This is a genomic window from Yoonia sp. (assembly GCF_965660735.1).
In the GTDB taxonomy this organism is placed as follows: Bacteria; Pseudomonadota; Alphaproteobacteria; order Rhodobacterales; family Rhodobacteraceae; genus Yoonia.
Map to the genome: position 1 here is coordinate 1 of NZ_CBFIBD010000022.1, position 49,079 is coordinate 49,079.

The following is a 49,079-nucleotide window of genomic DNA, read 5'->3' on the forward strand; positions in this document are numbered from 1 at the left end:
TGTTCCTGACGGTCACCTTGATCCTGTTCGGCGCTGCGGTTGTTCTGGCCTGCGTCGAACGGTCTGTGCTGTCGCTGGTCATTGCCATCGCCGGGCCTTGGGCGATGGGCTGGCACCTGACATGGCAACTGACGCGTTTCGATGCTGATGACAATGACACGCTGCTGCGGCTATTCAGATCGAACAGAAACGCGGGGCTGATCCCTCTGCCATTTTTCGCCATCGCGCTTTTGGTATGATTGAACACAACGGCAGCGCGGCCTATGGGTAAGGCCCGCGTGACTTTAACAAACGGATGACCATGCGCCTGTCTGCCATTTTCTTGCGTCTCGGGGCCTTTGCATGCGCAGGCTACGCCGCCTTTGCCGCCGCCCAGACCACTGTCGCCGTCGTCGAGGGTCGATCCGTGCAAGCCGTGCAAGAAAGCCTTTTAGAACAAGGCTATAGCTGGGCAGCGGTGCAGGGTGACGGGCTACAGGTGATCCTCGAAGGACAGGCCCCGACAGAGGTGCTGCGCTTTCGCGCGATTTCGGCTGCAGGGGCGATGGTGGATGCCAGTCGTATTATCGACAACCTGAGCGTGGCCGATTCGGCAGAGATCACTCCGCCGCAATTTGCCATCGAAATTCTCCGCAATGACAGTGGCGTCTCCTTGATCGGGTTGATCCCTGCCAGCTCTGACCGGGATCGGCTCGCAGGTCAGATTACCGATATCGCTGACGGGCAACCGGTCACTGACCTGCTGGAGTCAGGCGATTATCCGACACCCGAAACATGGCGCGATGCAATGCGATATGCACTGCGCGCGTTGGAAATGCTGCCGCGCTCGAAAATCTCGGTCGGCGCGGATCATGTGACCGTCAATGCGATTGCCGACAGCCCGGCAGAAAAGCGGCAACTGGAAACCGCGCTGTCGCGCAACATGCCCGAAGGCGTGCGCATCGCGATCAGCATCAACGCGCCACGACCCGTGATTTCCCCCTTTACCACGCGATTCATTCTGGACGAAACAGGCGCAAAATTCGACGCTTGCGCGGCCGATACCGAAACGGCCCGCGATATGATCCTGGCAGCAGCCAGCGCGGCGGGGTTTTCCGACAAGGCCAACTGCACCCTTGCGCTTGGCGCGCCCAGCCGCACCTGGGGCGATGCCGTCGCAATGTCGATCGAGGCGATCAGCGCGCTAAAAGGCGGCACTGTGACCATTTCGGATACCGACATTACGCTGGTCGCGCCAATGGGAACCGATCAAAGCATCTTTGACGATGTCGTCGGCGCGCTTGACAACGCCCTGCCAGATACGTTCGCGCTGGCGGCCGAGTTGCCCCAGCCCCCCGAAACCACACCTGACGGCGTGCCGCAATTCACCGCGACACGCAGCCCCGAAGGCGAAGTGCAATTACGCGGGCGCATCCCGGACGAGGTCACCAATATGGTCACCGAAAATTATGCCATTGCGAAATTCGGCCAAAGCAGCATCACAATGCGCACAAGGATCGTTCCCGGTCTGCCTCAGGGATGGTCCGTGCGGGTGCTGGCTGCAATCGAAGCACTGTCGAAATTGTCAAACGGGGCCGTCATTGTCGAACCCACGCGCATGCTGGTGCGCGGCAATACCGGCAACACCGAAGCAAGCGCCGAAATTTCCCGATTGCTGATCGAAAAGCTGGGCCAATCTTCGGATTTTGAAATCGACGTGACCTACGTCGAACAGCTTGATCCGATCGCCGCCTTGCCCACACCCGAAGAATGCATCGACCAGATCAAGGCGATCACCGACGACCGCAAGATCACCTTTGATCCCAGTTCAGCGCAGCTGACGGCCGATACGCAACTGGTTGTCGATGACATCGCCGATATCCTGAAGGCCTGTGGCGACCTGCGAATCCGCGTGGCAGGCTATACCGACAGCCAGGGCCGCGAGGTGATGAACCAGCAATTGTCACAGGATCGGGCCGATGCGATCCTGACAGCGCTGCGCGCACGCCGCGTCCCCGTCAGCACGTTCGAGGCGGTCGGATTTGGTGAAGAGAACCCCATCGCCGACAACGACACCGAAGAAGGCCGCGAAGCGAACCGGCGGATCGAATTCAACTTGATAGTGCCGGAACCCGCGCCGGACGAAATTAACGCGCTTGACGAGATTGCGCAGGAAACGCCGCTTGAAATACCGCCAAGCGAATAGACAAGGTCAACACCGTGAACAGAACCGAATTCATCATCGCCACCGCGATCATCCTGTTTGTGGCCTTTGCGCTTGGCTGGTTTGCCAGTTGGCTGGTCAATCGCTTTACCCGCGTCACAAAGGCCGAGATCGGCGAGCTGGATAAGATGGCGCAAGACCTGCACGAGGCCGAGGAAACGCGCGATCAGGCGATCACATACCTGCAACAGCGCGAGGCGGAAATGACCAACCAGCTGTCCCAGACAGAGGCAGAGTTGCGCGCGGCGATGGATGGCCTGCGCGAGGCCCGTCGCGAGGCCGAAGAACTGCGCGGCTATATCGAACGCCACAAGACAGGTTGATGTGTCAAATAAGCACACCTTTTCAGACATTTAATTCCACAAAAGAACATCCAACGCATAATTTTTGAAGGAATCGCCCGCCGTGACGGGGAACATTCCGTCAGGGCAGAGCGCAGACTGGAAAATATTCAGCCGCGCATGTTCAGAGCGGAGCGCATCATCGACCGCCGCGCAACCCGCTGCTTCGCCCAGATAAGGAACCTCTCCGCTGCGATCGGGCAAGCAGCGCGAGGTGACGGTTCTGGTCACGGTGATGGCCCCTGCCCAAGCCTGAATCCAGACCGTCCGACACGATTCAGATGGATCGCTGATTGACCCGCGCCGACAGCTGGGCCGCGTTTTCCTTACGCTCGGAATACCGATCAACAAGATAATCCGCCCGGCCCCGCGTCAAAAGTGTGAACTTCACCAATTCCTCCATCACGTCCACGATGCGGTCGTAATAGGGCGATGGTTTCATGCGTCCTGACTCATCGAATTCCAGGTACGCTTTTGCCACGGAAGACTGGTTGGGGATTGTGATCATACGCATCCAGCGCCCGAGAATTCGCATCTGGTTGACCGCGTTAAAACTTTGCGACCCACCGGAAACCTGCATGACCGCCAGCGTTTTACCCTGCGTAGGCCGCACTGCCCCCTCGGACAGGGGTATCCAATCGATCTGTGTCTTCATGACCCCTGTCATCGCGCCATGGCGCTCCGGGCTGGACCAGACCATGCCTTCGGACCAGGCCGCCAGATCGCGCAACGCCCGCACCTTGGCGTGACTGGCGTCCACCCCATCGTCCACAAGAGGTAAACCAGAGGGATTGAACACCCTGACGTCAGCCCCGAGGCGCGTCAGGATACGCCCCGCTTCTTCGGCTGATAGCCGGCTGAAAGACCGTTCTCGCAACGATCCGTAGAGGATGAGGATGCGCGGCGGGTGGTTGGTCGCCGGTGTGGCTAACAAGCGATCGCGGTCTACGGCAGCAAAGCATATCTCGTCGATTTGTGGCGTGGTCGGGTCAGTCAGCGTTTCAGCCAAGGCGAACTCCTCAAAAATCTATTAAAAACGTATTTCCCAGTTGGCCGGCGACACTGCGGCAACTTTTCCGGCGGGTCCGGCACCACTGCAACCGACCGGCCCATCGCCTGATGTGCCAAGGTTTGGATCGTGATGAATGGCCACCGTCACGCCGGAAAGCGGTGCCGGGTGCGGTTGGCGAACCAGACCAGCGACAGCATGACAGGGACCTCGACCAATACGCCTACGACAGTGACCAACGCCGCGCCAGAATTCAAACCGAACAGGCCGATAGCGACGGCCACTGCCAGTTCAAAGAAATTCGACGTGCCGATCAGCGCGCAGGGTGCCGCAACCTTGTGCGGGACATGCCACCGCCATGCCCAGAAATAGGCGACTGCAAAAATCCCGTAGGATTGAATCAGGATCGGCGTGGCCAGCAAAACAATCAGAAAGGGATTATCAAGGATCACATTGCCCTGGAAACCGAATAAAAGCACAACCGTGAGCAGCAGGCCCAGAACAGATGCGGGCTTGATCCATGCTGTAAAGACCGCGACAGCCGCTGTACCCCCTCGCGCAAGCAGGCGCGCGCGCGTGAACAGCCCCGCCGCCAGCGGCAGCACGACATACAGAACCACTGACAAGACAAGTGTTTCCCAAGGCACCGCAATGTCGGTCACGCCGAGCAGAAAGGCGACGATAGGCGCAAAGGCAAAAACCATGATCACGTCGTTCAGCGACACCTGCACCAGCGTGTAGTTTGGATCGCCTTTCGTCAGCTGCGACCAGACGAAAACCATCGCCGTGCAGGGCGCGGCGCCCAGCAGGATCAAACCGGCGATGTATTGCCCCGCATTGACCGGGTCAATCATGCCCGCGAAGACGTAGTTGAAGAACAGCACCCCCAGGGCCGCCATGGTGAAGGGCTTGATCAGCCAGTTCACGACGACCGTGATCACCAGCCCCTTGGGGCGCTGACCGACATCTTTCAGCGCACCAAGGTCCACCGCAACCATCATCGGATAGACCATAGCCCAGATCAGCACTGCCACCACCAGATTGACCGACGCATATTCAAGGGCGGCCAGTAACCCGAACAGACCGGGAAACAGGTTCGCCAGCACAATCCCCGCGAAAATGCACGCGGCAACCCAGAGCGAAAGATAGCGTTCAAATAGTGACATGGTTCATCCCTTGACGGGGTCGGGGGAGACACAACAGCCCGTCTTTTGCCCAGCGGCATCAAGGTGGCCAACCAGCGCGGACAGGGGCAGCAATGCGCCGGGGTTCAGCGAATAGCAGACGCGCGGCGGATCAATCTGGCCTTTGATTACCCCTGCCTCTTTCAGGATGCGCAGATGTTCGGAAACCGTGGACTGCGCAAGGCCGACGGCATCAACAATCTCGCCACCGATGCAGCCCGGCGTGCCCGCCAAAAGGCGCAGGATCCGCAACCGGGCCGGGTGCCCAAGCGCTCTGGCCGTTGCCGCAATCCCGATATCAGCATGCTCTTGTTCGGTGTCACGCATTGGAATATCCCGTCTGTTTATCGTCAATCGTCGTTTTACGATATAAATTCACTTGCCGATGTGCAAGCCGAATAGATCGCGTTACCGACCGCCTGCGACAGGTGGCCGACGATCGGGCTTTTGGCACGAACACCACCGCAACGTCAGCTGTCTGCAAGCACGCCGAAGGCGCTCTGCGGTTGGCTATCGCGGCGCGGCGGCGCGGCGCAGCCGGTCATTTATGGCGCGGCCCAGCCCCCGATCAGGGATCGGCGACACGGCGATACGTGTCGCACCCATTAAATCAAGCCGATGCAGGTAATCAAACAGCTTGGCCGCCGCCTCGGTCAGATCACCCGTAGGCGACAGATTCAGATCGGCCGAAACAGGGCCAAAACCCAGCAGGACCTCGCCTGACTGGGCCTCTGTCGCATTTAACCGCACTGTGCCCAAAGGCGCATAATGCGACGCCAGTTGGCCTGGCGATTGCGGGGTTTCAGGATCGTCGGGCAAGGCAAGCGGTGCGCCCAGACAGGTCTCCAGTGCCTCGGTCGGGATGCCGCCAGCGCGCAACAGCGCAGGCCGGCCCACACAAGACACAATGGTAGATTCCAGCCCCACGCTACACGGCCCGCCATCGACCAGCGCATTGATCTTGTTGCCAAGTCCAGCACTCACATGGGCCGCTGTTGTCGGACTGATCCGGCCTGACGGATTGGCTGACGGCGCGGCCACCGGCCCGCCAAAGGCGCGCAGCAACCTCTGCGCCACCGGATGGTCCGGCACACGCACCGCCAGCGTATCCAGCCCCGCCGTCACCAGCCGCGAAATCCCCGCGTCAGGCCGCAATGGCAGCACTAGCGTCAGCGCGCCAGGCCAGAACGCATCGGCCAGCCTTGTCGCATCATCATTGAAGACACAGTATTTTTCTGCCGCCGCCATGTCAGGCAAATGCACGATCAGCGGGTTGAAACTCGGCCGCCCCTTGGCAGCAAAGATGCCAGCCACGGCGCGATCTTTGCGGGCGTCGGCGCCCAGCCCATAGACCGTTTCCGTCGGGAACGACACAAGCCCGCCGTCGCGCAAAACCGCAGCCGCTCGCGCAACCCCGTCAACATCGGGTGGCAAAATCAGCAAAGGCGCATGTGTCATGACGTGGCGTTTCGGTTGATGGGCAAAGGGTGTGCGGTAGATTAGGTCAGTATCCATAGATGCCTGCCCTGCCTTTGCCAAGGACGACATGAAACCGGAGATGAAACAATGCCTTATCGCGCACCCGTCAACGATTTTCGATTCCTGATGGATCACGTCACGGGCTTTTCGCAGGTCGCCGCAACCGACCGCTATTGCGAAGCGACACCGGACATGACAGATGCCATCCTGACCGAAGCTGCCAAAATGTGCGAAGATATCCTTGCCCCTCTGCAACGTGCGGGCGATCTGCATCCGGCGCATCTGGACAACGGTGTCGTCCGCACGCCCCCCGGGTTTGCCGATGGCTACAAGGCCATCGCGACCGGTGGCTGGATCGGCATGTCGGCCAACCCCGAAAACGGCGGTCTTGGGCTGCCGATGACGCTGACTACCGCCGTCAATGAAATGATGTCAGGGGCGTGCCTTGCGCTGCAACTGAACCCGCTGATGTCGCAGGGCCAGATCGAGGCGCTGGAACATCATGCATCCGACGCGATCAAGAAACTTTACCTGCCGAAACTGATTTCGGGGGAATGGTGCGGCACAATGAACCTGACCGAACCGCAGGCCGGGTCGGACGTGGGCGCGCTGCGGTCCAAGGCCGAACCGAATGGCGACGGCACCTACGCGATCAGCGGGCAAAAGATCTATATCAGCTGGGGCGACAATGATTTCACTGGAAATGTTTGCCACCTTGTTCTGGCCCGCCTGCCCGATGGCGTGCCAGGGACCAAGGGGATCAGCCTGTTCATGGTCCCCAAATTCATCCCCGACGCAGACGGCACCCCCGGCAAGAAGAACGATCTGCGGGTCGTCAGCCTTGAGCATAAAATGGGGCTGCATGGATCGCCCACTGCCGTGATGGAATATTCGGGTGCAACCGGATGGCTGGTTGGCCCGGAACACGGCGGTATGGCGGCGATGTTCACCATGATGAACAACGCGCGCGTTGGTGTTGGCGTGCAAGGGATCGGCGTCGCCGAAGGCGCATTGCAGCACGCGCTGGCATATGCACAGGACCGCAAACAGGGCAAGGCACCCGGCACGGGCGCAATCATCGAACACGCTGACGTGCGCAGGATGCTGACCACGATGAAGGCCGATACCTACGCCGCGCGCGCCATCGCACTGATGAATGCCGTGGCGATTGATATGACCAGCGCTACAGGCGATGCAGGCTGGAAGGCGCGCGCAGCGTTCCTGACCCCGATCACTAAGGCATTCGGCACGGATGTGGGCATCGACGTGGCCAACACCGGCGTGCAGGTGCATGGCGGCATGGGTTATATCGAGGAAACGGGGGCGGCCCAATATGCCCGCGATGTGCGGGTGACGGCCATCTACGAAGGCACCAACGGCATTCAGGCGATGGACCTTGTGGCGCGCAAACTGATGGACGGCGGCGAGGCGGCATTCCGCCTGCTGGAAGAAATCGAGCAAGGTGCCGAGGCGGCAAAAGCCGACCATCCCGAACTGTCAAACGCTGTTTGGCAGGCTGCCGAAACCCTGCGCGAGACGACGGAATGGCTGGTGGATCAAAATGACCTGAACGAACGGTTTGCAGGTGCAGTCCCCTACCTGCGGGCCTTTGCGCGGGTGCTGGGCGGTCATGCGCATCTGGCATCTGCCGTAGCAGGCGACCCGTCCCGACAACGGCTGGCCGCGTTTTATATCAAGCGGTTGCTGCCGGAACATGCGGGGCTTCTGGCGCATGTGCGCGAAGGCGCCGATGACCTGATGGCCATTACCAACGACGATCTGGCCGCTTGATGCCTGACGGGGTCACCGGCATCCGCTATCCCTTTGCGGACCCTCCAGCCGAAGGACAAGCGATTGAAGTGGCCGATGGCGTGCTTTGGATGCGGTTGCCGCTGCCGATGGCGCTGGATCATGTGAATGTCTATGCGCTGGACGATGGTGACAGCTGGACGGTGATCGACACCGGGTTTGCCAGCAAACGCAGCCGTGCGATCTGGACTGCGCTGCTGGATGGGCCGCTGGCGGGCAAGCCTGTCAGCCGTTTGATCGTGACGCACCACCACCCTGACCATGTCGGGCTTGCCGGATGGTTCATCGCCAATGGGGCGACATTGCACATGCCACGCACCGGCTGGCTGATGGCCCGGATGCTGACCCTGGACGAACAGGCAACGCCGCCGCACGAAACACTGGAATTCTATCGCCGCGCGGGCATGAACGCCGATGAACTGGCGCTGCGACGATCAGAACGGCCCTTCAACTTTGCCGATTGCGTCGTGCCGCTGCCGCAGGGCTATCAACGGCTGCTGGATAGCGGGACGATCAAGATGGGCGGGCGCACCTGGGATATCCGGATGGGTGACGGCCACGCCCCGGAACACGCCACCTTCTGGAGCAGGGATGACAATCTGATCATTGGCGGTGACCAGTTGCTGCCGTCAATCAGCGCCAATCTGGGCGTCTATGCGACCGAGCCAGAGGCCGATCCCGTCACGGACTGGCTGACGTCCTGCGAAAGGCTGGCCCCTTTTGCACGTGATGACCAACTGGTGTTGGGCGGGCACAAACTGCCGTTCACCGGATTGCCGCTGCGGCTGACCCAGATGATTGACAACCATCATGGCGCACTGTCCCGGCTGCTGGTTCATCTGACCGAACCACGGACCGCCGGTGACTGTTTTCCCGCGCTTTTCAAGCGCAACATTGGCCGGTCCGAATACGGGCTTGCCCTGGTAGAATCGGTGGCCCATCTGAACCATCTGCACCAGTCCGGCAAAGCCAGCCGCATTATGCGCGACGACGGCGCGTGGCTGTTTCAATCGCTTTGATTAAGCCGCGACTGGCAGACTGATACTTTCTGTCTGTAGCCCGTCAGCGGATATCCTGCACAAGACATTGCACGGCAAGGCGGTCCAGCGTTCCGTAACGCCGCACAATGGCTCTGATGCGACCGCGCGACCGCCATTGTCCAGCACACCCGACAAATAAAGCGTCGGGCTGTTGCCGCTGGATGCATGGCGGAATGCATAGAGCGTGTCACCGTCAGAAAAGACGCAAGTCAACTTGACCGGGCCGCTGGCGCCCTCTGGCCCGATGTCGTTCAACGTCGTGGCGATCGCGCCCGCCACGTCGCGGTCCAGCCCATGTGCCTGCATACTGAGAAAAATCAATTCGCTGTCTGCCGTCCCTCGACGGGCATCGAACAAATCATCCGGCAGGGCCGCCATCATCCGTCGCTTGATTTGGCCGAAATGCGGGATCTGGCCGTTATGGCAGAACGACCAGCGGTCATAGGCAAAGGGATGGCAATTTGCCCGGCTTGTCTCGCCCACGGTCGAGGCGCGGATATGGGCAATGAAGAGTTGCGACCGAACCATGCGACACAGGTGGGTCAGGTTGTCATCCGCCCAGGCCGGCAGCACATCACGGTAAAGTCCCGGTGCCTGACCTTCGCCATACCAGCTGATCCCGAAGCCATCACCGTTGACGGCCAGTTTGGCCTCGTTCGCATGCTGGCTTTGGGTCAGCAAGGAATGCCGGGGGCGCACGATGATGTTTTCCAGCGGAATCGCCGGCCCGGCATACGCGGCAATGCGGCACATCAGTGGCGTGCCATGATCCGGCCATGCAGCCGCATGAGAATCCGGCTTGCCGTCGTTTCGCAAAGCGCGGGCACGATGGCATGCACCAGTGCCGCCACAGCCGCGACCGCCAGCCAGAAACTGAACCCGAACGCAAACCGCATATGGCCAAGGTAGGTTTCATTCACGGTCGCGGGATGGTCAAGGAACAGGGCCGCAATCGGGCGTCGCAGGGTGTTTGTAGTATCTGACATTGGAAACCTCTGATCTGATTGCGATCAAGATAGCCCCTGGCGCATGATATTTGATCCCAATTATGACTACTAAAACAGATTATTTTAGGATATTATCCCCACTATGAACCATAGAATCGACGAAATAGACCGCGCCATCCTGCGCATCCTTCAAAAGGATGCAACGCTCGCTGTCGATGATATCGGTGTGCAGGTGCATTTGTCCCGCAATGCTTGCTGGCGGCGGATCAAGGCGATGGAACTGGCAGGCATCATCACAGGGCGCGTCGCACTTGTCGATCCGGCCAGGGTCGGCGCCCCGCTGACCGTCATGGTCCTGATCCGCACAAACGCCCATGAAGCGGCCTGGATGACGCAGTTTCAGACCATTCTACGCACCATGCCAGAGGTCGTGGGCGCCTACCGGATGACCGGTGATCTGGATTACGTCCTGCGTGTCAGGGTCGCCGATGTGCCTGCCTATGATGCCTTTTATAAACGGCTGACGGCGCAAATCTCGGTCTCGGACATTTCGGCCAGTTTTGTGATGCAAGAGATCAAGGAAACTACTGCGGTGCCGTTATGACCGCCCCATTCTGCCGCCAGCATGTCAAAAAACGGCAGCCACGCATGAATGTCTGATGTGACCACCTGACCGGGTGACAGCCCCGCATGAATCGTCTATGCGATGGGCGAATGTTTTTGTGAAGGACGACAAAGATGGCTGACTACAAACCTGGCGAAATGGATATCTCGGTTCAGGAAAAGACCTTTGACACATTTGTCAGCTGGGTCACAAAGGCGGCGATTGCGATCATCGTGCTGTTGATTTTTCTAGCTCTGGTCAACGGCTGAACCGCCTCTTGGACCGTCGGAAATTCCTGATCGGCCTCCCGCTGGCGCTGTCTGCTTGCGCGGTCGAGGAAATCTGGGCACCTGACGATGTCGTGGCGCGTGCGATCTATCGCGGCGACGGGCCAAAGCATCTGACGCTTTATACAATGCTGAATGTGGGCTCTGATAACGGGGCCCACACGTCACTTCTGATAGATGCCAGCCACCGTGTGATCTTTGATCCGGCCGGATCGTTCAAACAGTCACGCATCCCCGAACGCAATGACGTGCTGTTCGGGATCAGCCCGCAGTTGGAACAATATTACGTCAGCTACCACGCAAGATCGACCTATTACGTTGTGGGCCAACGGATTGAAGTTGCGCCAGAGGTGGCCGAACGCGCACTGATCCTTGCCTTGGCAAATGGCGCCGTGCCCAAGGCGGGCTGCACCCGATCAACATCGCGGCTGCTGCGGCAGCTGCCCGGCTTTGGCGGGCTGCGGCAAACCATGTTTCCCGACAAATTGATGAAAGACTTTGCCACCCTTCCCGACATCGCGACGCGCGAATACCGCGAAAACGATGCCGACGACAAATCTGTGGCCGCAGCGCGCATCAACGCGGCGCTTACAGAAACGCCGTGATCCCCAGCCCGGTATAAAGTGCGACCGCGCCGGCCCCCATGGCCCACAGCACATTGCGCACCCATAGCCCGACGGCAATCGTCACCATCGCCGCGATCATGCGCACCGGATCAGGTTGGCCATCTGTCGCCGCCGGCCACAGCACCAACGGGGCCACCATCCCCGGCAGCACTGCCACAGGCGTGAACCGCAACAGGCGCAAGACGACGGGCGGCATGGCCCGGTCGCCAATCAAGCCCAGAAATGAAAACCGGATCAGAAACGTGCCCGCCCCCAACACCGCGATGATCAACCAGATTTCTGCTGTGCTGTAATTCATTTCCGCCGCTCCATCATGGTTTCGACGACAGCACCTGTCACCATCGCGGCCGCCGCCGCAATCAATAGCCCCGTGCCCGATGGCAAGTCGATCAGCAGCAACGCCACAACAATTGACACCGCAGCCGCCGCCACATGCGCGCGTTATTTCAGCATCGGCGCGACCATCGCCAGAAACATGATCGGAATGGCAAAATCCAGCGCCCATGCTTCGGGGATTGCGGCACCTGCCACGATGCCCACCAAGGTCATGATCATCCAGACCGGGGTGATCGGGGTTGCCAGCCCCAGAAAATACTTCACGCGGGCACTGACTGTCATATCCGGCTGCATTTCATACCGGGCCACCGACCCGATATAGGTCTGGTCAAACATCAGATAGGCCACAAAGGCCCGCCGCCACAGCGGGGCGGACCCCAAGTAAGGCACCAGCGATGCCGAATACATCGCCATCCGCAAATTCACCGCCAATGCCGCCAGCAGAACGAAAGCGATGCCTGCGTTTTCAACCATCAATTGCACGGCTGCAAATTGCGACGCACCTGCAATGACCAGCACCGAAAACCCCATCGCCTGCGCCATGGTCAGCCCCGCATCCGTCGCTACCACGCCAAAGACCGTGGCAAAGGGCGCGGCCATCAAAATGAACGGCAAACCGTCCCGCACACCCGTCAGATAGGGTGAGGGCGCAATCGTTTTGGTGGTGGAAGTCGTCATGCATATGCCCTAGCTTTGGCGCGTTACAAGGGCAGGCTTAGACCCGCTGGACAGGAAAGACAATTGGCACGCATCGACGACATATCCGACTATCTGATCGCCCCCGATCCGCAGTCCGCCCGACTGACACGCGCCGTCACCGGGACAGACCAGAACGGCCAGCCTATGGACCTGCGCGTCGTCGAAGAGCGCCCGCTGACAATCTATCTGAACGCACAGGAAATCGTGACTGCGATGACCATTGGCGATTATCCCGAATATCTCGCGCTTGGCTTCCTGCGCAATCAAGGAATGCTGCGCAAGGGCGAGGTGATCAAGGGCGTTGACTATGACGAAGAGCTTGAGGTCGTGGTCGTCCGCACCGACGGGCAAACCACCTATGAAGACAAGCTGAAAAAGAAAACCCGCACCAGCGGTTGCGCGGTCGGCACCGTGTTCGGTGACATGATGGAGGGTCTGGAAAATGTGACCCTGCCCGCCACACAGGTCAGGACATCAGACCTCTATACACTGGCCGCCAAGATCAACCGCACCCCGTCGCTGTATCTGGAGGCGGGCGCGATTCACGGCACGATTCTGTGTCAGGGCAACCGCCCGCTGGTCTACATGGAGGACGTCGGGCGGCATAACGCCGTCGATAAAATCGCTGGCTGGATGCTGTCGGAAAACGTCCACCCGCATGACAAGATCCTGTATACAACCGGGCGGCTGACCTCTGAAATGGTGATCAAGACGGCGCTGATGGGCATCCCCGTGCTGGCGTCGCGTTCAGGCTTTACCGCTTGGGGCGTGGAAATCGCGGGCCAGATCGGCTTGACCCTTATTGGCCGGATGAAAGGGCAGCGTTTTGTGTGCCTTGCAGGCGAAACCCGCCTGATACGCGATGCCGACCCGACCCAAGTCGCAGATGAGCCGCGCAAGATGGGCCGAAAGGGCAGCAGCACATGACCTTCCCATCATCTTGCCAAAAATACTCCAGCCGGAGGCTCCTGCGCGCGAAACCCGCACAGGTGTCATCATGAAAGCGCCCTTTGGCGTGATCCTTGCAGGTGGGCTGGCGACCCGCATGGGCGGCGGTGACAAGGGGCTGCTGCCGCTTGGCGAAACCACCATCCTTGCACATGTGATTGACCGGCTGGAACCGCAGGTGGCGACGCTCGCATTGAACGCCAACGGCGATCCAGAACGCTTTGCCGCACTCGGCTTGCCGGTGATCCCCGACAGTATCAGCGGTTTTGCCGGACCTCTTTCAGGTGTGCTGGCAGGGCTGGACTGGGCCGCGACACAAGGGGCGACGCATATCGTGACCGCCGCCGCGGATACGCCGTTTTTCCCCTGCGATCTGGTGCCACGGTTGCAGCTGGCCGCAGACACAGCAGGCACACAAATCGCACTTGCCGCGACACCGGGGGGGCGGCATCCCACCTTCGGGCTTTGGCCCGTGGCCCTGCGCGACGATCTGCGAACAGCGTTGCACGACGGGCTGCGCAAGGTCGTGATCTGGACGGACAAACACGGCTGCGCAATGGCGGAATTTCCCGATGATGCGGCATTTTTCAACGTGAACACACCAGACGACCTGGAACAGGCAAAGGCGATGATATGAATATCTATGGCGTCGTCGGCTACAAGAACGCCGGCAAGACCGGCCTGATGGAACGGCTGGTGACAGACATCACCGGGCGCGGGTTCACCGTATCGACCCTGAAACACGCCCATCATACGTTTGACGTCGACCAACCCGGCAAGGACAGCCACCGCCACCGCGTCGCGGGCGCGCAGCAGGTGCTGCTGGCATCTGGCACCCGTTGGGCGCTGATGACCGAGTTGCGCGATGCACCTGAACCGCCACTGACCGATCTGCTGGCGCAACTCGACCCCGTCGAACTGGTGTTGGTCGAAGGATACAAACGCGACAGCCATGCCAAGATCGAAGCGTTTCGCGGCGAAACCGGCAACCCGCTGATCGCCCGCGATGACGACACCGTGCGTGCCGTCGCCAGCGATTGCCCGCTGGACCTCGATCGGCCAGTCTTTGATCTGAACGACACCAAGGCCATCGCCGATTTCATCCTGTCAGAGGTGGGCCTTTGATTTTCGACCGCGTCATCATGGTGGATTGGTCCGGCGGCAACGACCGTGGCCCAAAACCCACAAAAGACGCGATCTGGGCCTGTGTCGCAGCAAATGGCTATGCCGAAGACCCGGTCTATCTGCGTAACCGGCAAGTGGCCGAAGACTGGATAATCGCCACGCTGACCGAAATGCGCGATGCCGGTCACCGTGTGCTGGTCGGGTTCGACCTGTGCTTTGCCTACCCCGAGGGTTTCGCCACCCAAATCGTCGGGTCAGAGGACACGCTGGCGCTATGGGACTGGTTCGCGGTGCGCGTCACTGACAGCCCTGCGGGCAATAACCGCTTCGATCTGGCTGGCGAGATCAACGCGCTTTTACCCGGCACCGGCCCGTTCTGGTTCAACGGCCTGCAGCGCGATATTGCGCATCTGCCCCGCAAGGGGACCATGCGTCAGGATCACGGCCTGCCAGAAAAACGCGCTGCTGATCTGGCTGTCAAAGGCAGCTTTTCCCCTTGGCAACTGGCGGGCGCGGGTGCGGTTGGCGGGCAGGTGATCATGGGCCTGCCCACACTGTCACGCCTGCGCCACAGATTTGGCGCCGACCTGTCTGTCTGGCCCTTCCAGCCCGCCGATGCGCAAATCGTGCTGGCTGAAACGTATTTTTCCATGCTTCCCGATCTTGTCGCCACCGACCCGCACCCGATCAGGGACGCATCACAAGTTGCGGTTTATGCACGTGCCTTTTCTGCGCTGCCCCCCGATGAACTGGCCCGCCTGATGGCGGTGGACCCTACCCCGCAAGGCTGGGTACTTGGCGCGGGCGAAGCGGAAACCTTGAAGGCCTCGCGGCCCCCCGCATTGCAACCACCGCCCTTGCGCAACGATTGTTTCGCAATGCCACAAGGCGCGCATTGGACCCCCGTGGATGCCGCGCTGACACATTTGCGCACGCAACTCACGCCAATTGCACGCACAGAGGAACTGACCACCGCGCAAGCCGCCGGGCGCATTCTGGCAGGCAATGTGACGGCGCACAGATCACACCCGCCTGCCCCCAATGCGGCGGTTGATGGCTATGGCTTTGCCGGGCCGGCCCCGGAAGGGGTCAACACGATGCCGCTGGTCACCGGGCGCGCAGCGGCAGGGCAACCCTATGCCGGGGCTGTGCCCGCCGGCCACGCGATTCGCATCCTGACCGGTGCGAACCTGCCCGACGGCGTCGATACCGTCGTGCTGCAAGAGGACGTGCGCGCCACTGATACCAAAGTCGCCTTTCACGGTCCTTTGAAAAAGGGCGCAAATGCACGCCGCGCGGGCGAGGATATGACCGCAGGCAGCGTGATCATGCCCGCACGCCACAAGCTGACCCCCGCCGATATCGCAACGATTTCCGCAACCGGCGTGGGCAGTGTGCAGGTGCATCGGCGCTTGCGGGTTGGCGTGTTGTCCACCGGGGATGAACTCCGCCCGGCTGGTGACGCGGCAAACGAGGGGCAGATCTATGACGCCAATCGCCCGATGCTTTGCGCGGTCGCCGCACGCTGGGGGTATGACGTGGTTGATCTTGGGATCGCACCCGACGACCGGCCTGCCTTGCGGCAAATACTGGATGACGCGGCACCGCGCTGTGATGTCATCCTGACATCCGGCGGCGCATCTGCGGGGGACGAGGACCATATGTCGGCCCTATTGGAGGGGACCGGATCACTCGCGCTCTGGCGGATCGCAATGAAACCGGGGCGGCCGCTGGCGCTGGGAATGTGGCAGGGCGCGCCGGTTTTTGGACTGCCTGGCAATCCCGTTGCCGCTATGGTCTGCGCACTGATCTTTGCCCGGCCTGCACTGCGCGTTATGGCCGGAGGCACATGGGCCACGCCAGAAGGGTATCTGGTGCCTGCGGGCTTTGCCAAATCCAAGAAGGCGGGCCGGCGCGAATATCTGCGCGCCCGGATCGAGGACGGGCACGCAGCGGTCTTTCCTTCCGAAGGGTCAGGGCGCGTGTCGGGGCTCGGCTGGGCTACGGGACTTGTCGAACTTGGCGATGACGCGCTAGATATCGCCACCGGCGATCCGGTGCGTTTCATCCCTTTCGGCAGTTTCGATCTATGAAAATCACGACGGGCATTCCCGCAGTAAACCGCGCCGAAGCCGCCGATCTATACTGGGAGGCCTTTGGCGAGAAACTGGGGTTCGTGCTGGGGCCAAAATACCGTGCGCTGGTTTTTATCACCAGTGTCATGCGGTCAGATCACGGAATTTGCGCCCATGACGATGATGGCCGGCTTTTGGGTGTCGCTGGCTTCAAGACAATGCATGGGGCGCTTGTCGGTGCGGAGTTTCATGAACTGCGTCAGGTGTTTGGCTGGGTCGGTGCATCAATCCGCATCTTGCTGCTGGCTACTTTGGAAAAGGATACCGACAACGAACGCTTTGTCATGGATGGTATATTCGTGGCGCAAGAGGCGCGCGGCAAGGGGGTCGGCACCGCGCTGCTGAATGCCGTCGCACAAGAGGCAAAGACACGCGGTTACCGGCAGGTCCGTCTTGATGTGGTGGACAGCAACCCGCGCGCAAGGGCGCTTTACCTGCATGAAGGGTTCAGAGAGGTCGGCACGAAATCTATCGGAATCATGCGCAACATCTTCGGCTTTAGCCGCGTGACCACGATGGTGCGGGACGTCTAGCCAGATCCGATGATCGCACCCGCCGCAAAGACCAACGCCCCACCAAGAACCACCTGAAACGTCGCCCGCAAGAACGGCGTCTGCATATAGCGGTTCTGAATCCATGCGATCGCCCAAAGTTCGACGAAAACAACCACCAATGCAATGATCGTCGCTGTCCAGAATTCCGGGATCAGATAGGGCAACGCATGGCCCAGCCCGCCGACGGTCGTCATCACGCCTGCCGCAATGCCCCGTTTTAACGGCGAGCCCCGGCCGGAAATCTGGCCGTCATCCGATGCCGCCTCGGTGAACCCCATGGAAATACCCGCACCCACAGATGCGGCAAGGCCCACCAGAAAGGTCGTCCATGTATCTTGCGTGGCAAAGGCGACCGCGAAAATCGGCGCAAGGGTCGAAACCGACCCATCCATCAGCCCCGCAAGGCCAGGTTGCACCCATGTCAGGATGAACTGGCGGTGCGCGGCGGATTCTTCTTGCGATTTTTCATCCCCCCCCAAATGCACATCTGTCAGCTCTTCTGCCATTTGCGAGTGGCCCGCTTCGGCCGCAGCCAAATCACCCAATAATTTGCGCGTGGCTGCATCAGACGTATTTGCAGCAGCCGTTTCGTAAAAACGCTGTGCGTCGCGTTCCATCTGGGCTGCTTCTTCGCGGATGCGTTCAAGGCCAAGGTTTTCAACCAGCCAGACCGGTCGGCGGGCGTAGAATCCCGACACATGTTCGCGCCGGATCAATGGGATCACATCGCCAAATCGCGTGCTGTGCAGGTCGATCAGGCGTCGCCTGTGTTCATCTTCCTCTTGGGCCATCCCATCAAACACAGCCGCAGACGCTGGGTAATCTTCGCGCAGCATTTCCGCATAGGATCTGTAAATACGCGCATCATCCTCTTCCGATGAAATCGCAAGAGCCAGGATTTCCTGCTCTGACAAATCCTTGAACCGGCGGCGGTTGGCAAATCCGGGAATCATGATGGCCTCATAACTTTAGAACAATTCTAAAATAACCGCTTTACCATCAAGGGCAAGACCAAACAGCCCGGCTTCACCGACTGTATTGCCTCTTGCGGTCCGCACCTTGCAGCGAGAGGTGCCGAAAGATGCGCGCTATCCGCTTGCCCGAACTGAACGGACCAGTTTATGATGCCGTATCACAGGGGGAACTTATGCCTGACGGCAGCATCGAGCCAAAAAAAGGACGCAAATTTGATCAGGTGCTGGAAGGCGCCAGACAAGTCTTTATGTCGGATGGGTTCGAAGGGGCGTCCGTCGATGACATCGCCCGCGCCGCAGGTGTATCCAAGGCCACACTTTACAGTTATTTTCCTGACAAGCGTTTCCTGTTCATGCAGGTCGCCAAGACGGAATGTTGCAGACAGGCAGATACTGCGCTTGATTCCATCGACATGAATGCCCCCGTCCAAAAAGTGTTGTGCGACATCGCCTGCCAGATGGTCGCGTTCATCACATCGGGATTTGGCAAACGGATTTTCCGCATCTGCGTCGGCGAAAGCGACCGCTTTCCCGAACTGGGACGGGAATTTTATGAAAGCGGCCCGCTGCTGGTGCGTGACCGGTTGGTCGCATATTTCGATCAGGCCATTGCGCGGGGCGAATTACAGATCGACGACCGTAAACTGGCCGCCGATCAGTTTCATGAATTGTGCAAGGCCGACCTGTTCCCGCGCATGGTCTTCAACATGGCCGACGAATTCACCGACGCCGAAAAGATGCGCGTTGTGAACGGTGCCGTGGATATGTTCATGGCCCGCTACGGGGTGCGCGATTAATCCAGACGGCGCGCCTCGTGGTGGTTGCCCTGACCTTTTCTGATTTCGAAACGTCCCGTCTTTTCCAGCAGGTCGCTTAACTTTGCGCTGCCGTAGGTGCGCGAATCAAAGTCGGGATTTGCGCGGGTGATATACTGCCCCAACTGTCCCAGTGAAAACCATTCGCCTTCACGGTCGATGCTTTCCATCGCCTTGATCACAAGCGGGATCGCCTTGGATGGTGGTTGCCGCGCAGTTGCCCCAGCGGCCGGAGCAGTTTTCGTACCCTTGTCCACCTTTGCTGGCGCGGTCTCTTTATCCTGTCCCACGATGTTTTCGATCAGGATGAACCGGTTGCAAACGTTGCGCAGGCTGACTGGCGCTTTGCTTTCGCCAATGCCGATCACATCAACCCCGTCTTCGCGCAGGCGATTGGCCAGCGCGGTGAAATCGCTGTCTGAACTGACCAGCACAAATCCATCGAACCGTCCGGTGTGCAGAATGTCCATCGCGTCGATCACAAGTCCGATGTCGCTGGCGTTCTTGCCCTTGGTGTTGGCGGTTTCCTGACTGGCGACCATGCCCAATTCCATCACTTCCTTTTTCCAGTTGCCCAATGCAGAGCTGGACCAGTCGCCATAAACGCGGCGGAGTGCTGGCTCGCCGTATGTCGTGATCTCGCGCAGGATGGGGGCTGCGTATTTCGCAGGGATGTTGTCCGCGTCGATCAAGACCGCCAACAGTTTTTGTTCGCGCGCCATTTGGTTTCCTTTCAAAGTAAAAAAAGCCCGGGATCAACCCGGGCCCTTGGTGTCTGCCGCGCGTTTAAAATTCCACAACAGCGCGGATCGACTTGCCTTCATGCATCAGATCAAAACCTTTGTTGATGTCGTCCAGCGTCAGCTTGTGCGTGATCATCGGGTCAATCTCGATTTTGCCCTGCATGTACCAATCGACGATCTTTGGCACATCCGTCCGGCCCCGCGCACCGCCAAAGGCCGTGCCGCGCCAGCTCCGGCCGGTGACCAATTGGAAGGGCCGCGTCGAGATTTCGGCACCCGCAGGGGCCACACCGATGATGATGCTTTCGCCCCACCCCTTGTGCGCGGATTCCAGCGCGGTGCGCATTACGCCCACATTGCCGGTCGCGTCGAATGTGTAATCGGCCCCGCCACCGGTCAGAGCAACCAGATGCGCGACCAGATCGCCCGTTACCTCGGACGGGTTGACGAAATCCGTCATGCCGAACCGCGTCGCCATTTCGATTTTGCCGGGGTTCAGATCAACACCGACGATCTGATCGGCCCCCGCAAGGCGCAACCCCTGAATGACATTCAGGCCGATGCCACCCAAACCAAAAACGATGGCGCGGCTGCCGATTTCCACCTTGGCGGTATTGATAACCGCACCAATCCCCGTGGTTACACCGCAGCCGATATAGCAAATCTTGTCGAACGGCGCGTCTTCTCGCACCTTGGCCAGCGCGATTTCCGGAAGCACGGTGTGGTTGGCGAAGGTCGAACAGCCCATATAGTGCAGGATCGGCGTGCCATCGAGCATGGAAAACCGGCTGGTCCCATCCGGCATCACACCAGCACCTTGCGTTGTGCGGATCGACTGGCACAGGTTGGTTTTCGGGTTCAGGCAATATTCGCACTCGCGACATTCCGGCGTGTAAAGCGGGATCACGTGATCACCCGGTTTCAGGCTGGTGACACCGGGGCCAACCTCGACCACGACACCGGCACCTTCGTGACCCAGAATCGCAGGGAACATCCCTTCGGGATCATCCCCGGACCGGGTGAATTCATCGGTATGACAAATGCCCGTCGCCTTGATTTCAACCAGAACCTCGCCTGCTTTTGGGCCGTCAAGGTTCACTTCCATCACTTCAAGCGGCTGGCCTGCTGCCATTGCCACTGCTGCACGTGTCCGCATGTGTCCATCTCCCTTTATTCGCCGCGAAGATCAGGCATAGCAGGTGGAAATTCAACCGCTCAGTTGTGGTTGGCTTGCAAAAACCGCCGCGATCAAGGCAATCTGCGTGTTATGAAACAGTTGATCCCATTTGCGCTTTGCGCCGCTTGCGCCGCGACACAGCCGGTGCCGCCTGCCCTGGAAGACACCTGCGGCGCGGTGGACAACGCGGCATTGATTGGCCAGGATGCAACCGCGCTGGAAAAGGTTCTGATCATTGGGATGGTGCGCGTGATCCGGCCCGGCGACATGGTGACACAGGATTACAGGCCCACCCGCATCAATTTCATGATCGGTGCTGACGAAAAGATCACGTCAATCACATGCGGTTAAGAGGAGAAGCCAACGAAATGTTTCCGGTGTCACGAACTGAGTGGGGGCTGTTTGCCGCGACACCGGAAAGCACTTCGTTATGGTATCATGGTGTTGCGAACTTGTGTTCCGAGTTAGCAATGGTTGCGGCGCAAGAAGGGTCTTTTCAAGGCAAAAAGATGGCGCCGCCTGATGACCGCTTGATTTCCGGCCGCTTTGACGCGACGCTGACGTATGACCGTTTTGCCGCCTTCCCCTTTCTCGAATGACCCGCAGGTTGCGTTCCACCGCAGTGAACTTGGCCTGATCCTTGGGCTTTATGGCCGAATGGTCGCTGCGGGTGAATGGCGCGACTATGGTATTTCCTGCCTGCGCGAAGTGGCTGTATTTTCCGTGTTCCGACGGACGGCAGAACACCCGCTATACCGGATTGAAAAACGCCCCAAGCTGCGTCTGAGGCAAGGGCAATACGCCGTGATCGGCATGGATGGTCAGGTTCTCAAACGCGGCAACGATCTGCGGCAGGTTCTGCGCGTACTGGAACGCAAGCTGATCCGGGCGGTTGATTAGGCGACCCGTCTGTGCGCGATGACCGGTCCGTCGCCCTGGGCCTCAATTCGCAGAATCGCCTGCGCCAGCGGTTCATAGGCAACGGCCATGTGATGCGCATTGGCATGGATCAGCGTTTCTGCCTCCACCATCATGGCAACATGGCCTTTCCAGAACAGCAGATCACCGCGGCGTGGCTGATCTGTGAAATCATCGCCTAGCGCCTGCTGGAGATCGCTATCGCCGGGACACGCCGTGTTGCACAACGTCAGGCTGGCGCTGACCAACCCCGAACAATCGATCCCGCGTGTAGAATTCCCACCCCAAAGATACGGCACACCAAAATGCATCTGTGCCACGGTGGCTGGATCCTGGAACGGGCGGTCAAGCGGGCGCAAATGTCGCTTGGGCACGAAACCCGCGTCGGTTTCGAAAAACTTACGCCTCTCGTCCAGCACCCTGACGCGCGCGCCGAGCGGCAGTGCCATGACTGCGGGTGATTTGAAGTCTTCGGCGGCGTAAGCATGCGTTGCCGGGCTGGCCACGAAATGGCTATGGGCAACCGGCGGCCCAAGACAGCCTGTCGGCAGATAGCCCACATATCCGTCAGCCGCCTGCACGAACGACCAGCCCGCGTGATCTTCGAAAACGGTCACCGTGGCACCGCGCAAAAGCTGACGGTCACGCGGGCCACCCGGCGCGGCACAAAGGTCAGTCACAGATTCCAGCAGGGCCATCGGCCAACCGGAGACAAATCGCGCGGCACTGACCTGCCCGGCCAGATGCATGGCGGCGACGCGGTTATTCGCCGGGGTCAACCGCCGGTCGGTCACAGTTTCAGCAGCTTTGGCAAGGCCTCCAGCACGGCCCGCGCGCCCATACCAACGCCACCTTTGGGGCGGGCCGGGGCCGGTTTCGGCTGCCATCCGTAGATGTCGAAATGCATATAGGGGCTTTTCACAAAACGCCGCAGAAAAAGCGCGGCGGTGATGCTGCCCGCCATGCCGCCCGCCGGGGCATTGTCCAGATCGGCCACGCCCGGTTCGATCATCGGCTCGTAAGGGTCGTGAAACGGCATCCGCCAAACCGGATCGGCCACCGCTCGCGCCGCCTTGGCAATTGCATCGGCATGCGCATCGTCGTCCGTATAGAATGGCGACAAGTCCGGGCCGACAGCCACCCGCGCAGCTCCTGTCAGTGTCGCCATGGAGATCACAAGATCCGGATCGTCTTCGTCCGACAGGGTCAATGCGTCAGCCAGCACCAACCGCCCTTCGGCGTCCGTGTTGTTGATCTCCACGGTCAGCCCCTTGCGCGATGTCAGAATATCCTGTGGGCGGAACGCGTTTCCGGCAATGCTGTTTTCCACCGCCGGTATCAGCAGCCGCAACCGCAGTCTGAGCCCCAGCGCCATGATCATATGCGCCAGCCCAAGCACGGTTGCAGCACCGCCCATATCCTTTTTCATCAGCCCCATCGACGAACCGGGTTTGATATTCAGCCCGCCGGTGTCGAAACACACACCCTTGCCGACCAGCGTCAGCTGCGGCCCGGCATCGCCCCAACGCAGGTCCAGCAGGCGCGGCGCGCGGGTCGAGGCGCGACCGACCGTGTGGATCAACGGAAAATTCGCCGGAATCAGATCATCGCCAGTGATGACATTGATCGCGGCACCATGTTCCGACGCAAGAACGCGGGTCGCATTTTCCAGCTCGTCAGGGCCCATATCGGATGCGGGGGTGTTGATCAGATCGCGGGTCAGCGCCTCGCCGTTGGCGATGATGGTCAGGCGGTCCGCATCAATACCGTCAGGCGCAACAAGCTGCGCGTTGGCTGACGCAGGTTTGCGATAGCGGTCAAAGGAGTATCCTGCCAGTAACCAGCCCAGTGCTGCCTCTTCCAGAGCTGCGCCAGACAGACCCTCGGTGATCCGGTATGTGTCCTTGGGCAGCTTTTGCGCCACCTCTGCCATGTGAAACCGCCCGCGCGCGCGCTTTTCGGGGGTTCCGTAGCCGACAAGCACCTGTGCGATGGCCCCGGCATCATCGGGGATCGTAATATACTCACCCAAGTCTGCGGAAAACCCCTGCACCTTGACCCAGGCCCGTGCCGATTCGGAAAGCCCGTTGAGCACCTGATCAATTTTGTCAGCGGCGACAACACGCAGCGGAATCGCAGTTTCAGTATCGGCGGCAAAGGCAAGGGGCATGATCTGTCCGTTCAGTTGTTTGCGCGGTCAGACTACAACCCCACCCATGGGCCGCAAGCCCCGTCAACCGCTATCGCGAAAATTCCAAACCTCGGACACGCCGACATCAAAACCGCGTTCTAGCCGGGCCAGCGTCGCCTCCAGCGCGACACCATCCGCCTGAGACAGGCAGGTGACTACGTGATAGGCTGCAACGGATACTTCGGTCAGACCGATCTGATCGGCGACCAGCCCAATGCGACGGGCCGGTTTCAGCATGGTCTGAAAGCTGCAGTCTTCCAGACCTTGCTGCAATGCGTCCAGCCCGTGCGCGATGTCTTCCAAAATGCGGCAAATCAGATCCTCTGCGACGGCTGGGTCTTTTTCCACAAACAGCCGTTGCATTGGCGCAGGGTCAAAATGCAGCAAGTCAGGGCAACGCAAGACAATTACCGCAGGATCAGCCGGCCAGAGCAACCCGATATGAGATATGTTATTTTCCATAACCACATATCTAGCCAATGAAAGTTCCCAGAAGGTTGAAGCCGAACTGAATTATCTCTCGAAATTCAAGAAAATGCGACGTATCTACGGTCAAAGCCAAAACAGGTCCGGCCCATGAAACATGCACGTCCCCTTCCCAGTTATCTGGTCACCCGTTACCACGGCTGGAAGGCAACAACCTATGCCGAGAACAAAAGCTGGTATCGCCATCTGGCCGAAGAAGGCCAGCACCCGCGCGCCATGGTGATTTCATGCTGTGACAGCCGTGTCCATGTCACGGCAATCTTCGGGGCCGATCAGGGCGAGTTCTTTATCCACCGGAATATCGCGAACCTTGTGCCGCCGTATAATCCCGACGGGGAATATCACGGCACCTCCGCTGCGGTCGAATATGCGGTAACGACGCTTAAGGTCGCACATCTGATCGTGTTGGGCCATTCGGGGTGTGGCGGGGTCGAGGGCTGTTATGAGATGTGCGCGGGCAACGCCCCGCAACTGGAAAAAACCAGCAGTTTCGTGGGCCGCTGGATGGATATTCTGCGCCCCGGCTATGACCAGTTGCCCGATGGCGATGACGCGACCCGCAAGCGGGCACTGGAAAAGGCATCGGTTCTGATTTCGCTGGAAAACCTGATGACTTTTCCGTTTGTCAGGCAGGCCGTCGAGGATGACCATTTGTCACTTCACGGGCTGTGGAACAGTATCAGCGACGGCGGGCTGGAGGCATACGATCCGGCCAGCCAGCGCTTTGTCGCGTTTTGATCGCCAGGGTCCGGGGGCGCCATGACCGAGATATTATCGCTTGCCGGGGCCAACCTAATATCGCCCATCATCCTGAGCTTTGCACTTGGCATGGCCGCTGCCCTTGCCCGCTCTGACCTGACCATCCCCGAGGCCGTCGCCAAGGGCATGTCGATTTATCTGCTGTTCGCCATCGGGTTCAAGGGCGGCGTGGCGGTCAGCGCACATGGGGTCGATGCCACGCTGATCCTGTCGCTGGTTGCCGGACTGGTCCTGTCATTCGGACTGCCGCTGATTGCCTTTGCACTGCTGCGCATGATGACGGGACTGAACACCACCGACGCCGCTGCGGTCGCTGCACACTACGGGTCGATCAGCATTGTGACCTTTGTCGCGGCAACCTCTATCTTACAGGGTCGGTTGATCGATGCCGAGGGGTATATGGTCGCCGTCGCCGCCGTGATGGAAGCCCCGGCGATCCTGTCCGCACTATGGCTGGTGGCACGCAGCGGCGGGTCGGGGCGGATGGAACCGGGCCTGATGCGGGAAATTCTGCTGAACGGGTCGATTGTTCTGCTGGTCGGGTCGTTTGCCATCGGGGCAATCACCGGCGAAAAGGGGCTTAAGGAAATCAGTGCCTTTATCGTATCGCCCTTCAAGGGCGTGCTATGCCTGTTTCTGCTGGATATGGGGCTGATCGCCGGGCGTGGTTTGCGCCAGTCCAAGGGTGTGCTTGGCATCGGGGCGATCGGTTTTGCCATTGCCATGCCGCTGATCGGATCGGGCATCGGGCTGGGGCTGGGCATGTTGATCGGGCTGTCGCTGGGCGGGATTGTGCTGTTGATGGTGCTTGCCGCATCGGCCAGCTACATCGCCGTGCCCGCCGCCATGCGCGTCGCCCTGCCAGAGGCGAACCCTTCGATTTATCTGACACTGTCACTGGGCGTGACATTCCCTTTCAACCTGACGCTGGGCATTCCGCTATACCTTGCCGCGGCTCAGTTCATGACCGGAGGCTGACATGGACACACATATCGCCAAACGCGTGGAAATCGTGATCGAAGCACCGCTGGAACGACGGCTGGCGCAGGTTCTGAACGACGCCGGTGTCACGGGCTACACGATCCTGCCGGTGCTGGGCGGTTCCGGACGGTCAGGGAAATGGACCCGCGAAGGACAGGTTGGTCGGGCCGGCATGGTCGCCTTTGTCTGCCTGATCAGGCCCGAGCGGCTGGACGGGTTGCTGGAAGCAGCCTTTTCGGTGGTAGAGAAACATATCGGCGTTGTCAGCATCACCGATGCCCACGTGCTGCGGGCGGAACGGTTCTAACGACCCCAGCCTTCTGACTGCATTTCGCGCAACCGGCTCGCCGTGCGTTCAAACTCGAACGTTCCTTCGCCTTCGACATAAAGCATTTCAGGCGCGGCGGCGGCGCTGCAGATCAGTTTGACCTTCGCTTCGTACAGCGCGTCGATCAGCGTAACGAAACGTTTGGATTCGTTGTAGTTCCGGCGCGACAGCTGTGGAATTTCATCCACGATCAGCACCCGCACAGCATCAGCCAACGCCAGATAATCAGCAGGCCCCAGCGGCCTGCCGCACAGGTCATAGAAAGTGGCGCGCGCAACGCCGTTGCTGAACCTTGGCAATTCCACCTGCCGGCCGTTGACGTGCAGCACCAGCGGTTCGGATTTCCCCCCGCTCAGATCGTGCCAGATTTGGGCGATAGCGGTTCGCGTTTCTGCGTTGATCGGGGTGAAATAGGTCTGTTGACCAGTCAGACGGTCCTGCCGGTAATCGGTATCGCTGGTCAGTTCATGCACCACCATGTGATGCTTGAGCAGGTCGATGAACGGCAGGAACAGCTGCCGGTTCAGCCCGTTCTTGTACAGATCATCGGGGTGCCGGTTCGACGTCGTGACAACCACAACCCCTGCGGCGAACAGCGCCTCGAACAGGCGGCCCACGATCATGGCGTCCGTGATATCGCTGATCTGCATTTCGTCAAAGGCCAGAAAACGGACATCGCCCGCCAGCTTGGCCGCGACCGGGGCGATGGCATCATCGACGCCCCGCTTGCGGGCTGCGTTCATTTCGGAATGCACCCACTGCATGAAGGCATGAAAATGGCGGCGCTGCTTGGGGGCGCTGACCTGTTCGTAAAGCAAATCCATCAGCATGGATTTGCCGCGCCCGACCCCGCCCCACATATATAATCCTGGAATTGGCGGCGGTGCCTTGCGAAAAATCCCCGCCTTTTTCACCGGTTCGGCAAGTGCAGCGCGCACACGTTCCAATTCCGGCAGAACGGCAAGCTGCGCGTCATCCGGGCAAAGCGTGCCTGCATCAACGGCGGCGGCATATACCTCTTGTATGGTCATATCAAAGGGATAGCGCGCCTGCCCTGCGTTGAAAAGCGGTGGCCGCAAACCCTCTTCATTTTGGGCTGGTCACTCGCGCAGGGCAATGCGGATCGCATCGACAACCTGTTCGCTGTGGGTGTACGGCAGCGCGTGCGTCGCGCCCTTTACAACATGCTGGCGCGCTGTCCTGTTCCATTGCACAAGCAGTTCCAGGGCCGTGAGAGGGATCACCTGATCCTGTTCGGCCCAAATTGCGACGACAGGGATGGCCTTGCGCGCCAGGCTGCGGTGTTCGTTTTCCTGAACCTCTGACAGCATTGCCCGCCTGCTGGACAAGACCGCCGGCAGGAACCCCCGACGGTTCAATTCCTGCCGCTGGGCCAACAGGATATGGCTGATGTCCGGCTGACGGGCGCGGGCGGGAATCGCCCCTCGGATCTGGCGGGCACCGGCAATGCCGTGCAGCCAATCACCCAAAATGGGCACGCTGCGGCAAAAACGGATCAATCTGCTTTCATTCAGCATGATGCCCGACCCGGCCACCATGACCACGCGTTTGATCCGCTCGGGATTTTCGGTGGCAAAGGCCGTGGCAATCGCACCGCCCATGGAATAGCCCACCAACGTGATATTCCCACCCGTTTTCTGATCCGCAAGCAGGTCGGACAGCTGCCGCAGAAAAAAGTGTCGGTCCTGCACGCCCGTCGCCGCATCGGACAAGCCGCGCCCATATAGATCGTAGATCAGCACCCGATAGCCCAAGCCACCCAGGCCGCGCGCCAACGGTTCCATCCCAATGGAAGGCGTGGTCAGCCCGTGAATGATCACCGCGACAGGCCCACGCACCGGCCCGATCCAGCGAAAATGAGTCACACCTTGTGAAAGTTGCGCAAAATCACCCTCGGTCCCTTGCCTGTCCGCCGCCCGAACAGGCGCGCGCAGCCACTCTCGGGCCCAAGGCGCGATGACCAGCGCAACCGCGCCAAACGCTATCACAAAGACATACGACACCCCTGTGAAGTCCCTCTCTGAACCATCAGCGCGCTAACACCTGATGTTCCGGCCTAGCGCGCCATCCATGTATCGAGAATGTAGCGGCTGGTCATCAAATCAAGATGTGCGCCACCGCCATTCTTGAAAAGCGTGATTTCAGCAGAATCTTGCCGCTGGAATGCATCCAGCGCATAAAAATCGGCCACAACATCATTTTCAGCAATCACACCGGCAGCGATGGGGATTTTCAGCTCGCCGATATGACCGATCGTCGTCTCTCGGCTATCCACGAAAATGCGCGCCCGTTGCAACGCGGCATCATCCGCCTCGCGCATGTCGGGACGGTAGGCGCCGATCAGGTCGATGTGCTGGCCCGGTTGCAACCAGTCGCCGTTGATGATGGGTTCCGTCGTCATCGTCGCCGCTGTCACGATGTCGGCGGCGCGCACAGCCGTTTCCAGCTCATCAGCGATGGCAACCCCCGGATGCGCGGCGGCAAAGGCCGCAGCCCCGTCAGGCGACCGGTTCCAGATGGTGAATTGCGCCCCGGAAAAGGCGGCGCCATAGGCCTGCCAAAGCGAATGGCCCACGGTGCCCGCCCCCACGATCAAAATCTTGCGACTGTCAGGCCGGGCAAGCCGGCGGGCGGCCAAAAGGCTATCACCGGCGGTCTTCCATTTCGTCACGAGATGAAAATCAAGGATCGCCTCCAGCGTGCCGTCCTGCCCCGAAAACAGGTTCACCGCGCCGCCAATGGCCGGTTTACCCTGCGCCCGGTTGCCGGGAAAAATCGTGGCGCATTTCACCGCCAGACCCATGCCCGCAATCCATGCCGAACGGTTCAGCAAGGTGTTTTCGCCTTCGTAGAGGAACACATCCGCCACTTCGGCCCGCGGCAAATCATGCCCGCCCGCCAGCGCATCGGTCAGGGCCAGCCAGTCAAGATGTGCCTCGCCTTGCTCAAACGGGATCATCACGGTCATTGTGCGGCCTCCTGTGTCAGCAGACCTGCGTCAACCAAGCGGTCTGCCCAGCCTTGCGGGCCGTCAAACAGATGCGTCTGCCAGCCTCTGTCTGCTGCGATATAGATATTGTCGATACGATCGTCCGCAAACAACAGGCTGGATGGATCAAGCCCGCAATCCTGTTCCACCATTTCATAAATGCGCGTTTCGGGTTTGATCACCCCCATATGCCCAGAGATATATCGGCGGTCGAACTCGCCCAGAAAAGGATAGACCGGTTCGGCAATCGCAAAGGTCTGGATGCCGAAATTGGTCAGGGCAAAGACCGGCACACCGTTTTCACGCAGCGCACGCAAAAGCCTGACGGAATGATCAATCGCGGGGCTTGCCATATCGATCCAGCGGTCGTGCCACATCAGCACCTCGTCGCGCCATGCCGGGTTGGCATGGGCCATCGCATGGACCGTTTGCGTAAAATGCGCGCCACGGTCCACCGCGTCGTTCATGGCATGCAGGTCAATTGCGTCAAACATCGCACGCCGGCGGTCGGGGCCGATCACACTGTCAAAAAAGCGTTCCGGCTGCCATTCTATCAGCACATTGCCGATATCGAAAATCACTGCGTTGACGTCTGGCATGGGCTTCCTCTGATATTTTCCGGATCACCTTAACGGCGCAGCGGTCGCTGTAAAGCGGGGCTGTCCAACACCCGTTCGCGCCATACCGAGAACAACCCCGCCCCAAGGATCAGCGCCATCCCCAGATAATCCAGCACAACGGGAAATTCGTTGAAAACCAGCATCCCCCAGACCACCGACATCGGCAGGGCAAGGTATTCAAAAGGCGCGACCAGCGATGCCTCGGCCACGCGGTAGGCCTGGCTGATCAGAAAGCCGCCGAACGCGATACCAACGCCGATCAGCACGAAAATCGGATAATCGGCAGGCACCGGCCACGACCACGCCCGCAGCAAGAACGCCAGCGACGGATCGCTTTGGTCGCCGAACCGCCCATCACCCACGACCAGCCCCATCAGCAGACAAACGACGATGAACACGATCTGGATATAGAACGCCATCGTCACCGCCGATTCCGTGCCACCAATCCGGCGGGTCATCGTGTGCAGGCCCGCATAGAAAAATGCCGCCGCCAGCGGAAACAGCGATGCGGGCTGAAACGCTTGTGTGCCCGGGCGCATCATGATCAGCACACCGACAAACCCCACCGCAATCGCGGCCCAGCGCCGCGGCCCCACGGTTTCGCCCAGAAAAATTACCGAAAACAGTGTGATGATCAGCGGGCTGATGAAAAAAATCGCCACCGCCTCGGCCAGTTCCATGGCGGCCAGTCCAAGGAAAAACATCATATTGGCAAAGACAACACAAAGCCCGCGCAACAGATGCATGGGCAGGCGTTTGGTGCGGGCGATCGCCCAGCCGCTGGTAAAGGGCGCAATCAGCGCCACAATGACAATCAGCCCAATCACCGACCGGATGAGCACCACCTGATGCAGCGCGTAACCACCGCTCAGGAATTTGATCGCCACGTCGTTGATCGAGAGAAAGATCACCGAAATCGCAGCGCACAGCGCGCACAGCGTGGTCGGAGAGATGTTGGACAAACGGTTCATGTCACAAGTGCTGACAGCACCGCGCACGCCTGTCTATCCCTGTCGTGCAGCGGCGCGCACCGCGCGTTCCAGCGCATCCAGAAACCGGGCGCGGTCGGCCTTGCTGAACGGTTTGCCACCGCCTTGGCGAAACGGGTCGGCGGCGCGCATATCGGCCATCAGATCGCGCGTGGCCAGCACGTTTCCGATGTTGGCCTGCGTCAACGCCTCGCCATTGTGTTTCAGCACCAGCGCACCGTTTTCGATGCAACGTGCGGCAAGGGGGATGTCGCCGGTGATGACCACATCGCCCGCCTTGACCCGATCCGCGATCCACATGTCGGCCACGTCGGGGCCGTCGGGCACCACGACCGTTTCCACCAGCGGGTTCTGGCTGGGCCGGATGCCACCGTTTGACACAACGAAGATCCGCAACTTGTGCCGCGTGCCGACGCGTTCGACCTCGGCCTTCACCGGGCAGGCATCGGCATCAACGTATATCATTTGCGCTCCTTCGGTGCGACTATCACGCGTATAGCGCTTCAGCATGAAGGGCCACGTGGTCTTCCATGAAGGTCGAGATGAAGAAATACGAATGATCATAACCCTTTTGCAGGCGGATCGTTCCTTCTTGGCGTTTTGCAGCCATGGCGGCGGCAAAGGCTTGTGTGCCCAGCAGGTCACCAAACTGATCATCCGTGCCGGTGTCGATCAGGATCGGCCCGTCGAAACCGGGCCCCTGCATCAACAGCGTCGCATCATGCGGGCCCCACTTACTTTCATCAGCGCCCCAATAGGCCGTGAATTGCTTGCGCCCCCAATCGCTTTGCGTGGGGTTGCAGATCGGGGCAAATGCCGACACCGACCGGAACCGGCCCGGCAGCGCCATCGCAAGGGTCAGCGCCCCGTGTCCGCCCATTGAATGGCCGCAGACCGACTGGCGGTCCATGTCGAGGGGGAAGTTTTCACCCAGCAACGCGGGCAATTCATCGGCGATGTAAGTCCACATCTTGTAATGTTCGGCCCAGGGTTTCTCTGTCGCGTCAATGTAGAAGCCTGCGCCCTGCCCCAGATCATAGGCGTCGTCATTGGCTACGTCTGTCCCCCGTGGCGAGGTGTCGGGAAAGATCAGCGCGATGCCCTGTTCGGCGGCCCAGGCCTGTGCACCTGCCTTGGTCATGGCGTTTTCATGGGTGCAGGTCAGGCCCGATAAAAACCACAAGACAGGGACCGGACCGTGGGCCGCTTCCTCTGGCAGGAAAACGGCAAATGTCATGTCGCAGTTGCAGGCGGTGGATGCGTGGGAATACACGCCCTGCGTACCACCAAAAGACCGGTTTTCTGAAATTGTCTGCATGATGCTCCCCTGTGGTTTGGCGCAATGGCTAACGCACCCTTAAAACGATGTCACCCATGCAATGACAAGCGACACGGTCACGATGCTGGCGGCCGTCGACAGCAGGATCGCCGCAGAAACTCGCGTGGGTGCGACCCCGTAATGCTGCGCCAGCATGAACACGTTGCCCGCCACCGGCAACGATGCCGCCGCGATCATCACGCCCGCCGGATAAGGGGCAATGCCGAACACGAACAAGGCCGCGACTGCCACGGCTGCCGGGTGCAGCACCAGCTTGCAAAAGGACAGCCAGCCTGCCACCACCACCCGTTCAGCCGATTTCGTAGCCAGCGAGGCACCAATGGCAAACAAAGCACCGGGCGTTGCGGCCGCCCCCAGCAAGGTCATAAATTCGTTTACCGGTCCCGGCATCGGAATGTTATTTGCCGATACCAGTAGCCCCAACACGATCGACACGATCATCGGGTTTTTCAACAGACCCATGCCGACGGTCAACGGCACCCGCCACAATGCGCCACCGCCGCGTGATCCGGTAATCAGAATCACGATCAGGCTGCCGAAAAAGATCAAATCGACCGCCAGCACCATCATGATCGGGCCAATCGCCGCGTCGCCCAGCAGCAGGACAAGCATCGGGATCCCCAGAAAGCCGACATTGCCGATCACGGCACATTGCGCCTCGACCGCGGCTTCGGCGACGGACAGGCGGCGATACATCGCCACCAGTGTCGCCAGCACGTAAATCACTGCGGTCCCGCCCAGATACGCCAACACGAACGGCCAATCCAGAATGTCCCCCAGCGACAGGTTTGCCGAAAACCGGAACAGCATGGCCGACAGCGCGAAGTAAAAGACGAATTTGGTCAGATAGGCCGTCGCCTCGGGCGTGAAAAACCGGGTGCGTCCCGCCCCATAACCCAATCCGATCAGCATGAAGAACGGCAAAGTCTTGAGAAAGATTTCCCACATGGCTTAGCGGAACGTGCCCGTCGCACGCCCCAGCAGCACAAATGCCCGTGCTGTGCGCGTGTCGGCCATGGCCAATATGTCGGTATCGGTCGCCTGTTCCTCGAAAATCACCAGCATCTGATCGAACCGGCGCAGGAAATGATGCACCGCGTCACGGAAAATCGTATCCTCGCGCATGCGGGCGGTCGCGACATCCAGCGTATCGCCATCACGCACTGTGCCCAGCTTGGCGACAGCGGCACCGCGTTCCCCTTGGGCAAATCGCCGCCACATGTCGGCACCCACAGGCTCGGTGCGCAGATCGTCCATATAGATACCGTCCTGTGACAGCAGTGTAAGAACATCCTGGCTGGCCTGCACCAGCTTGCGTGCGCCCCGGTCACGCAGGGCGCGACGCAGCGCTGCAAATCCTTCGGTATCGCTTTCGTCATCGGGAAAATGTAGCGCGCGGATCATGTCGGCACGCGCCAGTGCCGGGCGTTCATCCAATGCAGCCGTATCCAGTGACAGGCTGGGCTGGTCTGCGGGCATTTGCGGGGCCGGCTGCGGCACGATCAGCCGTGACACCTCGCGGCGCGAGGCAAATCGGGTCGGCGCTTGCGCGGTGTCAACAGAAAGCTCTGACGCAGGCGCTGTCACCGGCTGTTCCACGCGCGAGGTTTCCACCTTTCTGGCCGCGCGTTCAGCAAGCTGGTCTTGGCGGATCTTGTCGATAGCCTGCTGCAACCGATAGGTTTCCATCCGCGCCGCGCGCGACGACCGTGCCGCGTACACCGCGACCCAAATCAAGCCCAGAGGCATGAATGCCGCAATCAGGATCAGCAGGAAGCCCATGCTGTCAAAAGGGGCAACAACGGGTGGTGACAACCACAGCAACATCCCCAGCGCGACGACCCAGCCAATCGCCAGAGCCGCGCCTATGATGTCCGCACGAACCAGCCCGCCAGCGGATGATCCTGTTTCGCTCGTGTCATTCCGCGCCATTATATGCGCACTTTCTTACTTGAACGTGATTTTCAGAATTTCATAACTGCGGACACCGCCGGGGGTTCGCACCTCGACGCTGTCACCTTCGTCCTTGCCGATCAAGGCGCGTGACAAAGGCGATTTCATGTTCAGCTTGCCCCGTTCAATGTCGGCTTCGTATTCGCCGACGATCTGATAGGTTTTCTCTTCGTCGGTGTCTTCATCCACCAGATCGACGGTCGCGCCGAACTTGATCGTGCCCGACAGCTTGGTCGGATCAATCACGTCGGCAAGCGAAATAACGCCCTCAAGCTCTTTCACGCGCCCTTCGATAAAGGACTGTTTTTCCTTGGCGGAATGATACTCTGCGTTCTCGGACAGGTCGCCATGTTCACGCGCCTCTGAAATGGCGCGGATGATCGCCGGGCGTTCCACAGTCTTGAGATGCTTGAGTTCCGCGTCCAGTTTGTCGAAACCAGCGCGGGTCAGTGGGATTTTTTCCATCGTGCGTTCCCTTCCGGATCGAAAACTACCAATCGGACGTTCATAGCCTATTGAGGTGGATCAAAGTCAAGGCCCGCCTGCGATTTGCTGTCGCGACAGGCGTTTTTGACGTCGTGTCTTGATTGCCCCGTAATCTGCCATCAGGTAACCCTTGGTGCGACCGAATAAAAGGGGGCATAGCCCCAACCCAACAAAGGATGCGACCATGGCGCAGATTGAACGCGAAGCAATGGAATATGACGTCGTTATCGTAGGCGCAGGGCCTGCGGGGCTTTCTGCGGCGATCCGGCTGAAACAGAGAGATGCTGATCTGAATGTCGTGGTGTTGGAAAAAGGGTCCGAGGTCGGTGCGCATATCCTGTCAGGCGCAGTGCTGGATCCCGTTGGTCTGAACACGCTGATGCCGGACTGGAAAGAAAAAGGCGCGCCGTTGAACGTGCCGGTGAAGCAAGACAATTTCTATATGCTGGGTGCCGCCGGCCAGTTACGCATTCCCAATTTCACCATGCCGCCGCTGATGAACAACCACGGCAATTACATCGTGTCCATGGGCAACGTCTGCCGCTGGATGGCCGAACAGGCCGAGGCGATGGGCGTTGAAATTTTCCCCGGCATGTCCTGTTCCGAACTGGTCTATGGCGAAAACGGCGAAGTGAAAGGCGTGGTCGCCGGTGAGTTCGGCAAGAACCCCGACGGCACGCCCGGCCCGTCCTACGAACCGGGGATGGAACTGCACGGCAAATACGTCTTCCTTGGCGAAGGCGTGCGCGGGTCGCTGTCCAAGCAAGTGATCGCGAAATACGATCTCGCGGCGAAATCCGATGTCCAGAAATACGGCCTCGGCATGAAGGAAATCTGGGAAATCGACCCCGCCAAGCACCGGATCGGCACCGTCACCCACACGATGGGATGGCCGCTGGAGAGCAATGCAGGCGGAGGGTCATTCATTTATCACCTTGACAATAATCAGGTTTACGTCGGTTTCGTCGTGCATTTGAACTACAAGAACCCGCATCTGTTTCCATACATGGAATTCCAGCGGTTCAAGCATCATCCGATGGTCGCGGACCTGCTCAAGGGCGGCAAGCGCGTCGCCTATGGTGCGCGCGCCATTTCCGAGGGCGGTTACCAGTCGCTGCCGCAGCTTGAATTCCCCGGTGGCGCGCTTTTGGGTTGTGCGGCGGGCATGGTCAATGTGCCACGCATCAAGGGCAACCATAACGCCATGCTGTCAGGAATTGCGGCCGCCGATGCAGCGGCAGATGCGATCAAGGCGGGCCGCGGGGGTGATCTGCTGGACGGTTATGAGGCCGCTGTGCGCAAGGGCCCTATCGGCGAAGATTTGAAAAAGGTGCGCAATGTCAAACCGCTCTGGTCGAAATACGGGCTGACTGCATCGCTGGCCATTGGCGGGCTGGACATGTGGATGAACACCTTTGGCATCGGCGTTCTGGGCACGCTTGCGCATGGCAAATCTGACGCCGCCGCGACCGAAGAGGCCAGCAAGCACAAACCAATCGACTATCCCAAGCCAGACGGCACGCTGTCATTCGACCGACTGACCAATGTGTCCTTCAGTTTTACCAACCATGAAGAAAGCCAGCCAGCCCACTTGCATCTGATTGACCCTGATGTGCCGGTCAACGTGAACTTGGCGAAATATGCAGGCCCATCTGCGCGCTACTGTCCCGCAGGCGTCTATGAATTTGTCACCGAAGAGGGCAAGGACCCGCGTTTCGTGATCAATTTTCAGAACTGCGTGCATTGCAAGACCTGCGACATCAAAGACCCCAGCCAGAACATCAACTGGACCGTGCCACAGGGCGGTGATGGACCAAACTACCCCAATATGTAATGATAAAACGGGGCCTTGCGAGGCCCCGTTTTAAGTTTGCGCGGCAAGTGGGCCTAATGGCGCGGCATCCGCTGCAAATCATGGGCGAACAGCGACAGTATCTCGTCCCGCGTGACGTGGTCAGGGGCATCCATTGGGGCCGCATTGGTATTCGCGGCCTGCATGAATGGCAAAAGTCTGAATAGTAAAAATGCGCGTTTCATCGTGTCTCAACTCCCGTGGGTTTTGCTTCGATACCCCCAAGGCACGATGGACCTGCGCAAAGAGTTTCACACTTCCTGAAATGGGTCGTATTGGGTGGTTAGCGCAGCACGTAGCCATCAGGCCATTTCAACGTATAATCCAACCGCACCTCTTGTCTGGTTTGCGTAGGAACCGACAGGTCCCATTCCAGAATACCGCGCCGCCCGTCGGGATCCATGCGTGTCACGGGTGGCGTCGCGGTGACAGTCAGTTCCAGATCGTCCTGTTCAGTATAAGGCACTGCATCGCGTAACAGCACATCCCAGTCTTGCCCGGTCAGATTGTCCACCCCGATCAGAACAGTTTCCCGAAACTCATTCGCGCGGGAAAACACCCCGGTTTCCCCTTCAGACCTGCCAGGAATGGCGCGGGTCAAGCGGATGCCATCCAGCGGACCAAAGCCTATCTGCACGTCAGCCCCGGCGGCCAGCAATGGCAGTTGATCGAACCCGATCATCGTGCCGTCAGCATATAACAGGGCCTGACCGGGCAGCAGCACCTCTGCTGTGGTATTGGTGAACGCGGCCACGCGATAGGCAATGTTGTCACGGCTTGGCGCGGCCTCGGCCCAGACACGGGCGTCAAATTCCAGCGTATCCAGCGGCAGGCGCAGATCCTCGACCCCGTTGCGGATCGTGACGGTGCCAGGATAGCTGTAGGTCACGTTCGCACCGCTGAAATCGGCGATGGCCTTGAAAGGGGCCGCTTCGGCCAACTGCGTGGGCGCAGGCGCCACGTTGCTGCGCAGCGCGCCGGACGAATCCGCCAACGGGCGCGGGCGTTCCAGCTCGTCCTCTGGAACGATCCGGCGGGGATAGGAATAAACCTCGCTCGGGGCGGTCTGTTCGCCGGGCCGGGCGGTGGACAGGACCAGTTTCACATCCCGCCAGTCCTGTCCGGTGGATTGGCTGACGACCACCGACCGTTCAAGGGTCAGCGCCGCATTTTCGCCGGTGGTCAGACGCATATCATAGATCGGCGACCAAGTTGCGAACCCTTCGATCGCGCTGGCGGTGACAGTCACATCGCGCGCGGTGGCCGTTTCCACCGTAAAGGTCAGGACCGATCCGTCTGTTTCAGGCGAGAGCAGTGCCGCAAGCGCCTGCTTGGCCTCTTCCAACGCCTGAACGTCATCCTCGCGCGCGCGCTCTGCGGCCTTGGCCTCTTGCTCGGCGGCAAAGGCGGCTTGCCTGACACGCAGGGTTTCGGTGCCCACCATTTGCGCCAGCGCCTGAATGTCGGCAATGGTGCTGCCGGTCAGCGTTTCGCCCGCGCTGGCCTGGCTCAGGCTTTGCAGGAACGTGATCTGTTCATTGGCGGCCTGCACCCGCAGGCGGATTTCGGCAATGGCCGCTTCCCTATCGCGCAGCACCTGTTCCAGCCTGACCACATCGGCCCGCGCGGCAACAACGGCGGGCCGGTCCTGATCGGGGGTCACGGGCAACCGGCCTCGCGCCAGATTGACCGCGCCGATCTGAACACCATCGGGGGCCACAAGCCGCAGACCCTGCGGATCAAGGTTTTCCGGCAGACCCGGCACCACAATCTCATGTCGCCCCGCAGGCAAGCCAAGGCTAATGTCGCGGGCAACCGTGGCCTGACCGGGATAGATGGTCACGGTATCTACACGCGCCAGCCCGATGATCGTATCGGCATGTGCGGGGGTGGTCAGCGCAATCACGCTGATCGTCAAAAGGGGGCGGAACATGGCAATTCTCCTCGCGCAATTCAGCTGAATCCTAGCGCTTTGTACGATCTGTTGCACCTGTGCATTGAAATGTCCGGTCATTTTCCGCGCAGGGTGCAGACATAAAAAAGAGGCACCAAAAGGCGCCTCTTTCCAGAACGGTTCTGATGGGTGTCAGCCTTTTTTCAGGCACTCGCGCCCCAAAAGCTCAGCAATCTGCACCGCGTTCAACGCGGCACCCTTGCGCAGGTTGTCAGACACGCACCACAGGTTCAGACCGTTGTCGATCGTGCTGTCCTGCCGGATGCGGCTGATAAAGGTCGCAAAATCGCCCACGCATTCAATCGGCGTGACATAGCCGCCGTCTTCGCGCTTGTCGATCACCATGACGCCGGGGGCCTCGCGCAGGATGTCGCGGGCTTCATCTTCGTCCAGATGGTCCTCGAATTCGATATTGATCGCTTCGGAATGGCCGACAAAGACCGGAACCCGCACGCAGGTGGCCGTCACCTTGATCTTGGGATCAACGATCTTTTTGGTCTCGGCGACCATTTTCCACTCTTCCTTTGTCTCGCCGCTGTCCATGAACACATCGATATGCGGGATGACGTTAAAGGCGATCTGCTTGGTGAATTTCTTGGCCGGTTTATCGTCGGTGGGGTTATACATCGACTTTGTCTGGTCCCACAGTTCGTCGATGCCTTCCTTGCCGGCGCCGGACACCGATTGATAGGTGCTGACCACGACCCGCTTGATCGTCGCGCGATCGTGCAGCGGCTTGAGAGCCACGACCATCTGCGCGGTCGAACAGTTCGGGTTCGCGATGATGTTTTTCTTGGCATAGCCATGGATGGCCTGCGGGTTCACCTCTGGCACGATCAGCGGCACGTCCGCATCGTAGCGGTAAAGCGAAGAATTATCGATAACGACGCAACCCGCCTTGGCGGCCTTGGGCGCATAAATTTTGGTGGCGTCAGAACCGACCGCAAACAGCGCCATATCCCAGCCAGTGAAATCGAAGGTATCCAGATCCTTGGTTTTAAGGGTGGCATCGCCAAAGCTGACCTCGGAACCCAGCGATTTACGGCTAGCGAGTGCGGTAATTTCGTCCACGGGGAACTGGCGTTCCGCGAGGATGTTCAGCATTTCGCGGCCCACGTTGCCCGTGGCGCCGACGACGACGATTCTGTAGCCCATTGGCTGGCTCCTTGATTGCAACTGCGCCCCTTTAACGCGGCTGTGGCGCAAGGGAAAGGGGGCGGTCGGCAGTTCATGCTGGACAGTGCCATCTGCCCCGCTAGGCTGGCGGCATGATAACTCCCCCCGACTTTCGTGAACCCGCACCGCGTGGCCTTTGCACTGATTGCGGGGTGTCGCGCATGGCCGACCCTGCGGCCTGCGGCAAGGCCTGCCAGTTCATCAAACCCGACTATCCCGCGCTGGAAACACAGGTCCATGGGCGGGTCGCCCGAACCGATGGGGATGAACGGTTCTTTGGCGTGACGGGGGCCATGTATCGCGCCGCCTTGCAGCCGCCACGCGAAGGGGCGCAATGGACCGGGCTGACCACACGGCTGGCCGAAAGGCTGTTGGAAACCGGGGCTGTGGATGCGGTGCTGACGATGGTGCCCGATGCCAAAGATCGCTGGCGCCCGCGGCCTGCGATCATCACCGCCCCCGCCGATATGGCCGAGGCACGCGGGATGCGCATGGGCTATGCCCCGCTGCTGGCGCTGCTTGAACCGGCCCGTGATGCCGGACACAAAAAGATCGCGGTGATCGGCATCCCTTGCCAGATCTACGCACTGCGCGCGCTAGAGACGAAATTGGGGTTTACCCGCATCTACGTGATCGGCACGCCGTGTTCCGACAACACCACGACCGAGAGTTTTCACGGCTTTCTGGCCCGGCTGACCGACGTGCCCGACACCGTCACCTATCTGGAATTTCGCGCTGATTATCACGTGGAACTGCGGTTCACCGATGGCACGAAACGGCTGATCCCGTTTCTCAAGCTGCCCATTTCGGATCTGCCGCGCGATTTCTTCCCACTGACTTGCCGGACCTGCGTGGATTACACCAACCGGTTGGCAGACATCACCGTGGGCTATATGGCCGGCGAAGGCGACCAATGGTTGATCGTGCGCAATGCACGTGGCCAGGCCATGCTGGATGCACTGGGAACCGAAGTGCGGACGACCGCGCCCGGATCACGCGGCAATCGCGTTGGTGCGGTCAAGGGATTTATCGAAAACACCCGGCTGGCGGCGGGCGGTCTCCCGCTACGCCGGATGCCGGATTTCATGCGCGGCATCATGGGCTGGCTGATGCCGCGGATCGGGCCGCGAGGCCTGGAATTTGCGCGCGCACGGCTGGAAATGAAAGCAGCCGAAACAGTGCTGCACCTGCAACGCGAAGAACCCGCCAAGGTCAAGAACATGGTGCCGGAACACGTGTGGAACCTTGCCGCGCCCTATGGTCTGGGGCCAGACGACAGCGCGGAAAACCCGTAGACATCCCCCCTGCGTCATACAGGCAACGCCGTTGTATTGCGCACGGTCCGCAATGCGAATGACGACTGCATCTGCGCCACCCCCGGCAGTGTCGCCAGATAGCGGCGATGGATGCGGGCAAAATCCTCGGTATCGCCCGCCACGACCTTGAGCAGGTAATCCGCCGTGCCTGCCATCAGGTGACATTCCAGCACATCCGGCACCAATGCGACGGCCCGTTCGAATGCGTCCAACACCTCGTCTGCCTGACCGCTCAGGGTGATTTCCACAAATACGGTCGTCGGCCGCCCTAGTTTGCGCGGATCGACCAGCGCGACATAGCCGCGAATATAGCCGTCCTTTTCCAACCGCTGCACGCGGCGATGACAGGCCGACGCAGACAGGTTCGCCCGCTCTGACAGGTCTGCATTCGATATCCGGCCTTCGCGCTGCAACACCTGAAGGATTCGCCGATCAATGCTGTCGATATCCATATCCTGCACAATCTTCCGACTAAACAATCATATCACGCAAGAAGCTACCGATATTTCTGCAAACAACCAAGAGAAAACCCCAAAAATTGCTCTGCCGCTCACCGATGATGAAAGACACATGAGCGGAGGAAAACCCATGCACATCGGATGCCCGAAAGAGATCAAGCCACAAGAATTTCGCGTGGGCCTGACACCTAATGCCACCCACGAGGCCGTCGTCCACGGTCACACGGTCACGGTTGAGACAGGCGCAGGCATTGGCGCAGGCTTTACTGACGAAGACTATACCGCCGCCGGGGCAAACATCGCCCGGACTGCGGCAGATGTATTCGCCACCGCCGACATGATCGTCAAGGTCAAGGAACCCCAGCCCCTCGAGCGCAAGATGCTGCGCGAGGGACAGATCCTGTTCACATACCTGCATCTGGCCCCTGATCCTGACCAAACCCGCGATCTGATGGCCTCGGGCGCGACCTGCATCGCCTATGAAACCGTCACGGATGATCGCGGCGGCCTGCCCCTGCTGGCGCCCATGTCCGAGGTCGCGGGCCGATTGGCGCCGCAGGTTGGCGCGTGGACCCTCCAAAAGGCAAACGGCGGACGCGGCGTGCTGATGGGCGGTGTTCCCGGTGTGGGGCCTGCCCAGGTCGTCGTGATCGGTGGCGGTGTCGTCGGAACCCATGCCGCCCGGATTGCCGCAGGCATGGGTGCGGATGTCACCGTTCTGGACCGGTCCCTGCCGCGTCTGCGCTATCTTGACGATGTGTTCGGCGGCACCTTCAAGACTTCGTATGCCAGTGCCGGCAACACGATCGATCTGGCGCGCACGGCGGATATGATCATCGGCGCCGTGCTGATCCCCGGTGCGGCAGCACCCAAACTGATTTCGCGCGCGCAACTGGCCGACCTGAAACCGGGTGCGGCACTGGTGGATGTTGCGATTGACCAGGGCGGCTGCTTCGAGACGTCAAAGGCAACGACTCATCAGGACCCGATTTATGAGGTTGACGGCATCATGCACTATTGCGTGGCAAACATGCCCGGCGCCGTGGCCCGGACATCGACTATTGCACTGGGCAATGCCACCATGCCGTTCATGCTGGCACTTGCCGACAAGGGCTGGCGGCAAGCCTGCAAAGATGACCCGCACCTTTTGAACGGTCTGAACGTGCACACGGGCGCCGTGACCTATGCCGCCGTCGGTAACGCCCTGGGGCTTGAGGTGATGACACCTTCCGACGCGCTCAAGGCGTAAGGCCAGACAGGCCCGCCTGGAAATGTCGGGCCTGTTAATTGATCTGCGACTGGCGCTATTTCTTCAGCGTGTCGCGGATGTCGATCAGGATATCCAGTTCGGTCGGGCCTTTGGGTGCTGCGGGCGCTGCCTCTTGCGGGGTCTCGCTCGCGGCTTTCAATCTGTTCACGCCCTTGACCAGCATGAATACCACGAAGGCGATGATCAGGAAATTGATGCAGGCTGTCAGAAACGCACCATAGGCGAAAACGGCCGCCCCAGCCTCGCGGGCGGCATCAAGGCCGACACCAGCGGGCACATCACCTGACAGCACCACATACATCGATGTGAAATCGACGCCACCAAGGATCAAGCCGATGACCGGGTTGATCAGGTCCTTTACCAGGCTCGACACGATTGCGGTAAAGGCAGCCCCGATGATAATCCCGACGGCAAGGTCCATGACGTTACCCTTGGCGATGAAGTCCTTGAATTCTTTAATCATGATTATGTTTCCGGATGGATTGTCTGAGATGTCGATTAATGGTTTTCGCGCGATTGCGCACACTCATACCTAAATCAGCCCACATGACCACGCCTTTTCTTTGCGGCCAGCGCAGAATATCCATGCCGTTGAAACCCCTGATGAGGCATCCAAGATGACCGATTTGTCACAATTTCCGATCACGGCACGCTGGCCTGCGAAAAACCCCGGCATTATCCAGCTTTATTCATTTCCGACACCTAACGGGGTCAAGGCATCCATCGCGCTGGAAGAAATGAGGCTGGATTATGAACCGCATCTGGTCACGCTCAGCGATGCAGATGTCAAAAGCGATGCGTTCCTTTCGCTGAACCCGAACAACAAGATCCCCGCCATCATTGACCCCGACGGTCCCGATGGCCCGATCGGACTATTCGAGAGCGGCGCGATCCTGCTGTATCTGGCCGAAAAGACCGGCAAATTCATTGGTGAAACGGCCAGCGACAAGGCCCGGATCACCCAATGGCTGATGTTCCAGATGGGCGGGCTGGGCCCAATGCTGGGACAGATGGGGTTCTTTTTCAAATTCGCCGGCAAGGATATTCCCGACGACCGCCCCCGCGACCGGTATCGCGCCGAGGCAATACGCCTGCTGGCCGTGGTCGAAAAACAACTGGAAGGGCGCGACTGGATCGCGGGCGACTATTCCATCGCAGACATGGCGATCGCACCCTGGATCAACGTGCTGGAACTCTATGGCACCAAGGATATCGTGGGTTATCACGACCTGAAAAACGTGCCTGCCTATGTCGACCGCTTCTTTGCGCGCCCCGCCGTGGACAAGGCACGCAACATCCCCCCGCGCCCTGCATAAAGACGGGCGGGCGCTATGGCAGCGTGCCTTCCAGCACATAGCGCAGGATATCAACAACCTGCTGCGGCTCTTTCACGACGGCAAGTGCCGCGGCATCCACCTCTTTCAAGGGGTGCTGGTGTTCGTCCTGATGCATCACGATCAATGATTTTCCCAACGCGGCGGCCATGCCCGCATCGAACGCCGCGTTCCACTGCTTGTATTTTTCGCCAAAGCGGACAACGACGATATCCGCCATCTCGATCCCGTGGCGGGTGCGGATCGCGTTCAGCTTCGCGCCTTTGTGATCGTGCCAGAACTTGTCGGGCTCTGCGCCCATGATCGCCACGCCGCAATCGTCGGATGCCGCGTGATCGGTCACCGGCCCCGTGAACTGCAGGTCCAGTCCTGCTGCCCCGGCAATGATCTGGTCGCGCCAGTCAGTATGGATTTCACCGGACAGATAGATTTGCAGTGTCATTGGTCATACTCCTTTTATTCATTCAATATTAGCGCCTGATCCCTTGCTGGCCACCCCCGGTTTACGCGCAACGATATAGCGGGCGGGCGCCGCGAAATCACCGCTTTCGACAATCTCGAACCCTGCATCGCGTACGGTCTGTTCCAACTCGGCGGCACTGAATTTTCGCAAATAGGGCGCTTTGCCCAGCATTTGCGCGACTGGAATCACAGCCCCGATCAGTGTCCACTTCAGGCCGCGCCCTTTCAGTGTCGCAGTCTTGGAAATGAAATGTCCACCGGGCGTCAACAGGTCGTATATCAGCGCCATGCGCCGTTCCATGTCCGGCACAAGATGAAACAAGCTATGCGCGAGGATCGCATCATACGCCCCGTTTTCCGGCAGATCGCCCGCGACGTCGAATGTGAGGCCGTCCCCCGCCACCGGCAGCTTGCCGCGCGCGATACGGATCATTTCGGGGGATATGTCAGTGGCAAGGTAACTTGCCACGTCAGGCGCAAGCAACACAGCGGTTGACCCCGTCCCGCAAGCGATTTCCAGCACGTGATCGGTCGGGCGCAGATAACTGCGGGTCCGGCCAAGGGTATATTCATAGGCCCCGATATCCGAAATCGGCGACTGTGCATATTTTGGCGCGGCCTTGTCCCAGAATTCGGCATCAGCCATGATCCTACCCTTCTTCTGTTCAAAAATACCTCCGCCGGAGGCCAAGGTTTTGCAAAAACCTTGAAATCTCCTCAGCCGCGCAGGACGCCGCCCGTGGCCTTGGTCACCTTATCCACGATCTTCGCGCTGACGGTTTCGATATCAGTATCCTTCAGCGTCTTGTCTGTGGGTTGAAGCCGCACCGTGACGGCCAGCGATTTCTTGCCCTCGCCCAGACTGCCGCCGATGAATTCGTCAAACACCCGCACATCCGCGATCAGCGCCTTGTCGGCTCCAGCGGCGGCATTCACCAGCGCAAGCGCCTCGACCTGCGCATCGACAACAAAGGCAAAATCGCGCTCGACTGCCTGCAAATCCGTCGCGGCCAGTGCAGGCCGGGTCGTTGTCTTGCTGCGCGGCAGCGGGACTTCATCCGGCCAGATGGTGAAAGCAACGGCAGGGCCCTTGATATCCATCTCTTGCAGCACCTTTGGGTGCAATTCGCCGAACACCGCCAGCACCTTTTTCGGACCAAGGCAGATCTTGCCATGGCGACCGGGATGCCACCAGCCCTCGGCGCCGCGCAGGATCTGCACCTTTGCCGGCGCACTGATCGCGGCCAGCACAGCCTCTGCATCGGCCTTCGCATCATAGAGATCGACAGGGCGCGATGTGCCATGCACGTTCTTTGGGCCAGTCTTGCCAATCAGAACGCCGGTGACCAGCATATGCTGTTCACCCGGTTCGCCACCGTGGAAACCGGCACCGACCTCGAACAGGGCCATATCCGTGAAACCGCGCGCCTGATTGCGGGCTGCGGCGCGCAAAAGACCGGGCAAAAGGTTGGGGCGCATATGCGACATTTCCGATGAAATCGGATTTTCCAGCATCGTCGCGTCATCGCCGCCGCCAAACAGCGTGGCCGCCTGCGCATCGACAAAACTGTATGTCACACATTCATTATACCCCAGCGCCGCCGCCGTCCGTTTCGCGGCCTGCTGGCGCACCTGCGCTGGCGTCAGGATCGGCTTGGGCACGCCCGGTTCAGTGCGCGCCAGTGGTTTGCCAACCAGCTTGGTCAGCGACGCGATGCGCGCGACCTCTTCCACCAGATCGGCCTCGCCCTGCACGTCAGGGCGCCAACTGGGAACATGGGCCATGTCGCCTTCCAGTTGAAACCCTAGCGCCGTCAGCGTTTCGCGCTGCGTCGCTTCGGGGATATCCATGCCGACCAGCGAAATCACGCGTTTGGCATCCAGCTTGTAGGCACGGGATGTGTCGGGCACCTGCCCGGCCTGGATCAGTTCCGACACTTCGCCACCGGCGTGGTCGGCGATCATGCGCACCGCATGTTCCAGACCTTCGGGGGTAAAGGCCGGATCGACGCCCCGTTCGAACCGATAACGCGCGTCGGAATTGATTTTCAGCGCACGGCCCGCATAGGCGATCTGGACGGGATCCCAATAGGCGCTTTCGACAAAGACGTTGACGGTGTCCATCGTGCAGCCGGTATCCAGCCCGCCCATGATCCCCGCGATGCTTTCGGCGCCGTTGTCATCGGAAATGACCATCTGTCCTGCTTGCAGCGTGTAGGTTTTATCATCCAGCGCGGTCAGGGTTTCGCCACCTTTGGCGCGATGCACCCGCAGGTTGCCGGCGACCTTATCCGCGTCAAACACATGCAGCGGGCGGTTCAGGTCATAGGTAAACCAGTTCGTCACATCGACAAGGAAACTGATGGGGCGCAGCCCGATGGCGCGCAACTGCTGTTGCAGCCATGCTGGGCTTGGGCCGTTCTTGACACCCCGGATCAACCGACCACAGAAAAGCGGGCAGCCATCCAGCGTATCGTCATCAATGGACACTTTCAGATCAGACGTGAAACTGGCGGGCACCGGATCGACCGTCAGTGGTTTCAGCGTGCCAAGCCCGCGTGCGGCAAGATCGCGGGCAACGCCGCGCACGCCCAGCGCGTCGGGGCGGTTCGGGGTGATCGCGATCTCGATGACCGGATCGACCGTTGCCGGATCGTTCTGTGCGAGCCAGTCGGCAAAGCTCTGTCCGACCTCGCCCGAGGGCAGTTCGATGATACCGTCATGTTCCTCGGACAGTTCCATTTCGCGTTCGGAACACATCATGCCATAGGATTCGATGCCACGGATCTTGCCCACGCCAATCGTCGTGTCGATGCCGGGCACATAGGTGCCGGGCGACGCGATCACGACGGTAATGCCTGCCCGCGCGTTGGGCGCGCCACAGATGATCTGCGTGGGGCCGTTTGCGGTCTCGACCTGACACACCTTCAACTTGTCCGCATCGGGGTGTTTTTCTGCCGACTGCACATAGCCGATGGTGAAATCCGCCAGCCGTTCGGCGGGATTTTCGATGCCTTCGACCTCTAGCCCCAGATCGGTCAGGGCGTCCGCGATATCCGTAACAGAGGCGGTCGTATCAAGGTGATGCTTGAGCCAGGAAAGGGTGAATTTCATCGAAATATCCAGCGTATGTTGTGTTGCACCTGCCTTATCGGATTACGCGGGAATGCGAAAGACCGTAGGGCCGGCTAGAGTTCGCGGCCCGACAGATCCTCGACCAGTTCGAAATGTTCGAACACCAGCATCATTTCGGGGTCGAAGCCGCCATTGCGCTTGAAATAGGCCTTGTGCGCCTTGCGCCATTTCTCAAGGCTGTCATCCTCGCCCTCGGCCAGCGCCATGGCTTCGGTCACGTCGCAGAAGCGGACTTCCTCAACCCCCGTGGTGCGGATGACCAGCGCGGGCGTGCCATCCCAGTTGGCGGCAATGTCGCAGCGGCCCACGACGGGCATCGCGTCGGGATCATCGGCAAAATCCGACGCCGCCGCACAGGTCGCACGTTTCTTGCCTTTGCGGACAAGGGCGATCAGATGCTGGCAAAGTTCCGGCCCGTCGCCAAAGCGGAAAGTACCCGCGCCGGGGTAGGTGACTTGCAGGTCTTCGATGTCGTGGGACATTTGGTTTTCCTATCGAAACAGAGGGCTGCGTACGGACCTCGGGGTGGGTGCGAAGCGCCCTCCCCATGGGGGAGGTCCGGGCGCTGCCCGGCGATGCCGGGCGGGCTTTTATTCATTGGTCTTGCTGGGCGGAAGCAACAGCTTCATCGGATGCTTCTGCACCTCTATTGAGCCTGTTCCACGCCATCCTATGCCGAAGTCTCTCATACTGAAATCTCGGTTGGGTTAAGAATAGTTCCGATTTCAACTGTTCACGTAGCGTGCCAAGCGCATCGCTCAGCTGTTTTACGAGGTGCTGTTTACCTTCTGGCGTCCAGCTGTTGCGATCCGCTTCCCGCAGAGCAAGGAAGCGTTTGTAGAACTCATCAGATATTATGATCGCGATCGGGGATGCATGCAGCAAGAAGTCAGGACTGGCTTTCTGAAACTTCTCATACGCCTCAACTATAATTTCTGAGCGTGGATCATCTAGTCGGTGCATGAGTTCCCGCCCCAACTCGTACGAGGCGGCAAAGTAGTTGCTATAGGACTTTCTCCGATGCTCC

General features: G+C 59.9%; 57 protein-coding genes and 2 pseudogenes. 24 read left to right on the plus strand and 35 right to left on the minus strand.

Annotated features, from left to right (window positions below):
* From ubiA to ACTG4B_RS09490, 3 genes and pseudogenes are all read left to right on the plus strand, one after another.
* A pseudogene (gene ubiA, locus ACTG4B_RS09480) lies at positions 1-239 on the plus strand (4-hydroxybenzoate octaprenyltransferase); the annotation flags it as partial.
* Between the two features lie 62 nt (positions 240-301).
* The gene (locus tag ACTG4B_RS09485) at positions 302-2,185 is read left to right on the plus strand and encodes an OmpA family protein (RefSeq protein WP_439155456.1); all 1,884 of its coding nucleotides are present in this window, start codon (positions 302-304) and stop codon (positions 2,183-2,185) included.
* A 14-nt stretch (positions 2,186-2,199) separates the two neighbouring features.
* Positions 2,200-2,526: a hypothetical protein gene (locus ACTG4B_RS09490; protein ID WP_439155457.1), complete on the plus strand. Its 327-nt coding sequence runs from the start codon at positions 2,200-2,202 to the stop codon at positions 2,524-2,526.
* Between the two features lie 30 nt (positions 2,527-2,556).
* Here the strand turns inward: ACTG4B_RS09490 and ACTG4B_RS09495 are convergent, their stop codons facing one another.
* From ACTG4B_RS09495 to ACTG4B_RS09515, 5 genes are all read right to left on the minus strand, one after another.
* Complete coding sequence (locus tag ACTG4B_RS09495) at positions 2,557-2,775, minus strand: hypothetical protein (protein WP_439155458.1); 219 nt, start codon at positions 2,773-2,775, stop codon at positions 2,557-2,559.
* A gap of 46 nt (positions 2,776-2,821) precedes the next feature.
* Positions 2,822-3,553, minus strand: a complete 732-nt coding sequence (arsH, locus tag ACTG4B_RS09500; protein WP_439155459.1) for an arsenical resistance protein ArsH — start codon at positions 3,551-3,553, stop codon at positions 2,822-2,824.
* Positions 3,554-3,699: 146 nt separating this feature from the next.
* A complete protein-coding gene (arsB, locus tag ACTG4B_RS09505; protein WP_439155460.1) occupies positions 3,700-4,719 on the minus strand; it encodes an ACR3 family arsenite efflux transporter in 1,020 nt (339 codons plus the stop codon).
* A 3-nt stretch (positions 4,720-4,722) separates the two neighbouring features.
* A complete protein-coding gene (locus ACTG4B_RS09510; RefSeq protein WP_439155461.1) occupies positions 4,723-5,064 on the minus strand; it encodes an ArsR/SmtB family transcription factor in 342 nt (113 codons plus the stop codon).
* Between the two features lie 183 nt (positions 5,065-5,247).
* On the minus strand, positions 5,248-6,195 hold the full coding sequence (locus ACTG4B_RS09515; RefSeq protein WP_439155508.1) for an L-threonylcarbamoyladenylate synthase: 948 nt from the start codon (positions 6,193-6,195) through the stop codon (positions 5,248-5,250).
* Positions 6,196-6,303: 108 nt separating this feature from the next.
* Between ACTG4B_RS09515 and ACTG4B_RS09520 the strand changes: the two genes are divergently transcribed.
* Together ACTG4B_RS09520 and ACTG4B_RS09525 are read left to right on the plus strand one after the other, a co-directional pair.
* Positions 6,304-8,007, plus strand: coding sequence for an acyl-CoA dehydrogenase (locus ACTG4B_RS09520; protein WP_439155462.1), 1,704 nt, complete (start codon positions 6,304-6,306; stop codon positions 8,005-8,007).
* Positions 8,007-9,044, plus strand: a complete 1,038-nt coding sequence (locus tag ACTG4B_RS09525) for an MBL fold metallo-hydrolase (RefSeq protein ID WP_439155463.1) — start codon at positions 8,007-8,009, stop codon at positions 9,042-9,044. Before ACTG4B_RS09520 ends, ACTG4B_RS09525 begins: the two co-directional genes overlap by 1 nt.
* Here the strand turns inward: ACTG4B_RS09525 and ACTG4B_RS09530 are convergent, their stop codons facing one another.
* Together ACTG4B_RS09530 and ACTG4B_RS09535 are read right to left on the minus strand one after the other, a co-directional pair.
* Positions 9,045-9,818, minus strand: a complete 774-nt coding sequence (locus ACTG4B_RS09530) for a class II glutamine amidotransferase (RefSeq protein WP_439155464.1) — start codon at positions 9,816-9,818, stop codon at positions 9,045-9,047.
* The gene (locus tag ACTG4B_RS09535) at positions 9,818-10,051 is read right to left on the minus strand and encodes a DUF6356 family protein (protein WP_439155465.1); all 234 of its coding nucleotides are present in this window, start codon (positions 10,049-10,051) and stop codon (positions 9,818-9,820) included. Before ACTG4B_RS09535 ends, ACTG4B_RS09530 begins: the two co-directional genes overlap by 1 nt.
* Positions 10,052-10,154: 103 nt before the next feature.
* Between ACTG4B_RS09535 and ACTG4B_RS09540 the strand changes: the two genes are divergently transcribed.
* The 3 genes from ACTG4B_RS09540 to ACTG4B_RS09550 all read left to right on the plus strand — a co-directional run bounded on the left by ACTG4B_RS09540 (position 10,155) and on the right by ACTG4B_RS09550 (position 11,508).
* Entirely contained in the window at positions 10,155-10,616 is a 462-nt protein-coding gene (locus ACTG4B_RS09540; protein WP_439155466.1) for an Lrp/AsnC family transcriptional regulator, read from the plus strand.
* 134 nt (positions 10,617-10,750) lie between these two features.
* Positions 10,751-10,885 (plus strand): aa3-type cytochrome c oxidase subunit IV, encoded by a 135-nt coding sequence (locus ACTG4B_RS09545; protein WP_439155467.1) that lies wholly within the window; start codon positions 10,751-10,753, stop codon positions 10,883-10,885.
* Positions 10,886-10,893: 8 nt separating this feature from the next.
* Positions 10,894-11,508 (plus strand): hypothetical protein, encoded by a 615-nt coding sequence (locus tag ACTG4B_RS09550; protein WP_439155468.1) that lies wholly within the window; start codon positions 10,894-10,896, stop codon positions 11,506-11,508.
* Here ACTG4B_RS09550 and ACTG4B_RS09555 read toward each other — a convergent pair.
* Together ACTG4B_RS09555 and ACTG4B_RS09560 are read right to left on the minus strand one after the other, a co-directional pair.
* Entirely contained in the window at positions 11,492-11,827 is a 336-nt protein-coding gene (locus ACTG4B_RS09555) for an AzlD domain-containing protein (protein ID WP_439155469.1), read from the minus strand. The genes ACTG4B_RS09550 and ACTG4B_RS09555 overlap by 17 nt on opposite strands.
* A pseudogene (locus tag ACTG4B_RS09560) lies at positions 11,824-12,543 on the minus strand (AzlC family ABC transporter permease). The gene ACTG4B_RS09555 and the pseudogene ACTG4B_RS09560 overlap by 4 nt, the downstream one beginning before the upstream one ends.
* Positions 12,544-12,606: 63 nt before the next feature.
* On the opposite strand from ACTG4B_RS09560, the gene ACTG4B_RS09565 reads away from it, so the two are divergent.
* The 5 genes from ACTG4B_RS09565 to ACTG4B_RS09585 all read left to right on the plus strand — a co-directional run bounded on the left by ACTG4B_RS09565 (position 12,607) and on the right by ACTG4B_RS09585 (position 17,305).
* Complete coding sequence (locus tag ACTG4B_RS09565) at positions 12,607-13,491, plus strand: formate dehydrogenase accessory sulfurtransferase FdhD (protein WP_439155470.1); 885 nt, start codon at positions 12,607-12,609, stop codon at positions 13,489-13,491.
* Positions 13,492-13,561: 70 nt separating this feature from the next.
* Positions 13,562-14,149, plus strand: a complete 588-nt coding sequence (mobA, locus tag ACTG4B_RS09570) for a molybdenum cofactor guanylyltransferase MobA (RefSeq protein ID WP_439155471.1) — start codon at positions 13,562-13,564, stop codon at positions 14,147-14,149.
* On the plus strand, positions 14,146-14,637 hold the full coding sequence (mobB, locus tag ACTG4B_RS09575) for a molybdopterin-guanine dinucleotide biosynthesis protein B (RefSeq protein WP_439155472.1): 492 nt from the start codon (positions 14,146-14,148) through the stop codon (positions 14,635-14,637). Before mobA ends, mobB begins: the two co-directional genes overlap by 4 nt.
* A 17-nt stretch (positions 14,638-14,654) precedes the next feature.
* Positions 14,655-16,730 carry a molybdopterin-binding protein gene (locus ACTG4B_RS09580; RefSeq protein ID WP_439155509.1) on the plus strand — a complete coding sequence of 692 codons (2,076 nt, stop codon included), beginning with the start codon at positions 14,655-14,657 and terminating at the stop codon, positions 16,728-16,730.
* Entirely contained in the window at positions 16,727-17,305 is a 579-nt protein-coding gene (locus ACTG4B_RS09585; protein WP_439155473.1) for a GNAT family N-acetyltransferase, read from the plus strand. The genes ACTG4B_RS09580 and ACTG4B_RS09585 overlap by 4 nt, the downstream gene beginning before the upstream one ends.
* Here ACTG4B_RS09585 and mbfA read toward each other — a convergent pair.
* Positions 17,302-18,279: an iron exporter MbfA gene (gene mbfA, locus ACTG4B_RS09590; protein WP_439155474.1), complete on the minus strand. Its 978-nt coding sequence runs from the start codon at positions 18,277-18,279 to the stop codon at positions 17,302-17,304. The two genes, ACTG4B_RS09585 and mbfA, sit on opposite strands and share 4 nt — an antisense overlap.
* 194 nt (positions 18,280-18,473) lie before the next feature.
* On the opposite strand from mbfA, the gene ACTG4B_RS09595 reads away from it, so the two are divergent.
* Complete coding sequence (locus ACTG4B_RS09595; RefSeq protein WP_439155510.1) at positions 18,474-19,097, plus strand: TetR/AcrR family transcriptional regulator; 624 nt, start codon at positions 18,474-18,476, stop codon at positions 19,095-19,097.
* Here the strand turns inward: ACTG4B_RS09595 and ACTG4B_RS09600 are convergent.
* Together ACTG4B_RS09600 and ACTG4B_RS09605 are read right to left on the minus strand one after the other, a co-directional pair.
* Positions 19,094-19,837, minus strand: coding sequence for an NYN domain-containing protein (locus ACTG4B_RS09600; protein WP_439155475.1), 744 nt, complete (start codon positions 19,835-19,837; stop codon positions 19,094-19,096). The two genes, ACTG4B_RS09595 and ACTG4B_RS09600, sit on opposite strands and share 4 nt — an antisense overlap.
* Positions 19,838-19,901: 64 nt before the next feature.
* Entirely contained in the window at positions 19,902-21,014 is a 1,113-nt protein-coding gene (locus ACTG4B_RS09605) for an S-(hydroxymethyl)glutathione dehydrogenase/class III alcohol dehydrogenase (RefSeq protein WP_439155476.1), read from the minus strand.
* 111 nt (positions 21,015-21,125) lie between these two features.
* Here ACTG4B_RS09605 and ACTG4B_RS09610 point away from each other — a divergent pair, with 111 nt between their 5' ends.
* Genes ACTG4B_RS09610 through ACTG4B_RS09620 form a run of 3 tightly spaced genes read left to right on the plus strand, consistent with a single transcriptional unit; the run spans position 21,126 to position 21,935 of the window.
* Positions 21,126-21,386: an I78 family peptidase inhibitor gene (locus ACTG4B_RS09610; RefSeq protein ID WP_439155477.1), complete on the plus strand. Its 261-nt coding sequence runs from the start codon at positions 21,126-21,128 to the stop codon at positions 21,384-21,386.
* Complete coding sequence (locus tag ACTG4B_RS09615; protein ID WP_439155478.1) at positions 21,377-21,634, plus strand: hypothetical protein; 258 nt, start codon at positions 21,377-21,379, stop codon at positions 21,632-21,634. The genes ACTG4B_RS09610 and ACTG4B_RS09615 overlap by 10 nt, the downstream gene beginning before the upstream one ends.
* Positions 21,600-21,935, plus strand: a complete 336-nt coding sequence (locus ACTG4B_RS09620; protein ID WP_439155479.1) for a DUF2794 domain-containing protein — start codon at positions 21,600-21,602, stop codon at positions 21,933-21,935. The genes ACTG4B_RS09615 and ACTG4B_RS09620 overlap by 35 nt, the downstream gene beginning before the upstream one ends.
* On the opposite strand, the gene ACTG4B_RS09625 is transcribed toward ACTG4B_RS09620, so the two are convergent.
* The 3 genes from ACTG4B_RS09625 to ACTG4B_RS09635 all read right to left on the minus strand — a co-directional run bounded on the left by ACTG4B_RS09625 (position 21,932) and on the right by ACTG4B_RS09635 (position 24,507).
* Positions 21,932-22,747, minus strand: a complete 816-nt coding sequence (locus ACTG4B_RS09625; protein ID WP_439155480.1) for a C40 family peptidase — start codon at positions 22,745-22,747, stop codon at positions 21,932-21,934. The genes ACTG4B_RS09620 and ACTG4B_RS09625 overlap by 4 nt on opposite strands.
* Positions 22,744-24,123 carry a leucyl aminopeptidase family protein gene (locus tag ACTG4B_RS09630; RefSeq protein ID WP_439155481.1) on the minus strand — a complete coding sequence of 460 codons (1,380 nt, stop codon included), beginning with the start codon at positions 24,121-24,123 and terminating at the stop codon, positions 22,744-22,746. Before ACTG4B_RS09630 ends, ACTG4B_RS09625 begins: the two co-directional genes overlap by 4 nt.
* A 63-nt stretch (positions 24,124-24,186) precedes the next feature.
* The gene (locus ACTG4B_RS09635; protein WP_439155482.1) at positions 24,187-24,507 is read right to left on the minus strand and encodes a hypothetical protein; all 321 of its coding nucleotides are present in this window, start codon (positions 24,505-24,507) and stop codon (positions 24,187-24,189) included.
* Between the two features lie 213 nt (positions 24,508-24,720).
* On the opposite strand from ACTG4B_RS09635, the gene ACTG4B_RS09640 reads away from it, so the two are divergent.
* From ACTG4B_RS09640 to ACTG4B_RS09650, 3 genes are read left to right on the plus strand one after another with little or no spacing between them, the layout of a single operon-like run.
* Positions 24,721-25,368, plus strand: a complete 648-nt coding sequence (locus tag ACTG4B_RS09640) for a carbonic anhydrase (RefSeq protein WP_439155483.1) — start codon at positions 24,721-24,723, stop codon at positions 25,366-25,368.
* Positions 25,369-25,389: 21 nt separating this feature from the next.
* Positions 25,390-26,367: a sodium-dependent bicarbonate transport family permease gene (locus ACTG4B_RS09645; protein ID WP_439155484.1), complete on the plus strand. Its 978-nt coding sequence runs from the start codon at positions 25,390-25,392 to the stop codon at positions 26,365-26,367.
* A 1-nt stretch (position 26,368) separates the two neighbouring features.
* A complete protein-coding gene (locus ACTG4B_RS09650) occupies positions 26,369-26,677 on the plus strand; it encodes a P-II family nitrogen regulator (protein ID WP_439155485.1) in 309 nt (102 codons plus the stop codon).
* Here ACTG4B_RS09650 and zapE read toward each other — a convergent pair.
* The 10 genes from zapE to greA all read right to left on the minus strand — a co-directional run bounded on the left by zapE (position 26,674) and on the right by greA (position 35,074).
* Positions 26,674-27,729, minus strand: coding sequence for a cell division protein ZapE (gene zapE / locus ACTG4B_RS09655; RefSeq protein WP_439155511.1), 1,056 nt, complete (start codon positions 27,727-27,729; stop codon positions 26,674-26,676). The two genes, ACTG4B_RS09650 and zapE, sit on opposite strands and share 4 nt — an antisense overlap.
* Before the next feature lie 69 nt (positions 27,730-27,798).
* Positions 27,799-28,722, minus strand: coding sequence for an alpha/beta fold hydrolase (locus ACTG4B_RS09660; protein WP_439155486.1), 924 nt, complete (start codon positions 28,720-28,722; stop codon positions 27,799-27,801).
* 53 nt (positions 28,723-28,775) lie between these two features.
* Complete coding sequence (locus tag ACTG4B_RS09665) at positions 28,776-29,687, minus strand: ornithine cyclodeaminase family protein (protein ID WP_439155487.1); 912 nt, start codon at positions 29,685-29,687, stop codon at positions 28,776-28,778.
* A complete protein-coding gene (locus tag ACTG4B_RS09670) occupies positions 29,684-30,307 on the minus strand; it encodes an HAD family hydrolase (RefSeq protein ID WP_439155488.1) in 624 nt (207 codons plus the stop codon). The genes ACTG4B_RS09665 and ACTG4B_RS09670 overlap by 4 nt, the downstream gene beginning before the upstream one ends.
* A 29-nt stretch (positions 30,308-30,336) precedes the next feature.
* Positions 30,337-31,299 (minus strand): DMT family transporter, encoded by a 963-nt coding sequence (locus ACTG4B_RS09675; protein WP_439155489.1) that lies wholly within the window; start codon positions 31,297-31,299, stop codon positions 30,337-30,339.
* Positions 31,300-31,332: 33 nt separating this feature from the next.
* A complete protein-coding gene (locus ACTG4B_RS09680; RefSeq protein WP_439155490.1) occupies positions 31,333-31,782 on the minus strand; it encodes a YaiI/YqxD family protein in 450 nt (149 codons plus the stop codon).
* A 22-nt stretch (positions 31,783-31,804) separates the two neighbouring features.
* Positions 31,805-32,635, minus strand: a complete 831-nt coding sequence (fghA, locus tag ACTG4B_RS09685) for an S-formylglutathione hydrolase (protein WP_439155491.1) — start codon at positions 32,633-32,635, stop codon at positions 31,805-31,807.
* 39 nt (positions 32,636-32,674) lie between these two features.
* Complete coding sequence (locus ACTG4B_RS09690; RefSeq protein WP_439155492.1) at positions 32,675-33,604, minus strand: AEC family transporter; 930 nt, start codon at positions 33,602-33,604, stop codon at positions 32,675-32,677.
* 3 nt (positions 33,605-33,607) lie between these two features.
* Complete coding sequence (locus tag ACTG4B_RS09695; RefSeq protein WP_439155493.1) at positions 33,608-34,588, minus strand: hypothetical protein; 981 nt, start codon at positions 34,586-34,588, stop codon at positions 33,608-33,610.
* Between the two features lie 15 nt (positions 34,589-34,603).
* Positions 34,604-35,074 (minus strand): transcription elongation factor GreA, encoded by a 471-nt coding sequence (gene greA / locus ACTG4B_RS09700; RefSeq protein ID WP_439155494.1) that lies wholly within the window; start codon positions 35,072-35,074, stop codon positions 34,604-34,606.
* 205 nt (positions 35,075-35,279) lie between these two features.
* On the opposite strand from greA, the gene ACTG4B_RS09705 reads away from it, so the two are divergent.
* On the plus strand, positions 35,280-36,929 hold the full coding sequence (locus ACTG4B_RS09705; RefSeq protein WP_439155495.1) for an electron transfer flavoprotein-ubiquinone oxidoreductase: 1,650 nt from the start codon (positions 35,280-35,282) through the stop codon (positions 36,927-36,929).
* A 53-nt stretch (positions 36,930-36,982) separates the two neighbouring features.
* Here the strand turns inward: ACTG4B_RS09705 and ACTG4B_RS09710 are convergent, their stop codons facing one another.
* The 3 genes from ACTG4B_RS09710 to ACTG4B_RS09720 all read right to left on the minus strand — a co-directional run bounded on the left by ACTG4B_RS09710 (position 36,983) and on the right by ACTG4B_RS09720 (position 40,056).
* On the minus strand, positions 36,983-37,132 hold the full coding sequence (locus tag ACTG4B_RS09710) for a hypothetical protein (RefSeq protein WP_439155496.1): 150 nt from the start codon (positions 37,130-37,132) through the stop codon (positions 36,983-36,985).
* A 98-nt stretch (positions 37,133-37,230) separates the two neighbouring features.
* Positions 37,231-38,880, minus strand: coding sequence for a DUF4139 domain-containing protein (locus ACTG4B_RS09715; RefSeq protein ID WP_439155497.1), 1,650 nt, complete (start codon positions 38,878-38,880; stop codon positions 37,231-37,233).
* A gap of 153 nt (positions 38,881-39,033) precedes the next feature.
* Positions 39,034-40,056 (minus strand): aspartate-semialdehyde dehydrogenase, encoded by a 1,023-nt coding sequence (locus tag ACTG4B_RS09720; RefSeq protein WP_439155498.1) that lies wholly within the window; start codon positions 40,054-40,056, stop codon positions 39,034-39,036.
* Positions 40,057-40,169: 113 nt separating this feature from the next.
* On the opposite strand from ACTG4B_RS09720, the gene ACTG4B_RS09725 reads away from it, so the two are divergent.
* Positions 40,170-41,372 (plus strand): Coenzyme F420 hydrogenase/dehydrogenase, beta subunit C-terminal domain, encoded by a 1,203-nt coding sequence (locus ACTG4B_RS09725; protein ID WP_439155499.1) that lies wholly within the window; start codon positions 40,170-40,172, stop codon positions 41,370-41,372.
* 14 nt (positions 41,373-41,386) lie between these two features.
* Here the strand turns inward: ACTG4B_RS09725 and ACTG4B_RS09730 are convergent, their stop codons facing one another.
* On the minus strand, positions 41,387-41,845 hold the full coding sequence (locus ACTG4B_RS09730) for an Lrp/AsnC family transcriptional regulator (RefSeq protein WP_439155500.1): 459 nt from the start codon (positions 41,843-41,845) through the stop codon (positions 41,387-41,389).
* A gap of 136 nt (positions 41,846-41,981) precedes the next feature.
* Here ACTG4B_RS09730 and ald point away from each other — a divergent pair, with 136 nt between their 5' ends.
* On the plus strand, positions 41,982-43,100 hold the full coding sequence (gene ald, locus ACTG4B_RS09735; protein ID WP_439155512.1) for an alanine dehydrogenase: 1,119 nt from the start codon (positions 41,982-41,984) through the stop codon (positions 43,098-43,100).
* Between the two features lie 55 nt (positions 43,101-43,155).
* On the opposite strand, the gene mscL is transcribed toward ald, so the two are convergent.
* Positions 43,156-43,584, minus strand: a complete 429-nt coding sequence (gene mscL, locus ACTG4B_RS09740) for a large conductance mechanosensitive channel protein MscL (RefSeq protein ID WP_439155501.1) — start codon at positions 43,582-43,584, stop codon at positions 43,156-43,158.
* A gap of 154 nt (positions 43,585-43,738) precedes the next feature.
* On the opposite strand from mscL, the gene ACTG4B_RS09745 reads away from it, so the two are divergent.
* Positions 43,739-44,437 (plus strand): glutathione S-transferase family protein, encoded by a 699-nt coding sequence (locus ACTG4B_RS09745; RefSeq protein WP_439155502.1) that lies wholly within the window; start codon positions 43,739-43,741, stop codon positions 44,435-44,437.
* Positions 44,438-44,450: 13 nt separating this feature from the next.
* On the opposite strand, the gene ACTG4B_RS09750 is transcribed toward ACTG4B_RS09745, so the two are convergent.
* From ACTG4B_RS09750 to ACTG4B_RS09770, 5 genes are all read right to left on the minus strand, one after another.
* Positions 44,451-44,897, minus strand: coding sequence for a YtoQ family protein (locus ACTG4B_RS09750; protein WP_439155503.1), 447 nt, complete (start codon positions 44,895-44,897; stop codon positions 44,451-44,453).
* 18 nt (positions 44,898-44,915) lie between these two features.
* Complete coding sequence (locus tag ACTG4B_RS09755) at positions 44,916-45,563, minus strand: class I SAM-dependent methyltransferase (protein WP_439155504.1); 648 nt, start codon at positions 45,561-45,563, stop codon at positions 44,916-44,918.
* Positions 45,564-45,634: 71 nt separating this feature from the next.
* Positions 45,635-48,031 (minus strand): phenylalanine--tRNA ligase subunit beta, encoded by a 2,397-nt coding sequence (gene pheT / locus ACTG4B_RS09760; protein ID WP_439155505.1) that lies wholly within the window; start codon positions 48,029-48,031, stop codon positions 45,635-45,637.
* A gap of 74 nt (positions 48,032-48,105) precedes the next feature.
* Positions 48,106-48,534 (minus strand): ASCH domain-containing protein, encoded by a 429-nt coding sequence (locus ACTG4B_RS09765; RefSeq protein ID WP_439155506.1) that lies wholly within the window; start codon positions 48,532-48,534, stop codon positions 48,106-48,108.
* A 112-nt stretch (positions 48,535-48,646) separates the two neighbouring features.
* Positions 48,647-49,079: hypothetical protein (locus ACTG4B_RS09770; RefSeq protein WP_439155507.1), on the minus strand; the 433-nt coding region annotated here is incomplete at its 5' end.

Coding starts and splice junctions, on each gene's coding strand:
- ACTG4B_RS09485 (WP_439155456.1), top strand. CDS start 302: ATGCGCCTGTCTGCCATTTTCTTGCGTCTCGGGGCCTTTGCATGCGCA.
- arsB (WP_439155460.1), bottom strand. CDS start 4,719: ATGTCACTATTTGAACGCTATCTTTCGCTCTGGGTTGCCGCGTGCATT.
- ACTG4B_RS09510 (WP_439155461.1), bottom strand. CDS start 5,064: ATGCGTGACACCGAACAAGAGCATGCTGATATCGGGATTGCGGCAACG.
- ACTG4B_RS09515 (WP_439155508.1), bottom strand. CDS start 6,195: ATGACACATGCGCCTTTGCTGATTTTGCCACCCGATGTTGACGGGGTT.
- ACTG4B_RS09520 (WP_439155462.1), top strand. CDS start 6,304: ATGCCTTATCGCGCACCCGTCAACGATTTTCGATTCCTGATGGATCAC.
- ACTG4B_RS09525 (WP_439155463.1), top strand. CDS start 8,007: ATGCCTGACGGGGTCACCGGCATCCGCTATCCCTTTGCGGACCCTCCA.
- ACTG4B_RS09530 (WP_439155464.1), bottom strand. CDS start 9,818: ATGTGCCGCATTGCCGCGTATGCCGGGCCGGCGATTCCGCTGGAAAAC.
- ACTG4B_RS09535 (WP_439155465.1), bottom strand. CDS start 10,051: ATGTCAGATACTACAAACACCCTGCGACGCCCGATTGCGGCCCTGTTC.
- ACTG4B_RS09540 (WP_439155466.1), top strand. CDS start 10,155: ATGAACCATAGAATCGACGAAATAGACCGCGCCATCCTGCGCATCCTT.
- ACTG4B_RS09545 (WP_439155467.1), top strand. CDS start 10,751: ATGGCTGACTACAAACCTGGCGAAATGGATATCTCGGTTCAGGAAAAG.
- ACTG4B_RS09555 (WP_439155469.1), bottom strand. CDS start 11,827: ATGAATTACAGCACAGCAGAAATCTGGTTGATCATCGCGGTGTTGGGG.
- mobA (WP_439155471.1), top strand. CDS start 13,562: ATGAAAGCGCCCTTTGGCGTGATCCTTGCAGGTGGGCTGGCGACCCGC.
- mobB (WP_439155472.1), top strand. CDS start 14,146: ATGAATATCTATGGCGTCGTCGGCTACAAGAACGCCGGCAAGACCGGC.
- ACTG4B_RS09580 (WP_439155509.1), top strand. CDS start 14,655: ATGGTGGATTGGTCCGGCGGCAACGACCGTGGCCCAAAACCCACAAAA.
- ACTG4B_RS09585 (WP_439155473.1), top strand. CDS start 16,727: ATGAAAATCACGACGGGCATTCCCGCAGTAAACCGCGCCGAAGCCGCC.
- mbfA (WP_439155474.1), bottom strand. CDS start 18,279: ATGATTCCCGGATTTGCCAACCGCCGCCGGTTCAAGGATTTGTCAGAG.
- ACTG4B_RS09595 (WP_439155510.1), top strand. CDS start 18,474: ATGCCTGACGGCAGCATCGAGCCAAAAAAAGGACGCAAATTTGATCAG.
- ACTG4B_RS09600 (WP_439155475.1), bottom strand. CDS start 19,837: ATGGCGCGCGAACAAAAACTGTTGGCGGTCTTGATCGACGCGGACAAC.
- ACTG4B_RS09605 (WP_439155476.1), bottom strand. CDS start 21,014: ATGCGGACACGTGCAGCAGTGGCAATGGCAGCAGGCCAGCCGCTTGAA.
- ACTG4B_RS09610 (WP_439155477.1), top strand. CDS start 21,126: ATGAAACAGTTGATCCCATTTGCGCTTTGCGCCGCTTGCGCCGCGACA.
- ACTG4B_RS09615 (WP_439155478.1), top strand. CDS start 21,377: ATGCGGTTAAGAGGAGAAGCCAACGAAATGTTTCCGGTGTCACGAACT.
- ACTG4B_RS09620 (WP_439155479.1), top strand. CDS start 21,600: ATGACCGTTTTGCCGCCTTCCCCTTTCTCGAATGACCCGCAGGTTGCG.
- ACTG4B_RS09630 (WP_439155481.1), bottom strand. CDS start 24,123: ATGCCCCTTGCCTTTGCCGCCGATACTGAAACTGCGATTCCGCTGCGT.
- ACTG4B_RS09635 (WP_439155482.1), bottom strand. CDS start 24,507: ATGCAACGGCTGTTTGTGGAAAAAGACCCAGCCGTCGCAGAGGATCTG.
- ACTG4B_RS09640 (WP_439155483.1), top strand. CDS start 24,721: ATGAAACATGCACGTCCCCTTCCCAGTTATCTGGTCACCCGTTACCAC.
- ACTG4B_RS09645 (WP_439155484.1), top strand. CDS start 25,390: ATGACCGAGATATTATCGCTTGCCGGGGCCAACCTAATATCGCCCATC.
- ACTG4B_RS09650 (WP_439155485.1), top strand. CDS start 26,369: ATGGACACACATATCGCCAAACGCGTGGAAATCGTGATCGAAGCACCG.
- zapE (WP_439155511.1), bottom strand. CDS start 27,729: ATGACCATACAAGAGGTATATGCCGCCGCCGTTGATGCAGGCACGCTT.
- ACTG4B_RS09665 (WP_439155487.1), bottom strand. CDS start 29,687: ATGACCGTGATGATCCCGTTTGAGCAAGGCGAGGCACATCTTGACTGG.
- ACTG4B_RS09670 (WP_439155488.1), bottom strand. CDS start 30,307: ATGCCAGACGTCAACGCAGTGATTTTCGATATCGGCAATGTGCTGATA.
- ACTG4B_RS09675 (WP_439155489.1), bottom strand. CDS start 31,299: ATGAACCGTTTGTCCAACATCTCTCCGACCACGCTGTGCGCGCTGTGC.
- ACTG4B_RS09680 (WP_439155490.1), bottom strand. CDS start 31,782: ATGATATACGTTGATGCCGATGCCTGCCCGGTGAAGGCCGAGGTCGAA.
- fghA (WP_439155491.1), bottom strand. CDS start 32,635: ATGCAGACAATTTCAGAAAACCGGTCTTTTGGTGGTACGCAGGGCGTG.
- ACTG4B_RS09690 (WP_439155492.1), bottom strand. CDS start 33,604: ATGTGGGAAATCTTTCTCAAGACTTTGCCGTTCTTCATGCTGATCGGA.
- ACTG4B_RS09695 (WP_439155493.1), bottom strand. CDS start 34,588: ATGGCGCGGAATGACACGAGCGAAACAGGATCATCCGCTGGCGGGCTG.
- greA (WP_439155494.1), bottom strand. CDS start 35,074: ATGGAAAAAATCCCACTGACCCGCGCTGGTTTCGACAAACTGGACGCG.
- ACTG4B_RS09705 (WP_439155495.1), top strand. CDS start 35,280: ATGGCGCAGATTGAACGCGAAGCAATGGAATATGACGTCGTTATCGTA.
- ACTG4B_RS09710 (WP_439155496.1), bottom strand. CDS start 37,132: ATGAAACGCGCATTTTTACTATTCAGACTTTTGCCATTCATGCAGGCC.
- ACTG4B_RS09715 (WP_439155497.1), bottom strand. CDS start 38,880: ATGTTCCGCCCCCTTTTGACGATCAGCGTGATTGCGCTGACCACCCCC.
- ACTG4B_RS09720 (WP_439155498.1), bottom strand. CDS start 40,056: ATGGGCTACAGAATCGTCGTCGTCGGCGCCACGGGCAACGTGGGCCGC.
- ACTG4B_RS09725 (WP_439155499.1), top strand. CDS start 40,170: ATGATAACTCCCCCCGACTTTCGTGAACCCGCACCGCGTGGCCTTTGC.
- ACTG4B_RS09730 (WP_439155500.1), bottom strand. CDS start 41,845: ATGGATATCGACAGCATTGATCGGCGAATCCTTCAGGTGTTGCAGCGC.
- ald (WP_439155512.1), top strand. CDS start 41,982: ATGCACATCGGATGCCCGAAAGAGATCAAGCCACAAGAATTTCGCGTG.
- mscL (WP_439155501.1), bottom strand. CDS start 43,584: ATGATTAAAGAATTCAAGGACTTCATCGCCAAGGGTAACGTCATGGAC.
- ACTG4B_RS09745 (WP_439155502.1), top strand. CDS start 43,739: ATGACCGATTTGTCACAATTTCCGATCACGGCACGCTGGCCTGCGAAA.
- ACTG4B_RS09750 (WP_439155503.1), bottom strand. CDS start 44,897: ATGACACTGCAAATCTATCTGTCCGGTGAAATCCATACTGACTGGCGC.
- ACTG4B_RS09755 (WP_439155504.1), bottom strand. CDS start 45,563: ATGGCTGATGCCGAATTCTGGGACAAGGCCGCGCCAAAATATGCACAG.
- pheT (WP_439155505.1), bottom strand. CDS start 48,031: ATGAAATTCACCCTTTCCTGGCTCAAGCATCACCTTGATACGACCGCC.
- ACTG4B_RS09765 (WP_439155506.1), bottom strand. CDS start 48,534: ATGTCCCACGACATCGAAGACCTGCAAGTCACCTACCCCGGCGCGGGT.